The 40,782-nt window shown below is 61.3% G+C and carries 35 protein-coding genes; 13 read left to right on the forward strand and 22 right to left on the reverse strand.

What is annotated here, in order from left to right; genetic code table 11:
* Window positions 1-524: 524 nt before the first annotated feature.
* On the forward strand, window positions 525-1,649 hold the full coding sequence (locus tag ACZ9H4_RS32710) for a methyltransferase (protein WP_408327279.1): 1,125 nt from the start codon (window positions 525-527) through the stop codon (window positions 1,647-1,649).
* Between the two features lie 348 nt (window positions 1,650-1,997).
* On the opposite strand, the gene ACZ9H4_RS32715 is transcribed toward ACZ9H4_RS32710, so the two are convergent.
* Window positions 1,998-3,278, reverse strand: coding sequence for a TIGR03862 family flavoprotein (locus ACZ9H4_RS32715; protein WP_476122478.1), 1,281 nt, complete (start codon window positions 3,276-3,278; stop codon window positions 1,998-2,000).
* A gap of 430 nt (window positions 3,279-3,708) precedes the next feature.
* Between ACZ9H4_RS32715 and ACZ9H4_RS32720 the strand changes: the two genes are divergently transcribed.
* Window positions 3,709-3,918: a DUF1059 domain-containing protein gene (locus ACZ9H4_RS32720; RefSeq protein ID WP_408146502.1), complete on the forward strand. Its 210-nt coding sequence runs from the start codon at window positions 3,709-3,711 to the stop codon at window positions 3,916-3,918.
* Between the two features lie 106 nt (window positions 3,919-4,024).
* Here the strand turns inward: ACZ9H4_RS32720 and ACZ9H4_RS32725 are convergent, their stop codons facing one another.
* Both ACZ9H4_RS32725 and ACZ9H4_RS32730 read right to left on the reverse strand, forming a co-directional pair.
* Window positions 4,025-4,345: a type II toxin-antitoxin system HicA family toxin gene (locus tag ACZ9H4_RS32725; RefSeq protein WP_042329129.1), complete on the reverse strand. Its 321-nt coding sequence runs from the start codon at window positions 4,343-4,345 to the stop codon at window positions 4,025-4,027.
* Between the two features lie 14 nt (window positions 4,346-4,359).
* A complete protein-coding gene (locus tag ACZ9H4_RS32730; RefSeq protein ID WP_408155256.1) occupies window positions 4,360-4,581 on the reverse strand; it encodes a hypothetical protein in 222 nt (73 codons plus the stop codon).
* A 145-nt stretch (window positions 4,582-4,726) separates the two neighbouring features.
* Here ACZ9H4_RS32730 and ACZ9H4_RS32735 point away from each other — a divergent pair, with 145 nt between their 5' ends.
* Window positions 4,727-5,569 carry a class I SAM-dependent methyltransferase gene (locus tag ACZ9H4_RS32735; RefSeq protein WP_408146602.1) on the forward strand — a complete coding sequence of 281 codons (843 nt, stop codon included), beginning with the start codon at window positions 4,727-4,729 and terminating at the stop codon, window positions 5,567-5,569.
* A gap of 108 nt (window positions 5,570-5,677) precedes the next feature.
* On the opposite strand, the gene ACZ9H4_RS32740 is transcribed toward ACZ9H4_RS32735, so the two are convergent.
* Window positions 5,678-6,232: a DUF1415 domain-containing protein gene (locus ACZ9H4_RS32740; protein ID WP_408146506.1), complete on the reverse strand. Its 555-nt coding sequence runs from the start codon at window positions 6,230-6,232 to the stop codon at window positions 5,678-5,680.
* A gap of 131 nt (window positions 6,233-6,363) precedes the next feature.
* Window positions 6,364-7,005 (reverse strand): TetR/AcrR family transcriptional regulator, encoded by a 642-nt coding sequence (locus ACZ9H4_RS32745; protein WP_476122479.1) that lies wholly within the window; start codon window positions 7,003-7,005, stop codon window positions 6,364-6,366.
* A 159-nt stretch (window positions 7,006-7,164) separates the two neighbouring features.
* On the opposite strand from ACZ9H4_RS32745, the gene ACZ9H4_RS32750 reads away from it, so the two are divergent.
* Together ACZ9H4_RS32750 and ACZ9H4_RS32755 are read left to right on the forward strand one after the other, a co-directional pair.
* Entirely contained in the window at window positions 7,165-8,448 is a 1,284-nt protein-coding gene (locus ACZ9H4_RS32750; RefSeq protein WP_408146510.1) for an MFS transporter, read from the forward strand.
* 189 nt (window positions 8,449-8,637) lie between these two features.
* Window positions 8,638-9,231 (forward strand): nitroreductase family protein, encoded by a 594-nt coding sequence (locus tag ACZ9H4_RS32755; protein ID WP_175164739.1) that lies wholly within the window; start codon window positions 8,638-8,640, stop codon window positions 9,229-9,231.
* Window positions 9,232-9,283: 52 nt separating this feature from the next.
* Here ACZ9H4_RS32755 and ACZ9H4_RS32760 read toward each other — a convergent pair whose 3' ends face one another.
* Window positions 9,284-10,759 (reverse strand): MFS transporter, encoded by a 1,476-nt coding sequence (locus ACZ9H4_RS32760; RefSeq protein ID WP_476122480.1) that lies wholly within the window; start codon window positions 10,757-10,759, stop codon window positions 9,284-9,286.
* A gap of 186 nt (window positions 10,760-10,945) precedes the next feature.
* Between ACZ9H4_RS32760 and ACZ9H4_RS32765 the strand changes: the two genes are divergently transcribed.
* A complete protein-coding gene (locus tag ACZ9H4_RS32765; RefSeq protein ID WP_408146604.1) occupies window positions 10,946-12,196 on the forward strand; it encodes an Hsp70 family protein in 1,251 nt (416 codons plus the stop codon).
* 113 nt (window positions 12,197-12,309) lie between these two features.
* On the opposite strand, the gene ACZ9H4_RS32770 is transcribed toward ACZ9H4_RS32765, so the two are convergent.
* Entirely contained in the window at window positions 12,310-12,513 is a 204-nt protein-coding gene (locus ACZ9H4_RS32770) for a cold-shock protein (RefSeq protein ID WP_007180251.1), read from the reverse strand.
* 431 nt (window positions 12,514-12,944) lie between these two features.
* Between ACZ9H4_RS32770 and ACZ9H4_RS32775 the strand changes: the two genes are divergently transcribed.
* On the forward strand, window positions 12,945-14,540 hold the full coding sequence (locus tag ACZ9H4_RS32775; protein WP_408146515.1) for an APC family permease: 1,596 nt from the start codon (window positions 12,945-12,947) through the stop codon (window positions 14,538-14,540).
* A 129-nt stretch (window positions 14,541-14,669) separates the two neighbouring features.
* Here ACZ9H4_RS32775 and ACZ9H4_RS32780 read toward each other — a convergent pair whose 3' ends face one another.
* The 7 genes from ACZ9H4_RS32780 to ACZ9H4_RS32810 form a co-directional block, all read right to left on the reverse strand.
* Window positions 14,670-15,455 (reverse strand): DODA-type extradiol aromatic ring-opening family dioxygenase, encoded by a 786-nt coding sequence (locus ACZ9H4_RS32780; RefSeq protein ID WP_408146517.1) that lies wholly within the window; start codon window positions 15,453-15,455, stop codon window positions 14,670-14,672.
* Between the two features lie 163 nt (window positions 15,456-15,618).
* On the reverse strand, window positions 15,619-16,218 hold the full coding sequence (locus tag ACZ9H4_RS32785) for a UbiX family flavin prenyltransferase (RefSeq protein WP_408146519.1): 600 nt from the start codon (window positions 16,216-16,218) through the stop codon (window positions 15,619-15,621).
* A gap of 44 nt (window positions 16,219-16,262) precedes the next feature.
* Window positions 16,263-16,574, reverse strand: coding sequence for a Grx4 family monothiol glutaredoxin (gene grxD, locus ACZ9H4_RS32790; protein ID WP_121315820.1), 312 nt, complete (start codon window positions 16,572-16,574; stop codon window positions 16,263-16,265).
* 92 nt (window positions 16,575-16,666) lie between these two features.
* Entirely contained in the window at window positions 16,667-17,599 is a 933-nt protein-coding gene (prmC, locus tag ACZ9H4_RS32795; RefSeq protein WP_408146521.1) for a peptide chain release factor N(5)-glutamine methyltransferase, read from the reverse strand.
* Between the two features lie 7 nt (window positions 17,600-17,606).
* Entirely contained in the window at window positions 17,607-18,689 is a 1,083-nt protein-coding gene (gene prfA, locus ACZ9H4_RS32800; protein ID WP_408146523.1) for a peptide chain release factor 1, read from the reverse strand.
* Between the two features lie 123 nt (window positions 18,690-18,812).
* A complete protein-coding gene (hemA, locus tag ACZ9H4_RS32805) occupies window positions 18,813-20,099 on the reverse strand; it encodes a glutamyl-tRNA reductase (protein ID WP_408146525.1) in 1,287 nt (428 codons plus the stop codon).
* 73 nt (window positions 20,100-20,172) lie between these two features.
* Window positions 20,173-20,883, reverse strand: a complete 711-nt coding sequence (locus ACZ9H4_RS32810) for a response regulator transcription factor (RefSeq protein WP_476122481.1) — start codon at window positions 20,881-20,883, stop codon at window positions 20,173-20,175.
* Window positions 20,884-21,087: 204 nt separating this feature from the next.
* Between ACZ9H4_RS32810 and ACZ9H4_RS32815 the strand changes: the two genes are divergently transcribed.
* Genes ACZ9H4_RS32815 through ACZ9H4_RS32825 form a run of 3 tightly spaced genes read left to right on the forward strand, consistent with a single transcriptional unit; the run spans window position 21,088 to window position 23,833 of the window.
* Window positions 21,088-21,342, forward strand: coding sequence for a hypothetical protein (locus tag ACZ9H4_RS32815; protein ID WP_408146529.1), 255 nt, complete (start codon window positions 21,088-21,090; stop codon window positions 21,340-21,342).
* Window positions 21,343-21,361: 19 nt separating this feature from the next.
* Window positions 21,362-23,176: an aminopeptidase P family protein gene (locus tag ACZ9H4_RS32820; RefSeq protein ID WP_476122482.1), complete on the forward strand. Its 1,815-nt coding sequence runs from the start codon at window positions 21,362-21,364 to the stop codon at window positions 23,174-23,176.
* A gap of 33 nt (window positions 23,177-23,209) precedes the next feature.
* On the forward strand, window positions 23,210-23,833 hold the full coding sequence (locus tag ACZ9H4_RS32825; RefSeq protein WP_408146533.1) for an HAD family hydrolase: 624 nt from the start codon (window positions 23,210-23,212) through the stop codon (window positions 23,831-23,833).
* A 185-nt stretch (window positions 23,834-24,018) separates the two neighbouring features.
* Here the strand turns inward: ACZ9H4_RS32825 and ACZ9H4_RS32830 are convergent, their stop codons facing one another.
* The 8 genes from ACZ9H4_RS32830 to ACZ9H4_RS32865 all read right to left on the reverse strand — a co-directional run bounded on the left by ACZ9H4_RS32830 (window position 24,019) and on the right by ACZ9H4_RS32865 (window position 33,071).
* The gene (locus tag ACZ9H4_RS32830; protein ID WP_408155242.1) at window positions 24,019-25,140 is read right to left on the reverse strand and encodes a DUF748 domain-containing protein; all 1,122 of its coding nucleotides are present in this window, start codon (window positions 25,138-25,140) and stop codon (window positions 24,019-24,021) included.
* 392 nt (window positions 25,141-25,532) lie between these two features.
* A complete protein-coding gene (gene ettA / locus ACZ9H4_RS32835) occupies window positions 25,533-27,200 on the reverse strand; it encodes an energy-dependent translational throttle protein EttA (protein ID WP_408146537.1) in 1,668 nt (555 codons plus the stop codon).
* Between the two features lie 268 nt (window positions 27,201-27,468).
* Complete coding sequence (locus ACZ9H4_RS32840; protein WP_408146539.1) at window positions 27,469-27,774, reverse strand: DUF3761 domain-containing protein; 306 nt, start codon at window positions 27,772-27,774, stop codon at window positions 27,469-27,471.
* 60 nt (window positions 27,775-27,834) lie between these two features.
* Window positions 27,835-28,923, reverse strand: coding sequence for a sn-glycerol-3-phosphate import ATP-binding protein UgpC (locus ACZ9H4_RS32845; protein ID WP_476122483.1), 1,089 nt, complete (start codon window positions 28,921-28,923; stop codon window positions 27,835-27,837).
* A gap of 89 nt (window positions 28,924-29,012) precedes the next feature.
* Window positions 29,013-29,858, reverse strand: a complete 846-nt coding sequence (ugpE, locus tag ACZ9H4_RS32850; protein WP_408146543.1) for a sn-glycerol-3-phosphate ABC transporter permease UgpE — start codon at window positions 29,856-29,858, stop codon at window positions 29,013-29,015.
* Complete coding sequence (gene ugpA, locus ACZ9H4_RS32855) at window positions 29,855-30,739, reverse strand: sn-glycerol-3-phosphate ABC transporter permease UgpA (protein ID WP_175164754.1); 885 nt, start codon at window positions 30,737-30,739, stop codon at window positions 29,855-29,857. Before ugpA ends, ugpE begins: the two co-directional genes overlap by 4 nt.
* Window positions 30,740-30,833: 94 nt before the next feature.
* Window positions 30,834-32,159, reverse strand: coding sequence for a sn-glycerol-3-phosphate ABC transporter substrate-binding protein UgpB (gene ugpB / locus ACZ9H4_RS32860; RefSeq protein ID WP_408146546.1), 1,326 nt, complete (start codon window positions 32,157-32,159; stop codon window positions 30,834-30,836).
* A gap of 621 nt (window positions 32,160-32,780) precedes the next feature.
* The gene (locus tag ACZ9H4_RS32865; protein WP_476122484.1) at window positions 32,781-33,071 is read right to left on the reverse strand and encodes a helix-turn-helix domain-containing protein; all 291 of its coding nucleotides are present in this window, start codon (window positions 33,069-33,071) and stop codon (window positions 32,781-32,783) included.
* 882 nt (window positions 33,072-33,953) lie between these two features.
* Between ACZ9H4_RS32865 and ACZ9H4_RS32870 the strand changes: the two genes are divergently transcribed.
* The 3 genes from ACZ9H4_RS32870 (at window position 33,954) to ACZ9H4_RS32880 (ending at window position 39,062) form a co-directional block, all read left to right on the forward strand.
* On the forward strand, window positions 33,954-35,597 hold the full coding sequence (locus ACZ9H4_RS32870) for an esterase/lipase family protein (RefSeq protein ID WP_476122485.1): 1,644 nt from the start codon (window positions 33,954-33,956) through the stop codon (window positions 35,595-35,597).
* On the forward strand, window positions 35,590-38,214 hold the full coding sequence (locus ACZ9H4_RS32875; RefSeq protein WP_476122486.1) for an AAA-like domain-containing protein: 2,625 nt from the start codon (window positions 35,590-35,592) through the stop codon (window positions 38,212-38,214). Before ACZ9H4_RS32870 ends, ACZ9H4_RS32875 begins: the two co-directional genes overlap by 8 nt.
* Before the next feature lie 407 nt (window positions 38,215-38,621).
* Window positions 38,622-39,062 carry a 3'-5' exonuclease family protein gene (locus ACZ9H4_RS32880; RefSeq protein WP_476122487.1) on the forward strand — a complete coding sequence of 147 codons (441 nt, stop codon included), beginning with the start codon at window positions 38,622-38,624 and terminating at the stop codon, window positions 39,060-39,062.
* The last annotated feature ends 1,720 nt before the right edge of the window (window positions 39,063-40,782 follow it).

The raw sequence follows: 40,782 nt of genomic DNA on the forward strand, positions 1-40,782 counted from the left end.
TCACATTACGCAATAGGCAGTCGATTCTCTATTTATTCATTTTGCATATTTCATGCATTAAGTTTTTCGGCCCGACCAGATCATTACAGGATCCGTCGTCGAGAAAATGACGTGCATCGGCATTGTTGTCGCCGACCGGTCTGTTGATTTCCGTGCCTTGCCGTGCGTTGGCGCCGGCAGCGCGGTGCCGGATCGCACACGGCTTTAGCCGCCAAGGCCGCTGGCTGAAGGCGTCGAGCCTTTGCCGACCGCATCGGTGAGAACGGCAACGGCTCAAAATCACCATATCTCTTTCACCTTGTCGATTGTAGAGTTTTTAGTCCACGCAGTCCACGCAGTCCACGCAGTCGGCGCCGACGCCCGCCCCAATCACGCTCGTCCGCGAATAGCGCGCCGCGAAACCGTGCGACAGAGGTACTATTCGGGCGTCAGTCGGCATCGCTAAAAAGTACTCCGGCGGGCAGCGCCCCCAACGACGCAACGTTTTCCGCGCGTCGCTTCCGCAACACCGATCCCACCTCACCATGACCAGCCCCGCAACCATTTCCTGGCCCGAAGCCGACGGCCCCCGCACCGCACGTTGGCGTTCCGAAGCCGCCGTGCCGCCACCCAAACGCGTGATCGTCGCGGACGATCGCACCACTGCCGACTCGGCCTACCGCCTCGCCTGCGAAGGCACGGCGCTACTGTGGAACAGCGACTTCCAGAACGCTCGTCAGTTGCTGCAGGCGGTCACGCGCCGACTCGAGCGCAAACCGCGCAAGCGCGGCGAGACGCCGCTCGACGTGTTCAACCTGCATCGCCAGGCCCAGTCGCAACGCGCGCGAACGCTCGGCATGATCCTGATTCCGCTCGACGCCACTTACGGGATTCCACTGCGCCGCGCGCCCGACGTGCAGCAGGCCTGTACGGAAACCTACGGCCCGCCCACCGACGAAGCGTCGGTCGTGTCGCTGCGCGAACTGCTCGGTCTGATTGGCGCGTTCGAGTGGCGCAAGAAGGGTGTCGAGATTCCCGCGCTCGGCGAGCGCATCCATCCCCACTACGGCGTGTTTTCGCCGGTACGCGGCGAGTATGTCGATCTCGTTGCGCGCACGCCGCTGCCGTCGCTGAACAAGGCATTCGATATCGGCACCGGGACCGGCGTGTTGGCCGCGCTGCTCGCCAAACGCGGCGTGAAGAAAATCGTCGCCACTGATCAGGACCCGCGAGCGCTCGCCTGTGCGCGCGAGAACCTCACGCGCCTCGGCTACGATCAGCAAGTCGAGGTAGTACAGGCGGATTTGTTTCCGGAAGGCCGGGCGCCGCTCGTCATGTGCAATCCGCCGTGGGTGCCGGCGAGACCGGCCTCGCCGATCGAATACGCGGTGTACGATCCGGAAAGCCGCATGCTGCTCGGCTTCCTGAACGGCCTCGCGGAGCATCTGTCGCCAGGCGGAGAGGGCTGGCTGATCCTGTCGGATTTCGCCGAGCATCTCGGCTTGCGGTCGCGTGAATGGCTGCTTGCCGCAATCGAGAAAGCCGGGCTGACGGTGGTGGGGCGCGAGGATATTCGCCCACGGCATCCGAAGTCGACGGATGAGACCGATGCGCTGCACGCGGCGAGGTTGGCCGAGGTGACGTCGTTGTGGCGTCTCAAGGCGCGTTGAGCGGGTGAGACGTGGCGCGATGCGTTGGCGCGGTGAGAGGCGGCGCATTACGCATCACGCGGACGCGACTCGCGTCTTGGGGGCCTCGTAATACGCCGCACGGTAGCGCCGTCGTTGCGGTGCCCAAAGTGCGTTGCGGTCAAAAAGTCGGCAAGAGGTGCGTTTGCCGCGAAACCGGGACGCCGCGTCTCTGCGCATCACGCCTGTGCGCCCCGCGTCTTGAAAGTCTGCGATACGCCACACGTCAGGCGTGTCGCTATGGCGCCCAAGCATCTCAGGTGATCGGGCGACGGAAGAAATGCTGAAGCGTGTTCCCGCGAGACCAGAAAGCGGCAACCCGTGGCGGCATCACGTCGGCGCGCCGCGCGCCTTAAGCGCCTTCAGATACGCCGCTGCCCCCGTGCCGGCCACCAGTCCACTGGCAAAGCAGGCGGTCAGCAGATAACCGCCCGTGGGCGCTTCCCAATCGAGCATCTCCCCCGCACAAAATACGCCGGGCAGCCGCTCGATCATCAGATGCGCGTCGAGCGCCTCGAACGCAATCCCGCCGGCGGTGCTGATCGCTTCCGCGATAGGCCGGGCGCGCGTTAGCCGCACCGGCAGCGCCTTGATCGCATGGGCGAGGCCGTGCGCATCGGCAAACGCCTCCTTCGACAAAATCTCGTGCAGCAAAGCCAGTTTTACGCCGCCAATCCCGATTCGTCCGTGCAGGTGACTTGCCGTCGAGCGCGATCCGCGCGGCCGCGTCACTTCGGCGACGACCCGCTCGAGCGACAAGCCTGGCGCCAGATCCAGCGCGATCGTCACCTCGCCGGCGGCCAGAATCCGCTCGCGGATCGCCGTCGACATCGCATAAATCAGGCTACCTTCGAGGCCCGTTTGGGTCAGAAGTATTTCACCTTGTCGATTGTGGACGTTTTTGTCTACATCGGTGAGCGTGATGGCAACCGGCTTGACCGGCTGACCGGCAAAACGCTCGCGCAAATAAGGGCTCCAGTCGGCGTCGAAGCCGCAGTTCGCGGGCCGCAGCGGCGTCACCGGCACCTGACGGGCGGCCATCGGCGGCACCCAGGCGGCGTCCGATCCGAGACGCGGCCAGCTTGCGCCGCCGAGCGCGAACACGACAGCATCGCAGCTTACGGTGCGCTCGCCGTCGGGCGTCTCGAACCGCAGCGTGTGCGTGGTGGCGTCGTCCGCGTCAGGACCCCAACCGCTCCACTTGTGCCGCATATGAAACCGCACGCCCGTCTCACGCAGCCGATGCAGCCACGCGCGCAGCATCGGTGCGGCTTTCATATCGGTGGGAAACACGCGCCCGGAACTGCCGACGAAAGTGTCGACCCCCAGATCCTGCAACCACGCCCGCAGCGCGTCGGGTCCGAAGACGTCCAGCAGCGGCGCGATCCGTTCGCGGCGCGCGCCGTAGCGGTTGAGAAACGGCTCGCGCGACTCCGAATGCGTGATGTTCATGCCGCCTTTGCCCGCCATCAAAAACTTGCGGCCGACCGACGGCATCGCGTCGTAGACGTCGACTTGCACGCCCTGGCGGGCGAGTGCCTCGGCCGCCATCAGGCCGGCGGGGCCGCCGCCGATCACGGCGACACGGGCGGAATCCAGGGAAGAGGGCATGCGGACCTGCGGATAAGCGGAAGGAAGAAGCGGCGCGCCGGCCGGACCGACGACCCCGAGCGGCGCGAAGGGCGCTATTTTCACACCGCACACGGCACAGGGCAAACGCACGGCCAGAGCGAGGGGCCGAAAAAAGCCGGGTTCAGGCGCTTGCGTAGTCGTCCGCCGCGCGTTCGCATCTGTGTTCCGGACCCGCGCGACCTATACTTTTCAAACACCTTCCCTCGGACGCCGCGCGCGTCTTTCTCGCGTCAAACCAGCCCATCGACTGCTTACCGCCCCGACGCGGCCACCGCTGCGATCAATGCTGCACGCAAGGCCGGCAAATACCGGGGGCGCAGCGATCGCCGCCGCGCGACGGCCGGCGTCGTGGCTCGCGCGTGCGCCGCTCGCATGGGGGGCGATCGTTTGAAAAATCAAGGAGCCAGCCATGAGCCGCAAATACATCGATTGCCGCGAATTCCCGAGCGAAATGAATTGCACCGTCGCGCTATCCGCCGACAGCGACAGCGAATTGCTCGAAGCCGCCGTGCAGCACGCCGTCGCGATCCACCAGCACACGGATTCGCCGGAACTGCGTGCACAACTCAAGACGCTGTTTCATGAAGGCACACCGCCGGTTGAGGCACCGCGCGGGTGAGTGAATCGTCCTTGTGGACGAAAGATGTCTCGTCCGACCCGGGCAAGCGGCTTGGAGCCGCCGCCCGCGGGTCGCGGCGTTCTCGCGTGAAGCGTTCTCCTGAGCGCTAGCCGGGGTACGCCTCGTCCACCTTCAGCCCGGCGAGCTTGAAGATGACCCGCAGCGTTTGTGGTTTGATGTCGCGCCGCGACGCGAGCGTGGTCATCACGAAGTCGAGCACTTTGGCGTACTTGAGCATGGTCAGACACGTTTCCATGTCGACGCTGCCATCGCGCATGACTTCGGCCAGGCGCAGCATTTCGGTGGAGATGTCGCGCGCCATTTCCAGTTCGAGTTGCTGCTTCTCCGACCAGGCCGGCGTCGCGGTGAGCTTCGCCAGCATTTCCTGAAATTTCTGTTCCACGTTTCCGTTGGGTACCGTATCCATTGCCGCCTCTTCTATCATCCGAGCACGCGTCCGCTTGAAGTCTCGGCGCGCTGCTGGTTACGTAACGTTCGGCCCGCTTTCTGGGTCCGTCCTCCCCACATGCGTTCGGTTCGCGTGATCGGTGCCACGGCCGGCAGCTTCTTGTTATCGGCGACACGGCTCGCGCGATCGGCCAGAGCCGGGGCGCAAGCTGTTTCAGTCACTCCCGGAACGTTTCCCTGATGCTTTTCGAGCATGAAACGTTCCAGGCTGATGCATTTCTCGCATGGTTTCCGTGGCTCGCTGGGTGAGCGAGTCGCACTTTGGGTAAACTGGCAGCAACTTTTCCCTTTTTCCGTCATCTGTCGCACGTTCGCGTTGCAATTGATGGCGGTTCATACGATGTCCAGCAAAACCCACGAAATCCGTCCGAACCAATCCGTCGAGTTGCTGAAGGAGCTCCATATCCTCACGCGCGACGGCAAGATGAATCAGGACAGCCGCCGCAAGCTGAAGCAGGTCTATCACCTGTTCCAGTTCATCGAGCCGCTGCTCAAAGACCTCAAGGACAAGCAAGGCGCCCTGACGCTCGTCGACCACGGCGCAGGCAAGTCATACCTAGGTTTTATTCTTTACGATCTTTTCTTCAAGGAGTTTCAGAGCGCGGCGGGTGGGGCTTCACACATTTACGGCATTGAAACCCGCGAAGATCTCGTTACGAAGTCCGAAGAATTGGCGGCGCGGCTGGGTTTTACGGGGATGTCGTTTCTGAACCTGTCGGTCGCGGAGTCGATTACGTCGACACGTTTGCCGGCGCAGATCGACATCGTGACGGCGCTGCACGCCTGCAATACCGCCACTGATGACGCGATCCGGTTCGCGCTCGAAAAGCGCGCCAAGTACATCGTGGTGGTGCCATGCTGTCAGGCCGAAGTGGCCGGTGTGCTACGGCAGAACAAGGGCAAGTCGCTCGGCAATGCGTTGACGGAAATGTGGCGGCACCCGCTGCACACGCGGGAATTCGGCAGCCAGATCACGAATGTGCTGCGCTGCCTGCAGCTCGAGGCGCATGGGTATCAGGTCAGCGTAACCGAACTGGTCGGCTGGGAGCATTCGATGAAAAACGAACTGATCATCGCCCAATACAAGGATCTGCCGAGGCGTCGGCCGGCCGAACGGCTCAATGAGGTGATGGACACGCTCGGTATTCAGGAGTTGAAAGAGCGGTTTTTTGTTGAGGCCTGAGTGGGTCCCGGCTGGCGCGGCGAAGCTTTTTCAATAAGAGAAACGGCCTTGGCGGTCGTGTGCCCATAGTGCCACCGGCACTGCCGCCCTCTGTCCGCGCGCGTACGTTCAGCGCTTCATCAATTCGTTCCAGCCTGCAAGGCCGATTCGCCGCAGCGTCGCCTGATTGCGTTCGTAAATATCTTCCGCATCGGGGAACGCCTGAACGGCCCGCTCAATGCTGTCTTCACGCAGCAGATGCAGGATCGGATAGGGCGCCCGATTGGTGTAGTTCTCGATATCGTCCGGGTCGCTGCCTTCGAACTGGTAAGAAGGGTGAAAGCTCGCGATCTGAACGACTCCTTCGAGCCGAAGCTGCTTGATGAGCCGGTCGGCGAAAAACAGGCAATCGTTGAAGTCGAGAAAATCGCCGAGCGCGCGCGGCAGAATGAGCAGCGTGGTGTCGATGGCCTCCGGATCGGCGGCGATCAGCGTCTGCAACTCCGCTTCGAGATCGGTCAACACGGCCTCCATGTCCGCGGCCTCGCTCACGGCATACCGAATCTGCCCCTTCACGTGCACGGCTTTCGCGAACGGACACAAATTGAGCCCGATCACGGCCTCGGTCAGCCAGTGACGGGTGGCGGCAACGACGGCATCGTGGGATTCGGCGGGCAACGGCATGGCAGGCGACACGGCGGATGAAAGCGGATGGGGAAAAGCACTATTCTAATGGCGCGAACCCGCACCGCTTTGCCCCCGGCGCAATCCCCCGGCGCGAACAAGACGCAACCCCGGCTCGACCCCGCTTCAGATCAAACCGCGCGCGTCCCGCCGCATGCCGCGGCGATCAACTGCGCGGCGACTTTCGGCGCGGCCCGAATGGGCCCGCATCCCGGGCCGTAAGTCTGGCTGGCCGCATAGACGCCCTCGATTACCACACCCAGTGCATTCGCGAGCGCCTCTGGATCGTCAGCGGCCGCCGCCGTCGACAGTTCGATGAGCCGTGCCGTCAAACGCTGCTTGTTGCGAAAGACGAACTGCCGGGCCGGATGCGCGGGGTCCGAAAACTCCACCGACACGTTCACAAACGGACAGCCGCGATAGTCGTCCACCGAAGCGCGCACGGCGAGGTCGTCGAAATACTGCTGAAGCTGCTTCGCCGGTTCGCCCGGATGCTTGGCGAAACTCCTCTCGACGTAGCCGAAGAACCGCTCGTCCTGCTGTTCCAGATAAGCCATCACCAATTCGTCTTTCGACGAGAACTGGCGGTACAGACTCATCTTGTTCACGCCCGCGCGCTCGACCACCGCGTCGACGCCGACTGTGCGCACGCCTTCGCGATAGAACAGCTCGCTCGCGGCGTGCAGCAGATTGCGCTGCGCCTGCGGCCCGGCCGTCTGCGCACCGCGCGCACGGGCTTTGCCGGTCGGCTTGGGAGTGTTGCTCTCGGACATGATGGGACACCTGATTGAACTGAATTGACGCCTTGACATGTTACCGACCAGTAACTAACATCGCAACACTATTGTGACTGATCTGTTACAAGTCATTTACGGAACCCGTAATAATACGAACGACGCAGCCGGCGAGGCGGAGCGTCGATTGGAGAACCAATGAACTGGGCAGCGAGACTGATTGGCGGACGGTTCCACTATGGCTGGTTGACAGTCGCGGTGGTGTTTCTGGTATTGCTGGCGGCGGCCGGCACGCGCGCCACGCCGAGCGTGATGATGGTGCCGCTCGAGCACCAGTTCGGCTGGAGCCGCGCCACGATTTCGCTGGCAATCTCCGTGAACATCGCGCTTTACGGCCTGATGGGGCCGTTCGCGGCGGCGGCGATGCAGCGCTTCGGCGTGCGCCCCACGCTGCTCCTCGCACTCGGCACGATGGCTGCGGGCGTGGCGCTGTCGTCCCTGATGACGCATCCGTGGCAGATGGTGCTGATTTGGGGCGTGATGGTGGGCGGTTCGACCGGCGTCGCGGCGCTGTCGCTGTCGGCGACCGTGGTGACGCGCTGGTTCACCACGCGCCGCGGCCTCGTCATGGGCATTCTCACGGCCAGTTCGGCCACCGGCCAACTGGTGTTCCTGCCGATGCTCGCGGCCATCGCCGAGCATTACGGCTGGCGCCAGGTCGTGTGGGTCGTCGCACTTGCGGCGGCGGTGGTGATTCCGCTGGTCGCGTTTCTGCTGCCCGAACGCCCAGCCGACATGAAACTGCGTCCGTACGGCGAACCGCACGATGCGCCGGTCGCGAGCACCGTGACTAAACAGAATCCGCTCGCCATCGCGTTTGGCACGCTGGCCATGGCGAGCAAAACCCGCGACTTCTGGCTGCTGTTCTTCAGCTTTTTTATCTGCGGCGCGAGCACCAACGGCTACGTCGGCACCCACCTGATCGCGATGTGCGGCGACTACGGCATGACCGAGGTGCAGGGCGCGTCGCTGCTCGCCGCGATGGGCATCTTCGATCTGTTCGGTACGACGCTGTCGGGCTGGCTGTCGGATCGCTTCAATAGCCGCGTGTTGCTGTTTTGGTATTACGGTTTGCGCGGCTTGTCGCTGATGTACTTGCCGCACGCGTTCGGTATCGACTTCTTCGGTCTGCCGCTGTTCGCCGTGTTCTACGGGCTCGACTGGATCGCGACCGTTCCGCCGACCGTGCGTCTCGCAACTGACGTCTACGGCAAGGAAGCGGCGCCCGTGGTGTTCGGCTGGGTGGTCGCGGGCCACCAGCTCGGCGCGGCGTTCGCGGCGCTCGGCGCGGGCATGCTGCGCGCGAGCCTCGGCACCTATACGGTGGCGTCGATGATTTCGGGCGGGCTGTGTCTGGTCGCCGCAATGATCGTGTTGCGGATCAATCGGCCTGCGAAGGTGCCGGAGCCGCAGGCGGTGTAAAGCTGCGCTTCGTAATGAAGCAACGAAGCAACAAGCGACGGCCGCTGGGTGAATCCGGTGGCCGTTTCCTTTTGCAAGCCGCGTGGAAACAAACTGACCGCTTGTTGGAGCGCGCGCGCCTAACCCCGGTTATCCTATGTGACCCTGGGCGACCGCCCGGCGATCATGAATTTCGACCGAGAGAAGCGCATGACCAACAAACCCGCCCCTACCGAAGTTGCCATTCACGAACTGATTGCAGGCCGTTGGAGTCCGCGCGCGTATTCGAGCGAGCCGGTGAGTCGCGAGCATTTGCGTTCCGTGCTCGAAGCGGCGCGCTGGGCGCCGTCTGCCTACAACGCGCAACCGTGGCGTTTTCTCGTCTTTGATCGCAGTGTCGACGAAGTCTCGTTCAAGCAGGCTTTCGCGACGCTGGTGCCGTTCAACCAGGGCTGGAACTCGCGCGCGCCGGTGCTGATCGCCGTGACCACGCACACGCTGACCAATAAGGGTGAAGTGAACCGCTGCGCCGCGTACGATGCCGGTTCCGCCGCCATGGCGCTGGTGTTGCAGGCGCATGCGCTCGGGCTGGCCGCGCATCAGATGAGCGGCTTCGATCCGAACGCGTTCCGCACGACATTCGCGCTGCCGAACGACGTCGACGTGATCGCGATCATTTCGCTTGGCCATTACGGCGAAGTCGACAAGCTCGATCCGGTGCTGCGCGAGCGCGAGAAGTCGGTGCGCCAGCGTTTGCCGCTGGCCGACGTCGCCTACGGCGGCGGCTGGAAGAAGGCCCTCTGAGCGGCTCGCCGCGCTAGATGCGAAGAGCGCGCGGCACCGTCCGCGCGTTTTTTTATTCCACCTCGTCCGCGAGGCTCGACAGCGGCGTTGCCACGTGTTCGAGCGATTTCCGCTCCGCGTCCACGCCCCAGATCGCCGCCACCACGGCCGCCGCGAGCATCAGCCCCGATCCCACCAGGTAGCCCGAGAACACCGCGCTGCGCTGATGCGTGTCGATCAGCCGCCCGAAAAACGTCGGGCCGATGATGCCGCCGAGCGCCGTGCCGAACGCGTAGAAGATTGCAATCGCCAGTGCGCGGATTTCGAGCGGGAACGATTCGCTGACCGTCAGATACGCCGAACTCGCCGCCGCCGACGCGAAGAAGAAAATCACCATCCAGGCAATCGTCTGCGTGACGACGGTGAGCAACTGCTGCTCGAACAGGTAGCCGCTCAGCGTCAGCAGGATCGCGGACATGCCGTAAGTCGCCGCGATCATCTTGCGCCGACCGATTACGTCGAAAAGCCGTCCGAGCAGCAGCGGTCCGAGAAAATTGCCGAGCGCGAAGGGCAGCAGATACCAGCCGATGTGGTCGCCCGGCACCTGGTAGAAATCGGTGAGCACGAGTGCGTAAGTGAAGAAAATCGCGTTGTAGAAGAACGCCTGGGCGGTCATCAACGTGAGGCCGACGAGCGCGCGGCGCCGGTGCACGTTGAACAGCGTATGGAACACCTCGCGCAACGGCGTATGCGCACGGGCGCGCAGCCGCAGACGTGTGAGCTGGTCGTCGGAGAGCGCGTGGCCTTCGGCGCGAAAACGCGTTTCGATGCCTTCGACGATCGAGCGCGCGTCGCGCTCATCGCCGTGCGTCAGCAGCCAGCGCGGGCTCTCGGGCACCCAGATGCGCATTGGCAGGATCACCAGGGCGAGCACCGCGCCGATGAAGAAGCACGCGCGCCAGCCCCAGTCGGCCGGCAGCAGGTGAGGATCGAGCAGCACCAGCGAGCCGGCCGCGCCAAGCCCCGCGCCAACCCAGAACGTGCCGTTGATGCCCAGATCGGTCCAGCCGCGCACCCGCGCCGGCGTGAATTCCTGGATCGTCGAGTTGATCGCCGTGTATTCGCCGCCGATCCCCGCGCCGGTCAGGAAGCGAAACAGCATGAAGCTGGCCAGACTCCACGACAGCGCGGTCGCCGCTGTCGCGGCCAGATAGACGGCGAGCGTGATGAAAAACAGCTTGCGGCGGCCGAGCCGGTCGGTCAGCCAGCCGAAGCCGAGCGCCCCGAGCACCGCACCGGCAATGTATGCACTGCCTGCCAAGCCGACATCGGCGTTGGAAAAGCGCAACGAAGGACTGGACTTCAGCGCGCTCGCGACGGCGCCCGCCAAGGTCACCTCGAGGCCGTCGAGCAGCCACGTGACGCCCAGCGCCACCACGATCAGCGAATGAAAGCGGCCCCACGGCAGCCGGTCGAGCCGCGAGGGCAGGTCCGTTTCGATCAGCGTGGCGTTTTTTTCGTGCACAGCGGCAGTCGGCGGCGCGCTCATTGCTTGAAGTCTCCTCAATCCGGAAATTTGGCGGCGTATCCTGTCGAAAAGAGCAATATTCGTTCCGTCGAGCGACCTCTTGTCTTATTGCGGCCAGCTCGAAAGCCTTAGTTGATGCTGCTTGAGCTTTCGTGTTACAAAACCGCTCCCCTTTATGTCCGCGCCAGCTGAGCGGCGATGCCTGCCATGAACTATTGCGCGATTGACTTCGGTACTTCCAACTCGGCCGTGGCCGTGCCTGACGGCGCTCTGCTCAAGCTCGCGCCAGTCGAAGGCGCCTACACGACGCTGCCCACCTCCGTCTTTTTCAATACCGACGAAGACACCCGCGAATTCGGGCGGGCGGCGCTAGCGGCGTACATCGACGGCTTCGACGGCCGCCTGATGCGCTCGATGAAAAGCATTCTCGGCTCGCCGCTCGCCGAAAACTCGACGGATCTGGGCGACGGTTCCGCGATCAAGTACACGGACGTGATCGCGATTTTCGTCGATCACCTCAAGCGCTCGGCCGAAAAGAGCGTCGGCGGCGCGATCGATCGCGCAGTGCTGGGCCGCCCGGTGTTTTTCGTCGACGACGATCCGCGCGCCGACCGGATGGCGCAGCAGCAGCTCGAAGCCGCGGCGCGCTCGGTCGGCTTGCGGGAGATTCATTTCCAGTATGAGCCGATCGCGGCCGCGTTCGACTACGAATCGCATCTGACGGAAGAAGGTCTCGTGCTGGTGGCCGACATCGGCGGCGGCACGTCGGACTTTTCGCTGGTGCGGGTCGGGCCGGAGCGGATGAAGCGTGTCGAGCGCAAGGAAGACGTGCTGGCGCACCACGGCGTGCACGTCGCCGGCACGGACTTCGACCGCCGCGTCGAACTGGCGACCATTCTGCGCGAGCTCGGCTATCAGTCGCTCGATCCGGAAGGGCGCGAGATTCCGAACCGGGTCTATTTCGATCTGGCGACCTGGCACCTGATCAATACAGTCTACGCGCCGAAGCGGGTCAGCGAACTCGCGCTGATGCGGCACCTTTTTACCGAGGTCAAGCATCACGACCGCCTGATGCGCGTCGTGGAGCGCCGTCTGGGCCACGCGCTGGCGGCCCATGCGGAAGAGGCGAAGATCGGCGTGGCCGCCGGCGGCGAGACCGTCATCGATCTCGACGAAGTGGAAAACGACCTCCGCCTCGCCTTCGACGAAGCCCAGCTCATCAGGGCCGGCCAGGATGAGACGCAGCGCATCGTGCAGGCGGCGCGCGATACAGTCCAGGTGGCCGGCGTCGCGCCGCGCGACGTCAGCGCGGTTTATTTCACAGGCGGGTCGACGGGACTCGCATTTCTATCGGGCGCATTGGCTGCGGCATTTCCGGATGCGAAAGCGGTATTCGGCGATCGACTCGCCAGCGTTGCAACGGGACTCGGTATTCACGCCCGGCGTCTGTTCGGATAACCAACAAACTAATCCCTCGCATACTGCGAAGATAATCAGCGCATTCAGTTGCGACGGATATAAAAAAACCCCGCCGAGGCGGGGTTTTTTGCGTCCAGAAGGAAGCGTGTCGCTTACACCGGCTTGATGTTAGCGGCTTGCTTGCCCTTCGGGCCCGTCTTCACTTCAAACGTAACCTTTTGGTTTTCTTGCAGCGTCTTGAAGCCTTCCGTGCGGATTTCCGAGAAATGCGCGAACAGATCTTCGCCGCCGCCGTCCGGCGTGATGAAGCCAAAGCCCTTTGCGTCATTGAACCACTTGACGGTACCGGTTTCCATATTACTTGTTCCTAAAGATGGTAAATAAGGCCGAAGCCCAGAAGGTGCATGAAAATCAAGGAAGGGGGTAATGGGACCAACCGGAGTACCGTTGATGGGCGAACTACGAAAGACCAATTCACTCGCCGCTTGAAATCCTGCCCGGACGTTATACGGCCATTTCGAGAGAAGGTCAACAGTATCGTCAAATCTTTACCAATATTCGATGCGTAGGCGCAGTTTTTGCTTACAAACCTTGCTGTCGCCTCGATCTTTTTGTCAGGGAGAACCCTTAGTTTCGCTGCATCAAGTCGGTGCAACCGTTAAACTACGCGCCGCGCGTCGGTTGCACCTGTGAGAATGGGTCCGTCGCGCATGCATGCGCGTCACCCGTCTCCAGCGCCACAAGCGATGTCACGCGGTGCCGACATGGTTCTGATACAGGAGAAGACGTGAAAAGTTCTATACAACGGAACATCGGGCCGTTCGCACTACTGCTGACCGGCCTGGGCTCGATCATCGGATCGGGCTGGCTGTTCGGCGCATGGAAGGCCGCCAAAATTGCCGGTCCCGCCGCCATTTGTGCCTGGGTCATCGGCGCTGTCGTGATTCTCGCGATTGCTCTGACCTACGCGGAACTCGGTGCGATGTTTCCGGAATCCGGCGGTATGGTGCGCTACGCGCGCTATTCGCACGGTGCGCTGGTCGGTTTTATCAGCGCGTGGGCCAACTGGATTGCGATCGTTTCGGTGATTCCGATCGAGGCCGAGGCATCCATTCAATACATGAGCACGTGGCCCTACGCGTGGGCGCATGCGCTCTTCGTCGACGGATCATTAACCACTAACGGGTTATTGCTGTCCGCCGGCCTCGTGATCATTTACTTCCTGCTGAACTACTGGGGCGTCAAACTGTTCGCGCGCGCCAATTCGGCGATCACGATCTTCAAGTTTCTGATCCCCGGCGCGACGATTCTCGGCTTGATGCTGACGGGCTTCCACAAGGAAAACTTCGGCGAAGCAAGCACGTTCGCGCCGTACGGCTGGTCGTCGGTGCTGACGGCGGTCGCGACGAGCGGCATCGTGTTCGCGTTCAACGGTTTCCAGAGCCCGATCAACCTCGCTGGCGAAGCGCGCAATCCGGCCAAGAGCGTGCCGTTCGCGGTGATCGGCTCGATCCTGCTGGCGCTGGTGATCTACGTGTTGTTGCAGATCGCGTATATCGGCGCGGTGAACCCGAGCGACGTCATGAAGGGCTGGAGCCACTTCAATTTCGCGTCGCCGTTCGCTGAACTTGCGATCGCGCTGAACCTGAACTGGCTCGCAATCCTGTTGTACGTGGATGCTTTCGTCAGTCCGAGCGGCACGGGTACGACCTATATGGCGACCACCACCCGCATGATCTACGCGATGGAGCGCAACAACACGATGCCGAAGATGTTCGGCAACGTGCACCCGTTCTATGGCGTGCCGCGTCAGGCGATGTGGTTCAACCTGTTCGTGTCGTTCATTTTCCTGTTCTTCTTCCGCGGCTGGAGCTCGCTGGCGGCGGTGATCTCGGTCGCCACGGTGATCTCGTACCTGACGGGCCCGATCAGCCTGATGGCGCTGCGCCGGGCGGCGACGGACCTGGAGCGTCCGCTGCATATCGTCGGCATGAAAGTGATTGCGCCGTTCGCGTTCGTGTGCGCCTCGCTGATCCTGTACTGGGCCAGGTGGCCGCTCACCGGCGAAATCATTCTGCTGATGGTCGTCGCGTTGCCGGTGTACTTCTACTTCCAGGCGAAGTCGGGTTTTGCCGGCTGGGGCCGCGATCTGAAGGCGGCATGGTGGCTGGTCGCCTACCTGCCGATCATGGCGGTTCTGTCGCTGATCGGCAGCAAGGAGTTCGGCGGTTTCGGCATCCTGCCGTACGGCTGGGACATGCTGGTGGTGATCGCGTTCTCGCTGGTGTTCTACTACTGGGGCGTCAATAGCGGCTACCGGTCGGAGTATCTGGAAGAGCGTCAGACCCACGACGAAGTGCTCGAAGGCATGGGCGCGCACTAAGCGCCGCGCTGAGCCTGTCGGCCGGATCGTGGTTGGGTCCGGGACGAGAAAAAGCCCGCCTGAGTTGCTCAGGCGGGCTTTTTTGTTGGCTGCCGCGTGGGTGTTGCGTGCGGCTTACCGGCGCCAGGATCAGGCGGTGCCGAACACGTAGTTTGTCATCGCGAGCGAGCGCTGATAGGTGCCGAGCGACTGGATGGCCAGCGAATAATCGTCGTCTGCCGCGCCCAATGCCGCGAATACGGGCAGCAGATGCTCGTCGGTCGGATGCATCAGCACCGCGTGCGGCGCCTGGCGGCGGTAGTCGAGCAGCGCGTCGATATCGTGCGCGGCGAGTTTCGTTTCGAACCAGTCCGTGAACTCGGTCACGCGCGGATCGGCATCTTCCGGCCGCGCGGAGAAATCGGCGGCGCGCAGATTGTGCGTGATCTGGCCGGAGCCGATCACCATCACGCCATCGTCTCTCAATGCGCGCAGCGCGCGGCCCACGCGGAAATGATGTGCGGCGTCCATGTGCGGCTGGATCGACAACTGCGCGACCGGCAGGTCCGCGTGCGGGAACATCAGCAGCATCGGCACCCACGCGCCGTGGTCGAGCCCGTGCGGCTGGGTGTCTGCGAGGATACCGCTTGCGCCGAGCAGCACGGCGGCGCGGCGCGCGACATCGGGCGCGCCCGGCGCCGGATACTGAATTTCGTACAACTGACGCGGAAAGCCGTAGAAATCGTGGATGGTTTCCGGCGTCGTGGCCGTGCTCGCCAGCGGATGCGCGGTGCCCCAATGGGCCGACAGCATCAGCACGGCCGCCGGACGCGGCAGTTGCGCGCCCAGGACGCCGAACTCCGCGGACGGCATCGACGGATCGATCGGCAGCGTGGGCGCACCGTGGGACAGGAAAAGCGAGGGTAGGCGGTTCATGGCAGCAACGCAGTCGCGAGGACACGGCGCAGAAGTTGGGTTGCTATCAATATAGGCTCACACCACCGTTTGATAAACTGGCGAAAACAGAATTGATTGTGTCGCCATTGTTGACAATTGACGCGCGTCAACATACCTGGCAGAGGCGGCAGGATGCCGTCCGCTACTTCTGAGCGTCGCGCAAACCCGTCCACGAGGGCGACAAAGCCGGCCCGAGCGCGAACAGGTCCAGCACACGCGCCACGGTGTGATCGACCATTTCGTCGATGGATGCGGGTTGGTTGTAGAACGCGGGCAGCGGCGGGAAGATCACGCCGCCCATTTCGGTGACGGCCGTCATATTGCGCAGATGCGCGAGATTGAACGGCGTCTCGCGAACGAGCAACACGAGGCGGCGACGCTCCTTGAGCGTCACGTCGGCGGCGCGGGTGATCAGGTTGTCGGAGAAGCCGTGCGCGACGCTCGCGAGCGTCTTCATCGAACAGGGGGCGACCACCATGCCGTCGGTGGCGAACGAGCCGGACGCGATGCTCGCGCCGACATCGCGCACCGAATGGACGACATCCGCGAGAGGATGCACGTCTTCTTTGCTCAACTGGAGTTCGTGCTGGATATTGAGCCAGCCTGCACTCGAAATCAGCAGGTGGCTCTCGACGCCGCCGAGCCTGCGCAGCGTTTCGAGCAGCCGGACGCCGTAGATGGCGCCGGTCGCGCCGGTGATCGCGACGATCAGCCGGCGTGGCGCCGCAGCGCGTGTTTCCATGGCTCGCGGCGCCTTAGCGGGATGAACGGAACGGCCGGGGCCGCTCAGGCCGCGGCGAACAGTTGTTGCAGTTCGCCCGATTCGTACATTTCCATCATGATGTCCGAGCCGCCGATGAACTCGCCCTTCACGTAGAGCTGCGGAATGGTCGGCCAGTTCGAGAACGTCTTGATGCCCTGGCGGACTTCGTCGTCTTCGAGGACGTTGACGGTCTTGAGTTCACCGACGCCGCACGCTTTCAGAATCTGGATGGCGCGGCCGGAGAAGCCGCACATCGGGAACTGGGCGGTGCCCTTCATGAAGAGGACGACGTTGTTTTCGTCGACGATTTGCTTGATGCGTTGTTGCGTATCCATGACTGACCTTGCGGTTCCGTGATGTGTAGGGAATAGGCTGAAATGATAGCGGATTTCGGTACGGCCGGCCGAAGGTCGATTCGTCCGTGCGTCTATTGTGAGTGTTCGCCCGGGTGTTCGAGGCATGCGGCCGCCTCGCCGCTGAGTCGCCCGCCACTGATCCGCTCGATACCGGCTAGATCCCGTTCCGAGCGCACCTGCGCGAAACCTTGCGCGCTTAGCAGTGCGCGCACCGCTTCGGCCTGATCGTAGCCGTGCTCGATCCACAAGGCGCCATGAGCGGCGAGGCGAGCGGGCGCGCCGGCGACGATCGCGCGGATCGCGCTGAGGCCGTCCGCTTCATCGGTGAGCGCGCCGCGCGGCTCGAAACGCAAATCACCTTCCGACAGATGCGGATCGCCGCTCGCGATATACGGGGGATTGCTGACGATCACGTCGAAGCACAGTGCGGCGTCGAGTGAGTCGTACCAGTCGCTTTGCCTGAGCGACATGGCGCCGCCCGGGCGTTTCGCGTCCAGCAGGCGAGTGACGTTGCGCGTGGCCACTGCCAGCGCTCCGGCGGAACGGTCGAGCGCCCAAACCCGCGCGTCGGGCCGCGTCGACGCAATCGCCACGGCAATCGCGCCGGTGCCGGTGCCGAGATCGAGCACGCGCGGCCGCGTGATGTTTTCCATCGCCGCCAGCGCGGTTTCGACCAGCAATTCGGTTTCAGGACGCGGAATCAGCACGTCCGGCGTGACTTCGAACTCCAGCCCGAAAAACTCCCGCGCGCCGACCAGTTGCGCGACCGGCTCACCGGCCACGCGCCGCGCTTGCAACACCAGGTAACGTTCGACGCTCGCGCTGTCGAGCCCTTCATCGCTGCGCGTGATCAATTGCGTATGCCGCCAGCCGAGCACGTGCGTGAGCAGAATCCGCGCCTCGAGCGGCGGCAGCGGCGAGGCGCGCAGCAGTGCGGCGGGCGTGGCGGCCGTGGCCGTCGGGCTAGCCGGGGTGGTCGGATTGTCTGGCGTGGCGGGTGTCATCGGTGCGTCAGTCCGCGTCGCCCAGCGAGGCCAGCAACTCCGCCTGATGCTCGCTGACGAGCGCCGCGATCAGTTCGTCGAGATCGCCATCCATGATTGCGTCGAGCCGATACAGCGTCAGGTTGATCCGGTGATCGGTCAGCCGTCCTTGCGGGAAGTTGTACGTGCGAATCCGCTCGGAACGGTCGCCCGAGCCGATCAGGCTCTTGCGCGTCGCCGCTTCCTTCGCCTGCTGTTCGTGCGACTGCTTGTCTTTGATGCGCGCGGCGAGCACCTTCAGCGCGCGGTCCTTGTTCTTGTGCTGCGAGCGGTCGTCCTGACACTCGACGACGATGCCGGTCGGCAAGTGCGTGACGCGCACCGCGGAGTCGGTCTTGTTGATGTGCTGCCCGCCCGCGCCGGACGCGCGGAACGTGTCGATGCGCAGATCGGCGGGATTGATCTCGACTTCGCCGATTTCGTCGGCCTCGGGCATCACCGCGACCGTGCAGGCTGACGTGTGAATGCGGCCCTGCGTTTCGGTGGCCGGCACGCGCTGCACGCGATGACCGCCGGACTCGAACTTCAGCTTCGAATACGCGGCTTCGCCGGCGATCCGCACGATCACTTCCTTGTAGCCGCCGAGATCCGATTCGCTCGCCGACATCATCTCGACCTGCCAGCGATTGCGCTCGGCATAGCGCAGATACATGCGCAGCAGATCGCCCGCGAACAGCGCGGACTCGTCGCCGCCCGTGCCCGCACGGATTTCGACGAAGATATTACGATCGTCGTTCGGGTCTTTCGGCAGCAGCATTTTTTGCAGGCCGGCGCCGAGTTGCTCCATCCGGTCGCGTGCCGCGCGAATTTCCTCTTCCGCGAAGTCGCGCATTGACGTGTCCGCCAGCAGCTCCTGCGCGGTTTCCTCGTCGCTGCGCGCCTCGCGCCAGAGCGCGTAATGCTCGACCACCGGCCCAAGCTCGGCGTGCTCGCGCGTGAGCTTGCGGTATTGATCGAGATTCGAGGTGATGTCCTCGCGGCTCAACAGGTCGTTCAGTTCGGCCAGCCGCGTAGTGAGCTGGTCGAGCTTGCGTTGCATGCTCGTTTTCATCGGACGGGTTTCGGAGCGGGCTCCGGCAAGGACGGCGACTAGGGGAGTGGGCGGATGCCCTGATCGGAAGCATGTCGCGCGCCACTGGCGGGCGGCGCGGACAGCGCGGCGCTGGCTGCGCCGCTAACGCTCGGTGGAACCGGAGTGCTTGTAGAAACCGCTCATCAGTTCGATGAGCGTGTCGCGGTTATCGCTGCTCGCGCGATTGAGCGCGTGCGTCGGGCCGTGGATCAGCTTGTTGGTGAGCGCCTGCGACAGCGCTTCGAGTACTGCGGCCGGGTCGTCGCCGCGGGCGAGCATCTTCTGCGCGCGCTCGACTTCGGCGCGGCGCAGCACGTCGGCCTGCGTGTGCATATGGCGGATCACCGGCACGATGCTGCGCGCGTCGAGCCACTGCATGAAATTCTGCACACGCGTTTCGATGATCGCTTCGGCCTGCGCGACCGCGGCTTGCCGCGACGCATTGCCTTCGCGGACGATCGCGCCGAGGTCGTCGACGGTGTACAGGAAGACGTCTTCGAGCTGGCCGGCTTCGGGCTCGATATCGCGCGGTACGGCGAGATCGACCATGAAAATCGGCCGGTGACGGCGCGCTTTGACTGCCCGCTCGACCGCGCCGAGCCCGATGATCGGCAACGTGGACGCGGTGCACGACACGATGATGTCGAATTCGTGCATCCGCGCCGGCAGTTCCGACAGCGGAATCGCCCGGCCGTTGAAGCGCTCGGCGAGCCGCGAACCACGCTCGGCCGTACGATTGGCGACCACCAGTTCACGCGGATGTTGCGCGGCGAAGTGCGTCGCGCACAATTCGATCATTTCGCCCGCGCCGATGAACAGCACGCGCTGGTTCGAGACCTTGTCGAAAATCCGCTGGGCGAGCCGGACGGCGGCGGCCGCCATGGAAACCGACTGCGCGCCGATTTCAGTCGTGCTGCGCACTTCCTTCGCGACGGCGAAGGTGCGCTGAAACAACTGGTTCAGATAGGTGCCGAGCGCGCCGGCTTCGGACGCGGTGCGCACCGCGTCCTTCATTTGTCCGACGATTTGCGTCTCGCCCAGCACCATGGAGTCGAGCCCCGACGCGACGCGGAACGCGTGGCGCACGGCTTCCGACTGCGGCAGCGCGTAGACGTGCGGCGCGAGTTCGTCGATGGGCAGATTGTGGTACTTCGAAAACCACTGGATCGCGGCTTCGCGCGCGGCCTGGTCGTCGGTGGCGCAGTAGAGTTCGGTGCGGTTGCAGGTGGACAGAATCGCCGCTTCCGGCGCCGTGCGGGCCGTGCGGCCGAGCCAGACGCTCTTGAACGTGTCCAGTGCAGGCTTGATCTGTTCGAGCGGAAACGCCACGCGTTCGCGCAAGGCGACAGGCGCAGTGTGGTGATTGATTCCGATCGTTAGAAGCTGCATTTTGGGGGGCTATGATTTAGCCCAATATTATAGCGTTTTCACGATTCTTACATCCTGCACCCGTCAAGCCGCCTCAATCCGCCTCGACGACGGTCTCTGGCGGGATCGCGTCGAGCTGATAGCCGTAGCCGTAGACCGGCGTGAGGGCATAGCCGAGTTCGGGGCGCAGCTGCAATTTGCTGCGTACCCGCGATGCGTGCGTGTCAATGGTGCGCGACTTTACGTCGCGGCGGCGCGCCCAGACGGTTTCGAGAATATGCGCGCGCGACACCGGACGTGCCAGATTGTTGAACAGCAGCAGCGCGAGGCGGAATTCCTTGGGGGTCAGGATGACCGTCAGTCCGCGGAAGGTGACGGCGGAATGCGCAGTGTCGAATGCATAGCCGCCGATCGTGTCCCGCCGCCGGTTGGCCGGCCGCCGCAGGCCGGCACGGCGCAGCAGTGCGTCGACCCGGGCCAGCATTTCCGGGCCGCGGACCGGCTTGCTGAGGCAATCGTCGGCGCCGGCGTGCAATGCGGCGACGATCTGGCTTTCGCGCGGCGCCGACATGAGCACGATGACCGGCAGGCTCGGCAGGATGGCGCGGGCGCGCGAGATCACGTCCTCGGCGCAATGGTCGCCGGCCCAGCTTGCGGTGATCAGAAGATCGAAGAACTCGTCCGTGGCGCGCTGCAGGAAGGGCGCGCTGGCGGTGAACGGCTGACACACATGGCCGCCCGCGAAGATCAGCTGGTCGACCAGTTTGGCATGTTGCACATCCGGTTCGATGAGGGCGATTCGCATGGCGCGGCTTCAGCTGGCAACGACCGGGAATTGGATTTTTCCGCACCGTTTGCGGCTTGCCTAACCTCATCCCGACCCCTAAACTCAACCGCTATGCGGAAAGCGCCGTGCTGAACTTCCTAAAGTTAATGAGACAAAAATGCTAGCTGTCTTGCCCCCTTACGAGTATCAGACAAATCTGAAAATGCACGAGATCGGCCGCTAATGGGTTGGCCCGGCATCATCGTGTTGGGAGTGGCGATCGGACTGGCGGGCTGGTGGCTGCATCCGTTGCGGCGCGCGAGCCGCGCCCGTTGGTGGATGGCGCTGCTGGCCGGCGTGCTGGGCACGAGCGTCGCGCGCATGGCCGGCAACGTGACCGGTCTCTTTCATGACGGCGATACACTGGAATGGCCGGTATGCACCGCCATCGCAGTAATCGCCGTTGCCGCGACGGTCGGCTTGCTTTCCCGTCGATGAATCTTTGCAGGTGACTCCCATGAATGCCCGACTCCCCGAAACTTCCTCCATCCCCGAACGGCTCGCGAGCCTGCGCAGCGCGATGGCGCGCGAAGGCGTCGCCGCCTATCTGGTGCCGTCCTCGGACCCGCACCTGTCCGAGTATCTGCCTGAGCGCTGGCAAGGCCGTCAGTGGCTGTCCGGCTTCACCGGCTCGGCCGGCACGCTGGTCGTCACCGCCGACTTCGCGGGCGTCTGGACGGACAGCCGCTATTGGGAACAGGCCGGTGCGCAACTGGCCGGCACCGGCGTGCAATTGATGAAGATGACCGGCGGCCAACAGACCTCGCCGCATTTCGAGTGGCTCGCGCAGAACGTGGCGACTGGCGGCACGGTCGGCGTGGACGGGACGGTGCTCGGCGTGGCGGCGGCGCGGGCATTGGGCCAGGCGTTGAGCGCGCGCGGGGTGCAACTGCGCACTGACGTCGATCTGTTCGACGCGATCTGGCCGCAGCGTCCGTCGTTGCCGAACGCCGCCGTGTTCGAGCACGCCGCGCCGCATGCGAGCGTCGAGCGCGCGGAAAAGCTTGCGCGGATTCGTCGCGCGATGGCGGACCAGGGCGCGCAATGGCACTTCGTCTCGACGCTCGACGACCTCGCATGGCTGCTGAATCTGCGTGGCGCCGACGTCAGCTACAACCCGGTATTCGTCGCGCATGCACTGATCGGCGCCGATCGGGTGGCGCTGTTCGTCGCCGACGGTAAAGTGCCGCCGGAACTGGCCGCCGCGCTGGCGCGCGACGGCATCAGCGTCGAGCCGTACGCGAAGGCGGCGGACGCGCTCGCGGCGCTGCCCGCCGGCAGCACGCTGCTGATCGATCCTCGCCGCATTACGTACGGTTCGTTGCGAGCGGTGCCGTCGACGGTCAAGGTGGTCGAGTCCGTCAACCCCTCCACCTTCTTCAAGTCGTGCAAGACCGCGGCGGAAGCCGGGCATGTGCGCGCGACGATGGAGCAGGACGGCGCGGCGCTGGCCGAATTCTTCGCGTGGTTCGAAAGCGCCTTGGGCCGCGAGACGATCACCGAGCTGACCATCGACGAACGCCTGTCGGCCGCGCGTGCGCGCCGTCCGGGCTTCGTGTCGCTGAGCTTCGCGACGATCGCGGGCTTCAATGCGAACGGCGCGATGCCGCACTACCGCGCGACAGAGGAAGCGCATTCGGTGATCGAGGGCGACGGCCTGTTGCTGATCGACTCCGGCGCGCAGTATCTGAGCGGCACGACGGACATCACGCGCGTGGTGCCGATCGGCACGCCCAGCGACGCGCAGCGGCGCGATTTCACGACCGTGCTCAAGGGCACGATGGCGCTGTCGCGCGCGCAATTCCCGCGCGGCATCCGATCGCCGATGCTCGACGCGATCGCTCGCGCGCCGATCTGGGAAGCGGGCGCCGATTACGGCCACGGCACCGGTCACGGGGTGGGCTACTTCCTGAACGTGCATGAAGGCCCGCAGGTGATCTCGCACTACGCGCCAGCCGAACCGTGGACCGCGATGGAGGAAGGCATGATCACGTCGGTCGAACCGGGCATTTACCGGCCCGGCGAGTGGGGCGTGCGGATCGAAAATCTCGTGCTCAACGTACCCGCCGGTAAAACCGAACTCGGTGATTTCCTCAAGTTCGAGACCTTGACGCTGTGCCCGATCGACACCCGCTGCCTTGACCTGTCGCTGCTGCGCGAGGACGAGCGCGCGTGGCTCAACGCGTATCACGAAACGGTGCGCACCCGCCTGTCGCCGCATGTGTCGGGCGACGCGAAGGCGTGGCTGGAACTGCGCACGCAACCCATCTGAGCGCCGCCACCAGAGTTGGCTAACGGAGAACGCATGGCGATCAAGGCAGTGGTGTTCGATTTCGGTGGTGTGCTGATCGACTGGAGTCCGGAGTATCTGTATCGCGAGCTGATTCCTGACGACACCGAGCGTCGCTGGTTTCTGACGCACGTCTGCTCGATGGACTGGGTGATCCGTCAGGACGGCGGCCAGCCGATCGTCGAGGCTACCGAGGAACTGATCGCGAAGTATCCCGATCACGAATCGTTGATCCGTGCGTTTTACGAGCGCTGGCATGAGATGGTGGCCGGCGTGCTGGAGGAGGGCGTCGCGATCATGGAAAAGCTCGAAGCCGCCGACGTGCCGCTATTCGGGCTGACCAACTGGTCGGCTGAGACATTTCCGTATGCGTGGGAGCATTACCCGGTGCTGCGGCGGTTTCGCGACATCGTCGTGTCGGGGCGGGTCGGGCTAGTGAAGCCGGATCCGGCGATCTTCGCGGCCATGTGTGAGCGGATCGACGCGCAGATGCCCGGCATCCAGCCCAGCGAACTCGTTTTCATCGACGACAATCCGAAAAACGCGCAAGCCGCGAGCGCGCTCGGCTGGCACGGCGTGCATCACACCAGCGCCGCGCAGACCGAAGCGAAGCTGCGCGAATTGGGACTGCCGGTTTGAGACGCGCAAAGCTCATTTGACCGGCGCGAAGAGGGAGAAAGGCGCGTGCGTTTTATTCGCGGCGCCGACTCGTTTCACTATTGCGCCCCGGCCCGCCTGCTTTCACCGGCTTTAGCCTGTCACGGTTTGCAAGCGCGAGCGGGCCCCCACGCCTCACACCCACAAGCCGCACCCCGGCGTCCGATCTACTGACCCAGCAGATTCTTCAACGCATTCTCCAACCCTTTCACCGTCTCCCCCGTGCCCTTCGCGACGCCTTCGACGCTCACGCCCAACGCCTTCGCAAAGCCCGCGCCGAGCCGCATCATGATGCCTTCCCGCACCGAAAATTTCGGGTCGCGCAAATCTCCGTCCAGCACGAAATGCAGCGTGATGTCACCGTTGTGCGCCTTGAGCGCGGCGACGGCCGCCTTGGTCGGGATCGAGAGAAAGGTGTCGAACGGATTGCCGCTGTCGGCGAGCTGCAGATTGTGGACCGTCACCGTGCCGGGTGCATGCAGCCGATAGTTGCGCACCGTCGATTCAACCGTCAGGTCGACCGTGCCGCCCGCCACCTGCGTCCGCGTGCCGGCCTTCTTCAGCAGATACGGGTCGAGCATCACGATGTCGACGCCGCGCAGCTGGCTGGTGGTCTGCGAATCCCTGCTGGCGATCTTGATCCAGCCGCCGAACGACACGGTGCCCGTATGCGCCGGGCCTTTGATCGAGCCGCTGACGCTGACGGTGGTCGGCTCGCTGAGCGCGGGCAGTTTCAGATTGTCGACGCTCGCGTTGGCGTTGCTGACCGTCACCTTGAACGGCGGCGGCCCGACCGTCATGTCGTAAAAATGGAAGTTGCCCTGCTCGAAGCGGATGTGATCGACCTGCTTCTCGTGCGAGGCGGGCGTCACCACACCGCCGGTGTCGCCATCGGAGCGGTTCACCGCTTCCCGCAGGTTCGGCAGCAGGTTGATCGAACCGTCCCTGGTGCGCAGCACGGCCATGTCGAAGCCGCGCACCACCACGCTGCGGATATGCATGCGCCGCGCGAGCAGATCGCGGATGTCGGGCGTGAGGGTGATCTCGTCGGCTCTGAGCGGGTCGCCGGCCGGCCAGCCGGGCGGCGCCTTGATGAGCACGCGTGTGAGATGAATCGAGGTCAGGCCCACGTCGATGCTTTCGGCGCTGCCGAGCGGGCCGAGCGCCGCCACCAGGCGATTCTTGACCTCCTGCTGCGCGAACCGCAGCGCGCCAACCGCCAGGACGATCAGCACCAGCAACACGCCGCCGACGGCGACCAACCAGCGCTTGCCCTTCGACATCGCCATGCTTGCCTCCTCGTCACCACGTGGCGCGTGGTGCGGCTGTGACTGGCTTGGGTTTGCATGCGCCGTTGGGGCGCACGACTATTCCGGCGGGACGGGCCGCGTCTGCCGGAACGACGACATGTATCACGCCTCGACCCGCAATGCGTGTGCCCTGCCGCCTATTTCGTCCGACGTGCTGCGCGTGAGGCACGGGCATTGTGTGCGGGGCATGGCCAGGCGACTGTGCGCAGAGGAGCCGCAGGGAAGCCGCGGGGGAGCAAAACGGTCGCCGGAATGATCCGATACACCACAGCCGGAATGGACCGACAAAGCGAACCAGTCAGGCGGACCCATGAAACGAAACAGCAAAGCGGCCCGCCTCACACCCACGAGGCGGGCCACCGAACGCCACGTTACCGCGTGATCGGCTTGTAACGCAGACGCTTCGGCCGCGCAGCCTCTTCACCGAGACGCGCGCGCTTGTCCGCTTCGTATTCCTGGTAGTTGCCGTCGAAGAACGTGACTTGCGAATCGCCTTCGAACGCGAGGATGTGCGTCGCGATCCGGTCGAGGAACCAGCGATCGTGCGAGATCACCATCACCGAGCCTGCGAACTCGAGCAATGCATCTTCGAGCGCGCGCAGCGTTTCGACGTCGAGGTCGTTCGACGGTTCGTCGAGCAGCAGCACGTTGCCGCCCGCGATCAGCGTCTTGGCCAGATGCAGCCGGCCGCGCTCACCGCCCGACAGATTGCCGACGACCTTCTGCTGATCGCCGCCCTTGAAGTTGAAGCGGCCGATGTACGCGCGCGACGGCGTTTCGTACTTGCCGACCGTCAGCACATCCGCTCCGCCGGAGATCTCCTCGAACACGGTCTTCGAGCCGTCGAGCGCGTCGCGGCTCTGGTCCACGTAAGCGAGCTTGACGGTCGGGCCTTGCACGATCTCGCCCGAATCCGGCTGTTCACGGCCGGTCAGCATGCGGAACAGCGTCGATTTACCCGCGCCGTTCGGTCCGATGATGCCGACGATCGCACCCGCCGGAATCTTGAAGCTGACGTCGTCGAGCAGCAAACGGTCGCCATAGGACTTGCGGACGTTCTTGAACTCGATCACTTCATTGCCGAGACGATCGCCGACCGGAATGAAGATTTCCTGCGTTTCGTTGCGCTTCTGGTAGTCCTGGCTGTTCAGTTCCTCGAAGCGGGCGATACGCGCCTTCGACTTCGCCTGACGGCCCTTCGGATTCTGGCGCACCCACTCCAGTTCCTTCTTGATCGCCTTCTGACGCGCCGATTCCGACGACTCTTCCTGCTTCAGACGCTCTTCCTTCTGATCGAGCCAGCTGCTGTAGTTGCCCTTCCACGGAATGCCGTGGCCGCGGTCGAGTTCGAGAATCCACTCGGCGGCGTTATCGAGGAAGTAGCGGTCGTGGGTCACGGCGACGACGGTGCCCGGGAAGCGCGTCAGGAACTGTTCGAGCCAGTCGACCGACTCTGCGTCCAGGTGGTTGGTCGGCTCGTCGAGCAGCAGCATGTCGGGCTTTTCGAGCAGCAGCTTGCACAGCGCGACACGGCGCTTTTCGCCGCCCGACAGATTCTCGATCTTCGCGTCCCACGCCGGCAGGCGCAGCGCGTCGGCGGCGATTTCGATCTGCTGTTCGGCGCTGCCGCCATCCGACGTGGCGAGGATCGCTTCGTACTTCGCCTGCTCGGCGGCGAGCGCGTCGAAGTCGGCGTCCGGCTCGGCGTAGGCCGCGTAGATTTCGTCGAGCTTCTTCTGCGCGTTGAACACGTCGCCGAGACCTTCCTCGACCGCTTCACGCACCGTCTTGGTCGGGTCGAGCTGCGGCTCCTGCGGCAGGTAGCCGATGTTCAGATTCGGCATCGGCGTCGCTTCGCCTTCGATGTCCTTGTCCACACCGGCCATGATGCGGATCAGCGTCGACTTGCCCGAGCCGTTCAGGCCGAGCAGGCCGATCTTCGCGCCGGGGAAAAACGACAGCGAGATGTCTTTCAGGATTTGACGCTTGGGCGGCACGATCTTGCCGACCCGGTTCATGGTGAAGACGTATTGGGCCATTTGCTTGCAATAGACGTTGACGACGCCGGCCGCGTGGGGGCGGGCAGTCGTTGGGTGGATGGGTAATCGGTGTTAGCGGTGTTGAGACCAGGCGGCATGCCCGGCGCCGGCCGGCGCGGCATCGAGCGCGGCGTCGAACTTCGCGACGCCCCGCGCGCGGGCGGGTGGTTCAGGTGGCATTGTACTTCGCGCGGCGGGTGGGGCGGCAGGGGGCGGCGCGCGGTGTCGGCGGTCGGCTCGTGTGTAGATGCGCGGGGGGTGTGGATGCTCAGAGCCAGTCGGCGACGCCGCCGTGCCGCGAACAGGTGCCGCTGTGATGTTTGCTGAAGCTGTAGGTGCCGTCGCGGCAGCGCGCGCTCGCGCCTTGCGGCGCTTTGCCGGACAGCGCACGGGCAGGCGCGTGGACGGCATTGCCGTCGCGATTGGTGTAGGTGTTGTGGTTGCTGAGGTCGGCTTCGTCGGGTGTCGTGCCGGGCGCCACGTAAGCGAGCACCGGCGCTGCCGCCACGCCGAACAACAGCGCGACGGCCACCGCCGCATGGCGGCCAAGGCGCTTGAGGGCGATGCCTGTCATGGTCTTTCGGGTGATTGTTATTCTGCTTGTGCGTGAGTGTGCGTGTGCTTCGGGCGGGTCTCAGTTAGCGCGCCGTCCCGTCGCCGGATCGAAGAAATGCAGATGCGCCGCCGGCAACGCCACTTGCAACGCCTCGCCCCTCGCGGGCCGATGGGCGTGCGGCAAGCGCACCGTCACATCGTGCTTGCCCCAGCGGCCGTGCGCGAGGTTGTCCGCGCCGAGCAACTCACAAGAATCGACGCTGAGCGTCGCGTGCGATGCGTCCGCGTGGCCAGGGCTCATGTGCTCGGGGCGAATGCCGAGCGTCCACTCACGGCCTTTGGCGACCTCCCTGCCAATCGACGCCACACCCGCTAACGGCAGTTTCGGCCCGTTGCCGGCGACGTCGAACGTCGCGCCGTCGTCGGATACGCGGCCTTCCAGCAGATTCATCCCCGGCGAGCCGATGAAGCTCGCGACGAATACCGTGGCCGGCCGCTCGTAGACCTCGGTCGGCGCGCCGATCTGCTCGGCGTGGCCCTTGTTCATCACGATCACACGCTGCGCGAGCGTCATCGCTTCGATCTGATCGTGCGTCACGTACAGGCTCGTGGTGGCGAGGCGCGCATGCAGCCGCTGGATTTCGAGGCGCATCTGCACGCGCAAACGCGCGTCGAGATTCGACAACGGTTCGTCGAACAGAAACACCGCCGGCTCGCGCACGATCGCGCGGCCCATCGCGACGCGCTGCCGTTGTCCGCCGGACAGCTCGCGTGGCCTGCGTTGCAACAGCGCTTCGAGTTCGAGAATCTGCGCGGCGGCCTCGACGCGCTTCGCGATCTGCGCGCGCTCGACCCCCGCGATCTTCAGCGCGTAGCCCATGTTCTCGGCGACGCTCATATGCGGATACAGCGCGTAGTTCTGGAACACCATCGCGATGTTGCGATCCTTGGGCTCCAATTCGTTGACCACTTTGCCGGCGATCGAAATACGGCCTTCGGAGATGCGTTCGAGTCCGGCCACCATCCGCAGCAAGGTGGACTTGCCGCAGCCGGACGGCCCGACCATCACGACGAATTCGCCGTCGGCCACGTCGACGTCGATGCCGTGCAGCACGAACTGTTTGCCGTCGTAGGTCTTTTTAACGCCTTGCAGAGTCAGTGCAGCCATGCCGTTTTAGCCTTTTGTTGCTTGCCGCGTGGTGCGCGGTGTTGTCTGTTCAATGCCGGCGTGCCCGAGTGTCGCGCACGCCGCGCGAATCACTTCTCCGAATCCACCAGTCCGCGCACGAACCAGCGCTGCATCGTCAGCACGACGGCGAGCGGCGGCAGCATCGCGAGCAGCGTCGCGGTCATCACGAGGTGCCATTCGGTCGCGGTGTCGCCGGACGCGATCATGCTGCGGATGCCGACCACCGCGGTCATCAGCGACTGCTGGCTCGTAATCAGGATCGGCCACAGATACTGATTCCAGCCGTAAATGAAGGTGATCACGAAGAGGGCGGCCATGTTGGTCTTCGACAACGGCAGCACGACGTCCCAGAAGAAGCGCATCGCGCCCGCGCCGTCGATGCGCGCCGCTTCCATCAACTCGTCCGGTAGCGTCATGAAGAACTGGCGAAACAGGAACGTCGCGGTGGCCGACGCGATCAGCGGCAAGGTCAAACCGCTGTATGTATTGCTCAGATGCATCGACGACACGACCTGCACGGTCGGGAAGATCCGCACTTCGACCGGCAGCATCAGCGTCATGAAAATCAGCCAGAACGACAGCATGCGAAACGGAAAGCGGAAGAACACGATCGCGTACGCGGAGATCATCGACACGGCGATCTTGCCGATCGAAATCGCCAGCGCCATCACGAGGCTGTTGAACAGCATGCGGCCGAACGGCGCCGCCGCATTGCCGCTGCCGTGCGACCAGATGGTCGCGACGTTCTCGAACAGATGCGTGCTCGGCACGAGCGACAGCGGCACGGTGAATACCTCGTGCTCGCTCATCGTCGCCGCGCAGAACGCGACGTACACCGGAAACACCACCAGCGCGACGCCGAGAATCAGCACCGCGTGGCAGAACAGGTCGAAACCGCGGCGGTTCTCGATCATGAGTATTGAACCCTGCGTTCGATGAAGCGGAATTGCACGACCGTCAACGCGACGACGATCACCATCAGAATCACCGACTGCGCGCCCGAGCTGCCGATGTCGAGCCCCTGGAAGCCCTCGGCGAAGATCTTGTAGATCAGCGTGCGGGTCGCTTGCGCGGGGCCGCCGCCGGTCGCGGCGTCGATCACCGGGAAGGTGTCGAAGAACGCGTAGGTGATGTTGATCACCAGCAGGAAGAAACTGGTCGGCGATAGCAACGGCAGTGCGATGCCGAAGAAGCGCCGCACCGGACCGGCGCCGTCGATCGCGGCGGCTTCGATCAGCGAGCGCGGAATCGCCTGCAAGCCCGCATAGAAGAACAGGAAGTTGTAGCTGATCTGTTTCCAGACCGACGCGAGCACCACCAGAAACATCGCCTGGCCCGCGTTCAGCGCGTGATTCCACACGATGCCGTACTTCGCGAGCGCAAAGGTGATGAGGCCGATGCTCGGGTTGAACAGGAACGACCACAGCACCGCGGCGATCGCGGGCGCGACCGCGTATGGCCAGATCAGGAGCGTCTGATAGGTCTTCGCGGCGCGCGTCACGCGATCGGCGCAGACCGCGAGCAGCAGCGAAATCACGAGCCCCGATACCGTGACGAGCGCGCAGAATATCAGCGTCGTATTGAACGACGACAGATAGAGCGGATCGGCGAGCAGTTGCCTGAAGTTGGCGAGTCCGACGAACTCGCTCGACGTGCCGAACGCATCCTGGCTCTGCGTGGATTGCCAGAGCGCCTCGCCGGCCGGCCACAGGAAGAACAGCAGCGTGATCGCGAGTTGCGGCGCGACGAGCAGATAGGGCAGCAGACTAGTGCCGAAGCTGGAGCGCTTTTCCATCGAAGATTTCCTGGGTTTGCTGCGACCATGGGTTTCGGCGCGAGCGCGCCGAAACCGTGCCGGTGAATGCCGGGTTGCCAGCTTGGCTGCCGGCCTAGTTGCCGGCTTTTTCGAAGCGGCGCAGCAACTCGTCACCGCGCGAAACCGACGAGTCGAGCGCCTGTTGCGGCGTCTTCTTCTGCGCCCAGACCTGTTCGAGTTCTTCGTCGATCACCGTGCGGATCTGCGGCATGTTGCCCAGACGCAAGCCCTTCGTGAACGGCAGCGGCGGCTTGTTGAGCATCTGGCGGATCGCGGTGTCGCTGCCCGGGTTCTTGTCGTAGAAGCCTTGCTGGCGAGTCAGGTCATAGGCGGCGGTCGTGACCGGCAAGTAACCCGTGTCCTGATGCCACTTCGCGGCGACCGGCGCCGAGCTCAGATACGCGAGGAACTTCGCCACGCCCTTGTAGACGGCCGGATCCTTGCCCGACAACACCCACAAACTCGCCCCGCCGATGATCGCGTTCTGCGGCGCGCCCTTCACGCTGGCGTCGTACGGCATCATGCCGGTGCCGAAGTTGAACTTCGCGTATTTCTTGATCGTGGCGAGCGAGCCCGACGAGTTCGTGATGATCCCGCAGTCGCCGCTATAGAACTTCGACACCGGTTCGTCCTTGCGGCCGACATAGGTGAAGGTGCCGTCCTTCTGCATGTTCTGCAGGAACTGGATGTGTGCGACCTGCAGCGGCTTGTTGAATTCGAGTTGCGCGTCGAGGCCGTCGAAACCATTGTTCTTCGACGCGAACGGCGCGGCATGCCACGCGCTGTAGTTCTCGAGCTGAATCCAGCTCTGCCAGCCCGACGAATAGCCGCACGACATGCCCGACGCCTTCAGCTTCTGCGCATCGGCCTGCAATTCGGCCCAGGTCTTCGGCGGCTGGTTCGGGTCGAGCCCGGCTTTCTTGAACGCGTCCTTGTTGTAGTAGAGCACCGGCGTCGAGCTGTTGAACGGCATGGAGATCAGCTGGCCGGTTTTCGCGTCGCTGTAATAGCTCGCGATGGTCGGCACGAACGCCTTCTGGTCGAGCGGGACGCCTGCCTGCTTGAACACGTCGGTGACGGGAATCACGGCCTTCTTCGCCTGCATCATCGTGGCGGTGCCGACTTCGTAGACCTGCAGGATGGCCGGCGCATTGCCGCTGCGATACGCGGCGATGCCGGCGGCAAGAGTCTGGTCGTAGGTGCCTTTGAACACCGGCACGATCGTGTAGTCGCTTTGCGATTTGTTGAAGTCGTTGGCGATGTCGTTCAGGCGTTCGCCCAGCGCGGCTTCCATCGCGTGCCAGAACTGGATTTCGGTCGCGGCGTGGGCCGCCTGGCTAAAGCCGGCGCTCAGCACGGCGGCAATGGACAGCGAACGGAACAGCGGCTTGCAATTCATCGATTGTGTCTCCTGTGTCGATCGGAGTGGGTGCATTAGCACGTGGTCCGATCCCATGCACGGCAGTGCGGAACGGGCGCGGATGCGAATCGCGCGATTCTATTTGTGTTCGATGACAGTCCGGCGTCGGTTGCGGCTTCGGCGGCCGGACGGCGTGGACCGCGGACGGCGGGCGCCGGAAGCCGCAATTTAACATCGGCTGTCATGAAACGGAAACAATCGAAATGGGCGGTGCCGGTGGAGTCGGTGCGGTGAACGGCCGCCGCAGCGGCACTGTGACGAAGCCGAGCGAGTGGTTCGCGCTCCTTTGCAATCGGCTGGCGACCATAAAAAAGCCCGCTGGAAGCGGGCTCTTTTTGAAGGCGGACGCTGCGGACGATGGCGCTCGGACTTTGCGCACTCGTGCGGTGCGGCGACGCCGCAGCTTGAATGCCGTTAGACGTTAACGTTGTCACCCAAGAATGAGGCTCATGGACGGACTTCGGAGTTGGGCTGTGGCACAAGTATCAACGTAGCCCAACGAGTGTCCATAGAATTGAGGCGTATTTCATGCTCGCGGGTGCCCGGATGTCCATGGCTCCGCACGCAGGTTGCCGTTGAAAGGGAAAGCGACGAAGCGCCCTATGAATTGTCGCGGGCCTTATCCTGGAGATTAGGGCTTCCGTGCAACCGCGACCTACACTCAATTTCAGTTTCTCTGATCAAGTCGCTGGGTAAGCGCTGCAGCGCTGCAGCCAACTGGAACACAACGGTGATCGTGGGTTGATTGCGACCCAATTCGATCAGGCTAACGTATGTACGACGCACCCCCGCTTCAAAAGCGAGCTGTTCCTGACTTAGACCAGCTTCCTTTCGAAGACGTCTAAGGACGCTGCCGAATGCAACCTTCGGATCGAGGGATTCTCCTAACATATTGGGAGAATTCTCGATTGTGTTCTTCCGGCAGTCTTCCCAATATATTAGGAATATTGTACGGGACAGCAACGCATGAGCTTGAGTTCGCCTTCGTACGTCCCAATACGACGGCCATTCGCATGGACAGGTGAATCATGTTCCACAGTTCAGAGATCGTCCGCCTACCAGCGCCGTCTACTTCACCGTTGGAACTTGTTCATTACCGCTGTGGCTGGATTTCCAGACATGTGCCGTGGCTGTTGATCACTTATCGTGACAGTTGCGATTCGCGACCTGACAACTGCTATGTACTTAGCGACATGATCGTCGCGCCGCTCGATCTAGCACCGATCTTGCGGCAGTTGAGCCCGTCGATAGTGAGTAGCGCGTTAGTTGAACCTGCACTGTCGTCAACTCCGTCTTGGGCTTTCTCGCCAGTGACTGAACTTTGGATCAGCGACGGCGATCTCGCGTCCGTGATCCTTGCAGTGACTCCGATGGGTCAGCATCTTTTCCAGTCTCGCGAGAAGACCGTTGAGCACTGCAGACTCGTTAGGGCCTTTCCTTGATCGGCGCGACAGGAGCAGAATTTTGCGCAGCTGTCGCCAGAACGCTTCAGAACTGCGCGAACGGTGTTGCGTGACAATAAAGTCTGGAAACGGCAAGAAAGTTTGGCAATCTGCGGGACACAGCAGCAAATAAGTTTGGAAGCTGTAATGATCTTGGAGGCCCTAAGTTATGAGGGTTTTTTCGTCTGGATTTGACAGGACAACTTCGGTAGCTCGCCGTACTTTGAGAGACATGAGGCAGATGCCGGATTCAAACAGGCCGAGACCTGCTGAGACTCTCGGTTACAATTGGTAACGCTCTCTACTTGATCTCACAACTGCGAACACTGCAATGCCAACAGACGAAAAGCGAAAACAAGGTTGGTACCAATTCACCTCGTCGTCCTCTCTAACACTGGTTTTTGTCCACGGGTTTCTTTCGGGCGTAGGGTGCTGGGAGGGGAAAGCGTTTTGGCCAGATATCATAATTCGTGACTCGCGATTGGGAAATCCGAACATCTTCTTGGCCACATATCACACCGCCGTATCCGCGGGTAGCTATGATTTGTCGCAGTGTGCGCAGGAGTTGCACTCCTCGTTACTTATTCCGGATTCCGAAGGAAATCCACCGGTAATGGAAAGTAGCCACTTGGTTTTTGTGTGCCACAGTATGGGTGGAATTGTGGTGCGAGAGCTGCTAGAAAGCTATTCGCATGAGTTTGCAGCGAAAAAAATCGGCGTGGTGCTCATGGCATCACCAAGTATGGGATCGAAGTTCGCAAATTGGATTGCCCCGGCTGTACTTGCATTTCGGAACAAGCAGCTAACGCTGCTTAGAATTGGTAGTCGCACCTTGGCGGACGTTGACCGGCGCTTTCGGCGTCTATTGGATGAGCGCCGAATCCCCGAGTTGATTGGGGCCGAAGCGGTCGAACATCATCTACTTGCATCATTGCCGAACGTTTCGCGCTTTATAGGAAATGTGGTTGCTGCGGATTCGGCGAGTCGTTATTTTGGTGAGCCACGAATCCTTCCAAAAACCAATCACGGTACAATCGTAAAACCCGATGATTCTAACCATGTTAGTCACAAGTTTTTGATTGATTTTTTGCTGACGAAATTCAAGCACAGACCACCGGTGGATGCAGCCGCAGTGTCCGCAGGAGGCAATGTTGCAATTGGTAATGCAAGTAACAAACGACTCTCGAAAATACTTTTTGATTCTTTGGATAAAGGTAGTATTGATTTTTATTACGATCGATCGGATGACGAAAAGCTCGCGACCGCATTGTCAATGTACAGCGTTTGGATCGTCGGGCCATCGGGCGTCGGAAAAACTTCCGCTGCGCGTGCCTATATCATTCGTAGTGGTCTCGCACCAATTGAAATTTGCCTTTCGGCCTATGCCGGAAGGCTTTCGCCCAGTCACTGCATTGACGAAATAGCGGCGACCATTGAGCAGAGAAACGGTGTGCTCCTCGGAACCATTCTAAGGACCGAGCGCTCAATTTCTATTGAGCTTGCGAAAATAGCCACCGACTCTGCCATCGTACTCTACTTTGATGAAGTTCCATTTAGTGAGATTGATGCAGATGGAGCAGCCCAATTTTTCGAATTTATTGCTCGCCTCTTGAATGCAATCAAAGACGAATCCCACAACGCCGATTTAAGAATTATGCTTTCGTCGATATCGCCACCTCCTTTGCCGGTCGCGCGTGGCGAAAAAATACTAGAGCGCTTGAAAGTTGTTCAATTCGGAAAATGGGAGAAAGGCGAGCTGAGCGGTCTGCTAAAAGTTTTGAAGACCAATCTCACCGATGTCGTTCATGATTTTTCAATCGAATCAGACGATGAAGTCGTCGAAAACGCTGCTGGATTACCTCGCGCACTTAAATCGCTCTTAAGGGAGCGTGTGTACGACGCCCGTTCAGTCGTCCGTGGTTCACCGTCGAGCGGATCAAGTCAATCTGTAAGTGTGAAGGCGTCACATGAATAAGAAACTCAAGAGTCTGACGATCATTCCGGAATCGCTGTATGTTCGGCGAGACGCCGATCGCCAAGTAAAGCAGATTATTGAAGACATGGGGCGACCTGGATATGTGCTGGTTGCCCGGCAGATGGGAAAGACAAACCTGCTGCTGAACGCTAGACGCGAGTTGGCGACCAACGGGGATCGCTTCGTCTTTGTCGATGTATCGAATATTTTCCCGTCACTTCGCGAATTTTTTAGAAATATTATTGATACGGCGCTAAGCGCTGGAACATTTCCAAACAATGTTTGGCAGTCACTTCACGAACGACGCGTAATTACTGGTCGATTTCCAGAGCATAAGGAGCATGAGGCCGAGCTCGCTTTTCTTATTGATCACATTGACGGCAAGTTGGTAGTATGTCTGGACGAAATCGATGCGCTTACTAAGACATTGTATTCCGATAATGTTTTTTCATTTATACGCAGCGTCTATTTTTCCGGTCGTACAAATGTTGAACAGTTTGCGCGCCTAACCTATTTGCTCTCCGGCGTCGCAGAGCCGACAGAATTGATAAAGAACAAAAATATCTCACCGTTTAACATTGGGGCGAAGATATATTTGGAAGACTTTTCTCCCGATGAGTTGAAGAGTCTCGCATCGAGAACCGACGTACCGATTTCGGCGGAGGTCGTCGACCGCGTGTTTGATTGGTCTGGCGGTCATCCACGAATCTCTTGGGATTTGCTTTCTCGCGTCGAAGATATTGCTCTGAAGGGATTTCTTCTTACACCGGATGTTGTCGATGTCGTTGTGAGTGAAACATACCTCACGAATTTTGATCTTCCTCCAGTGGACAATATCCGAAAACTGGTTGAAGACGATCGAGAGATTCGCGACGCAATTATGGCGATACATTACAAGCGATCAGAAGCATTGACGAGTGTTGTGCGTACTCGGCTTTATCTGAATGGTATCGTCGCGAGCCAACAGACGAACGGACCGGTGCAATTACGAAATAAAATCATCGAAGCTGCACTTTCGGAAGAGTGGTTGCGGGATGTTGAAGACCGCAAGCTGTCCGCAAACGAACGAGCAGATGCTGCGTTTTCTCGCGAAGACTTTGATCAAGCTGCGAAGCACTACCTCGAATTTCTCGAAACGAAGCCAGAGCGGAGTCGTCAGCTGCTCGTATATTCGCATTTGGGTGTTTGCTTTATGCGTATGCGGCGCTACGAGGAGGCCGTTCATTATCTCGAGCTGGATCCCATAACTCGAGACGATGCACTAATGGGGTATCTGTACAAAAAATTCAATACAGGTGTGGCGCTGATGCTTCTTGGGAAGGCTGACGAAGCAAAAACGGCTTTCGAGGAGGTTGCTGAATTAAGTGCCAAGGCACCATCGAAGGAATTTTTGCTTGAGGCTATTCTGAACTGTGCCGCAATCGAGTCTGATTCAGTCGTGAACGTAGCGTCCGTCTTGAACCGCTGCAACTCGGTACTAGCACAGCTTGAGCAGAGCAACAGCAACGAGTCCAACGGACCGCAAGTCTTGCGGTTAAAGCTTGTCGCTTATTATTTAATCCAAAAAACGTACCTGAGCAAGCAAGAGTTCGATCTCGCGGAAAATGCCCTCAAAAATGCAATAGCGATTGCGGACGGCAGCGACAAGATCACACTGCTGACCATGCTCGCGAGCGTTACTCGTGATGAGCATAAGAGGATAGGGGTTCTCACGTCCTGTGTCGACTTGATCGAGGAGCAAAGACCTCAGATAAAGGAGGCGTCCCCGATTGAGCAATTTACTCTTACGGAAGAGCGTTTTGAGGAGTTACTATTCGCGGTGACGGAGGTCCGCGATTCGGCACTCACGGAACGCCTATTAGATTACTTGGATTCGAAGTCCATTGAATTCGCTCAAGCTCGAAGAATTATCTATTTAGCGGCTTTTCGCGATGCCCGTGCTTTCAAGCAAGATCAATTGCCGCATTTCTTGCGAGCGGTGGCGACTCGCTTTCGGCATGAGAGCGGGAAAGGGCTGCGCCGGATGTTTCTACAGTTGCTATCGATGGCTGAGCCCGAGAAGTTGGACAGCGCACTTGTTAATGATCTAGCAGAATTAACAGCGGATCCGACCGCTGCCATGGCGATCACTGATCTTAGACTTGCGTTTGAGTCGACGAGGGCGGTGGCTAAACACGGAGCACCGGATCACGCGGAAGAGCTATTCAGAGCGCTTAAGGGGCGCGTCATTGCAGGTGGTGTGGAGTATGCCGAGCTAGTTCAAGAAAACGGTGCATGGTCCCTTATTGCAGATATTCTGGAATTCAATCTTTCTGTATCCAAAGGAGAAGAGACGGAATCTTTGAATCGTGCAAAAGCTCTGATGGAACGTGCTTCGACATTTGATGACTTACGCCCAAAGGACTTTTTCAATCAAAAGGACCTAAACAGTATCGTCCGTGAAGCGCGGTCTTATATCGCTAAGACCCCACTCGTTCCGATAAAACGTAGCTCGCCAAAGCTGGGGCGTAATGATCTAGTGACCGTTCGTCTAACAACGGGTGAAGTTGTCCAAGGAAAGTACAAAAGGTTCCAGGATCTGATCGAAAACGGCGATGGTGAAATCGTGTCTTCATGAAAATTCGTATCGGGAGCGATGATGAATGCATTCCAGCGTTACTAGAGAGGATAGAAACACTGTCGCGAAGAGATGCGTGATCTGGAAAAGTCAAGGTTGCTCGAGGATTCGCGGGATAAACAGATCTTGCTAAGTGATCCCGACTTCCATTCGATGATTTCGCAGGTCAAGGGAATGGAGGTCGTCGGCTATAACGCGCAGGTTTGCGAGGCTGTCGATATATGAGACACGGTAGGTTTCGAACATCGTCCCCCGCGGGTCAGATGCGCGCCGGGACATATCCAGCCTCAAAGCACGTAAAAAATCGAAACAGGGGCTTGAAATGAGTGTTGCGCACGCTAGTCTTGTACCATCTCATTCAAAACACAAACAAGACAATGGTTACCCTGCATCCGTGGAAGCGGAAGGTGTTTATCGACACCGAATTTTCGAATCTCGACGCGCCGGTTTTGCTGAGCATCGCGATGGTCGCCGAGGACGGTGCCGAGTTTTATGCTGAAATGAGTGACTTCAACATAGACGACTGTAGCGAGTTCGTCAGAACGGTTGTAATACCTCAGCTCGGACAGTTTCCGGATCGAATAATGAATTCTCACGACGCATCGAGCCAGCTATGTACCTGGATGGGACAGTTAAAGGCAAGTAGGCAGAGGCCAGTGATCTGTTACGACTATCCCGTAGATGTCCGGTTGCTGATTCGTTTAATTGAAAAGAGATTGACGGGGTGGCAGCTCGAAAACATTTCGACGAGGCTTGACATCGAACGTCGTGAACAATATTTCGCTCTCCATGGCGGGAGACATCATGCCTTACATGACGCGCGCGCGAACCGTAGCGCCTATCGCTAGCGGCCTTAGTTCACTCGGGGTAACGCAACGCCTACAAATCATGTGAGCCATCTAGTGAATAAATATAAGTAGCAGTTTGACGCGCCAGAAGTACCAGAAATAGTGCACGTTGAGCTCGCCTGTACGTTCTTGAAGAAAGTGAAAAATTAGTCGATTGAAAACCAAGGTGTTTTGCATGTTTGCGCAAACATGAGCGCGCTTGCGCTTGCACAGAACGTGAAAACTCCCTACAAAATTCTCATTCTTCGCGACAATTTCCGCGAGATGCTCCGGCTGTGACAGTTCAGGAAGAGTTCGGATCGGCGCATCCCTGCGCCCCACCTTGTCCGACCGAGTTCGACCCACTCCGGCCAAATAGCTTTCTCTGAACCGGTCAGTCAGCCAAATTCAGGTGTTGCGAACTAGAGTGCCGGTAAGCGGCCGTTGGCGAACGGACCCAACCGGCCATGAACGGCCGTTCGAGGTGGCTGTCCAGTTTCTATGCCCAATGTCTCATACGCTCTTCATCAACGACCGCTTTGCGGCGAGCGAATTGCGGGTGGCACTGCCTCGATCCGGCCAATTGGCGACGCTCACCGAACAACTATGAATGTCCGGGTTCGGACAGGGATGAGACGCTCACCGAGGACAATCTCGGCTCATGTCGACTCCGCTTTACTCGGGTAGGCGATCCATCAGTAGTCTTTCCCCTCATTTAGGGGCGTCACGCCAGAAGACCCAAAAATCTGCCTCACGGTTGTCGGACTCATGCCAATTGTTGCCTCGAACAAGTAGCACTCGTTGGTCGCCGTCGATCTTATCGAGGTAGATGTCGAACTGAGCGAATCTTACGCTGGGGCAATCTCTATTTAGCCGACATCGGCTGAATCCCCAGCCTCCTTGTGCAATCCGACAGACCGTTTCTTCGACATGAGCACTAGCCGGTATTTTAATAATCAGAGGCAAGGCTGAACTCGGCTTAGGCAAGTCTATTCTCGCGTGGTCACAGTGAAAATCTGGGCTGGCGCCTGATTTGCATCGGTTTATGAATTCCGTCATGCGGTCAGCATTGCTACATCGCGAATAGTCGGCTTGAGGGGCATCAGGAAGTTTTGCGATCGCCGCGATACCGGGATCAACAGGAGGTTTGCGGGGGGGCGTAGTGCCAGAGCACGAAGCCCCGTAGCTTCCAGCACCGGGACCCCCGCAGCTGTTGTCACAGAACTGCCTGTTGGGTGCGCAATAAGTGCCCGTGCCTTGACTGAATGGACAGGTGCAATACCCGCTCGCGAGGGCCAAAGATGGAAGAAGGGAGCCAAGAAGGGCTGTCAAAGATGGGCATAGTGCTTTCATAGCGAACCCCTTCCTGAACGGCTCGATGGCTTCGGCCATCTCTCTCCTGAAATGTATTTATTTAGTAGCCGCTCTCTCAACAAGACATAAATAGCGTTATCTAGGCTATTGGGGACAGAGTTCAAGATCAAGTACGATGTCTCTTCGAGATCGTAATTTGGCGCACGGCGCGTAGAGGGCTTTCAATGCGGCGAAGCTGTGATGGTGCAAATCGCGCGCTCGCTGGGTCCGTCTGCCGTCAACGGCGACACCGAAAACCTAGCTTTGCAATAATTTGAAGTGACCGTCCGCTGGTAAGCGGCTCGGCTGGGCCGTGTCCTCACGCGCGCGCGAGTGAGGCATGATGGTGATGGCGTGTTGGAGTCCGTGTAGATCAAGGGAGATCGTG

The organism is Paraburkholderia sp. TE9906 (genome assembly GCF_056279605.1).

What these genes read in the sequence shown, in the direction of transcription:
- ACZ9H4_RS32755 (WP_175164739.1), top strand. Translation starts at nt 8,638, where the DNA reads ATGACCAACAAACCCGCCCCTACCGAAGTTGCCATTCACGAACTGATT.
- ACZ9H4_RS32785 (WP_408146519.1), bottom strand. Translation starts at nt 16,218, where the DNA reads ATGGAAACACGCGCTGCGGCGCCACGCCGGCTGATCGTCGCGATCACC.
- ettA (WP_408146537.1), bottom strand. Translation starts at nt 27,200, where the DNA reads ATGGCCCAATACGTCTTCACCATGAACCGGGTCGGCAAGATCGTGCCG.
- hemA (WP_408146525.1), bottom strand. Translation starts at nt 20,099, where the DNA reads ATGCAGCTTCTAACGATCGGAATCAATCACCACACTGCGCCTGTCGCC.
- ACZ9H4_RS32720 (WP_408146502.1), top strand. Translation starts at nt 3,709, where the DNA reads ATGAGCCGCAAATACATCGATTGCCGCGAATTCCCGAGCGAAATGAAT.
- ACZ9H4_RS32840 (WP_408146539.1), bottom strand. Translation starts at nt 27,774, where the DNA reads ATGACAGGCATCGCCCTCAAGCGCCTTGGCCGCCATGCGGCGGTGGCC.
- ugpB (WP_408146546.1), bottom strand. Translation starts at nt 32,159, where the DNA reads ATGAATTGCAAGCCGCTGTTCCGTTCGCTGTCCATTGCCGCCGTGCTG.
- ACZ9H4_RS32740 (WP_408146506.1), bottom strand. Translation starts at nt 6,232, where the DNA reads ATGCCGTTGCCCGCCGAATCCCACGATGCCGTCGTTGCCGCCACCCGT.
- ACZ9H4_RS32845 (WP_476122483.1), bottom strand. Translation starts at nt 28,923, where the DNA reads ATGGCTGCACTGACTCTGCAAGGCGTTAAAAAGACCTACGACGGCAAA.
- ACZ9H4_RS32765 (WP_408146604.1), top strand. Translation starts at nt 10,946, where the DNA reads ATGAACTATTGCGCGATTGACTTCGGTACTTCCAACTCGGCCGTGGCC.
- ACZ9H4_RS32870 (WP_476122485.1), top strand. Translation starts at nt 33,954, where the DNA reads ATGCCAACAGACGAAAAGCGAAAACAAGGTTGGTACCAATTCACCTCG.
- ACZ9H4_RS32825 (WP_408146533.1), top strand. Translation starts at nt 23,210, where the DNA reads ATGGCGATCAAGGCAGTGGTGTTCGATTTCGGTGGTGTGCTGATCGAC.
- ACZ9H4_RS32865 (WP_476122484.1), bottom strand. Translation starts at nt 33,071, where the DNA reads ATGTTAGGAGAATCCCTCGATCCGAAGGTTGCATTCGGCAGCGTCCTT.
- ugpE (WP_408146543.1), bottom strand. Translation starts at nt 29,858, where the DNA reads ATGATCGAGAACCGCCGCGGTTTCGACCTGTTCTGCCACGCGGTGCTG.
- ACZ9H4_RS32770 (WP_007180251.1), bottom strand. Translation starts at nt 12,513, where the DNA reads ATGGAAACCGGTACCGTCAAGTGGTTCAATGACGCAAAGGGCTTTGGC.
- ACZ9H4_RS32820 (WP_476122482.1), top strand. Translation starts at nt 21,362, where the DNA reads ATGAATGCCCGACTCCCCGAAACTTCCTCCATCCCCGAACGGCTCGCG.
- ACZ9H4_RS32830 (WP_408155242.1), bottom strand. Translation starts at nt 25,140, where the DNA reads ATGGCGATGTCGAAGGGCAAGCGCTGGTTGGTCGCCGTCGGCGGCGTG.
- grxD (WP_121315820.1), bottom strand. Translation starts at nt 16,574, where the DNA reads ATGGATACGCAACAACGCATCAAGCAAATCGTCGACGAAAACAACGTC.
- ACZ9H4_RS32760 (WP_476122480.1), bottom strand. Translation starts at nt 10,759, where the DNA reads ATGAGCGCGCCGCCGACTGCCGCTGTGCACGAAAAAAACGCCACGCTG.
- ACZ9H4_RS32750 (WP_408146510.1), top strand. Translation starts at nt 7,165, where the DNA reads ATGAACTGGGCAGCGAGACTGATTGGCGGACGGTTCCACTATGGCTGG.
- ACZ9H4_RS32815 (WP_408146529.1), top strand. Translation starts at nt 21,088, where the DNA reads ATGGGTTGGCCCGGCATCATCGTGTTGGGAGTGGCGATCGGACTGGCG.
- ACZ9H4_RS32730 (WP_408155256.1), bottom strand. Translation starts at nt 4,581, where the DNA reads ATGCTCGAAAAGCATCAGGGAAACGTTCCGGGAGTGACTGAAACAGCT.
- ACZ9H4_RS32735 (WP_408146602.1), top strand. Translation starts at nt 4,727, where the DNA reads ATGTCCAGCAAAACCCACGAAATCCGTCCGAACCAATCCGTCGAGTTG.
- ugpA (WP_175164754.1), bottom strand. Translation starts at nt 30,739, where the DNA reads ATGGAAAAGCGCTCCAGCTTCGGCACTAGTCTGCTGCCCTATCTGCTC.
- ACZ9H4_RS32715 (WP_476122478.1), bottom strand. Translation starts at nt 3,278, where the DNA reads ATGCCCTCTTCCCTGGATTCCGCCCGTGTCGCCGTGATCGGCGGCGGC.
- prfA (WP_408146523.1), bottom strand. Translation starts at nt 18,689, where the DNA reads ATGAAAACGAGCATGCAACGCAAGCTCGACCAGCTCACTACGCGGCTG.
- ACZ9H4_RS32780 (WP_408146517.1), bottom strand. Translation starts at nt 15,455, where the DNA reads ATGAACCGCCTACCCTCGCTTTTCCTGTCCCACGGTGCGCCCACGCTG.
- ACZ9H4_RS32710 (WP_408327279.1), top strand. Translation starts at nt 525, where the DNA reads ATGACCAGCCCCGCAACCATTTCCTGGCCCGAAGCCGACGGCCCCCGC.
- ACZ9H4_RS32745 (WP_476122479.1), bottom strand. Translation starts at nt 7,005, where the DNA reads ATGTCCGAGAGCAACACTCCCAAGCCGACCGGCAAAGCCCGTGCGCGC.
- ACZ9H4_RS32810 (WP_476122481.1), bottom strand. Translation starts at nt 20,883, where the DNA reads ATGCGAATCGCCCTCATCGAACCGGATGTGCAACATGCCAAACTGGTC.
- ACZ9H4_RS32725 (WP_042329129.1), bottom strand. Translation starts at nt 4,345, where the DNA reads ATGGATACGGTACCCAACGGAAACGTGGAACAGAAATTTCAGGAAATG.
- prmC (WP_408146521.1), bottom strand. Translation starts at nt 17,599, where the DNA reads ATGACACCCGCCACGCCAGACAATCCGACCACCCCGGCTAGCCCGACG.
- ACZ9H4_RS32875 (WP_476122486.1), top strand. Translation starts at nt 35,590, where the DNA reads ATGAATAAGAAACTCAAGAGTCTGACGATCATTCCGGAATCGCTGTAT.